At 65.8% G+C, this 54,991-nt stretch carries 55 protein-coding genes (1 of these 55 cut by a window edge); 32 read left to right on the top strand and 23 right to left on the bottom strand.

Going from position 1 to position 54,991, the window contains the following annotated elements; all coding sequences use genetic code 11:
- The 3 genes from cysC to ACLMAJ_RS12230 form a co-directional block, all read right to left on the bottom strand.
- Positions 1–1,580 carry the 5' portion of an adenylyl-sulfate kinase gene (gene cysC, locus ACLMAJ_RS12240; RefSeq protein WP_412013741.1) on the bottom strand. It extends 259 nt beyond the left edge of the window, so the window shows 1,580 of its 1,839 coding nt (coding positions 1–1,580); it begins with the start codon at positions 1,578–1,580; its stop codon lies beyond the left edge, outside the window.
- Entirely contained in the window at positions 1,580–2,494 is a 915-nt protein-coding gene (gene cysD, locus ACLMAJ_RS12235) for a sulfate adenylyltransferase subunit CysD (RefSeq protein ID WP_412014064.1), read from the bottom strand. The genes cysC and cysD overlap by 1 nt, the downstream gene beginning before the upstream one ends.
- A gap of 119 nt (positions 2,495–2,613) precedes the next feature.
- The gene (locus ACLMAJ_RS12230; RefSeq protein ID WP_412013740.1) at positions 2,614–3,501 is read right to left on the bottom strand and encodes a helix-turn-helix domain-containing protein; all 888 of its coding nucleotides are present in this window, start codon (positions 3,499–3,501) and stop codon (positions 2,614–2,616) included.
- Between the two features lie 125 nt (positions 3,502–3,626).
- Between ACLMAJ_RS12230 and ACLMAJ_RS12225 the strand changes: the two genes are divergently transcribed.
- From ACLMAJ_RS12225 to ACLMAJ_RS12215, 3 genes are read left to right on the top strand one after another with little or no spacing between them, the layout of a single operon-like run.
- Positions 3,627–4,790, top strand: coding sequence for a hypothetical protein (locus ACLMAJ_RS12225; protein ID WP_412013739.1), 1,164 nt, complete (start codon positions 3,627–3,629; stop codon positions 4,788–4,790).
- Complete coding sequence (locus ACLMAJ_RS12220; RefSeq protein WP_412013738.1) at positions 4,790–5,566, top strand: SDR family oxidoreductase; 777 nt, start codon at positions 4,790–4,792, stop codon at positions 5,564–5,566. Before ACLMAJ_RS12225 ends, ACLMAJ_RS12220 begins: the two co-directional genes overlap by 1 nt.
- A gap of 40 nt (positions 5,567–5,606) precedes the next feature.
- Entirely contained in the window at positions 5,607–6,770 is a 1,164-nt protein-coding gene (locus tag ACLMAJ_RS12215; RefSeq protein WP_412013736.1) for a sulfotransferase family protein, read from the top strand.
- Positions 6,771–6,856: 86 nt separating this feature from the next.
- On the opposite strand, the gene ACLMAJ_RS12210 is transcribed toward ACLMAJ_RS12215, so the two are convergent.
- Positions 6,857–7,531, bottom strand: coding sequence for a PaaI family thioesterase (locus ACLMAJ_RS12210; protein WP_412013735.1), 675 nt, complete (start codon positions 7,529–7,531; stop codon positions 6,857–6,859).
- Positions 7,532–7,757: 226 nt separating this feature from the next.
- Here ACLMAJ_RS12210 and ACLMAJ_RS12205 point away from each other — a divergent pair, with 226 nt between their 5' ends.
- A complete protein-coding gene (locus tag ACLMAJ_RS12205) occupies positions 7,758–8,408 on the top strand; it encodes an HAD family hydrolase (protein WP_412013734.1) in 651 nt (216 codons plus the stop codon).
- A gap of 36 nt (positions 8,409–8,444) precedes the next feature.
- Here ACLMAJ_RS12205 and ACLMAJ_RS12200 read toward each other — a convergent pair whose 3' ends face one another.
- Positions 8,445–9,038 carry a TetR family transcriptional regulator gene (locus ACLMAJ_RS12200; protein WP_412013733.1) on the bottom strand — a complete coding sequence of 198 codons (594 nt, stop codon included), beginning with the start codon at positions 9,036–9,038 and terminating at the stop codon, positions 8,445–8,447.
- Positions 9,039–9,059: 21 nt separating this feature from the next.
- On the opposite strand from ACLMAJ_RS12200, the gene ACLMAJ_RS12195 reads away from it, so the two are divergent.
- Entirely contained in the window at positions 9,060–9,428 is a 369-nt protein-coding gene (locus ACLMAJ_RS12195) for a hypothetical protein (RefSeq protein ID WP_412013732.1), read from the top strand.
- Positions 9,425–9,919, top strand: a complete 495-nt coding sequence (locus ACLMAJ_RS12190) for an SRPBCC family protein (RefSeq protein WP_412013731.1) — start codon at positions 9,425–9,427, stop codon at positions 9,917–9,919. Before ACLMAJ_RS12195 ends, ACLMAJ_RS12190 begins: the two co-directional genes overlap by 4 nt.
- A 117-nt stretch (positions 9,920–10,036) precedes the next feature.
- On the opposite strand, the gene ACLMAJ_RS12185 is transcribed toward ACLMAJ_RS12190, so the two are convergent.
- Complete coding sequence (locus tag ACLMAJ_RS12185; RefSeq protein ID WP_412013730.1) at positions 10,037–10,522, bottom strand: carboxymuconolactone decarboxylase family protein; 486 nt, start codon at positions 10,520–10,522, stop codon at positions 10,037–10,039.
- Positions 10,523–10,710: 188 nt separating this feature from the next.
- Here ACLMAJ_RS12185 and ACLMAJ_RS12180 point away from each other — a divergent pair, with 188 nt between their 5' ends.
- Positions 10,711–11,649, top strand: a complete 939-nt coding sequence (locus ACLMAJ_RS12180) for an RNA polymerase sigma-70 factor (RefSeq protein WP_412013729.1) — start codon at positions 10,711–10,713, stop codon at positions 11,647–11,649.
- Positions 11,650–11,700: 51 nt separating this feature from the next.
- On the opposite strand, the gene ACLMAJ_RS12175 is transcribed toward ACLMAJ_RS12180, so the two are convergent.
- The gene (locus ACLMAJ_RS12175; RefSeq protein ID WP_412013728.1) at positions 11,701–12,099 is read right to left on the bottom strand and encodes a VOC family protein; all 399 of its coding nucleotides are present in this window, start codon (positions 12,097–12,099) and stop codon (positions 11,701–11,703) included.
- Positions 12,100–12,205: 106 nt separating this feature from the next.
- Here ACLMAJ_RS12175 and ACLMAJ_RS12170 point away from each other — a divergent pair, with 106 nt between their 5' ends.
- The 3 genes from ACLMAJ_RS12170 (at position 12,206) to ACLMAJ_RS12160 (ending at position 15,467) form a co-directional block, all read left to right on the top strand.
- A complete protein-coding gene (locus ACLMAJ_RS12170) occupies positions 12,206–13,207 on the top strand; it encodes a helix-turn-helix transcriptional regulator (RefSeq protein WP_412013727.1) in 1,002 nt (333 codons plus the stop codon).
- 188 nt (positions 13,208–13,395) lie between these two features.
- Entirely contained in the window at positions 13,396–14,574 is a 1,179-nt protein-coding gene (locus tag ACLMAJ_RS12165) for an NAD(P)/FAD-dependent oxidoreductase (RefSeq protein ID WP_412013726.1), read from the top strand.
- Positions 14,571–15,467, top strand: coding sequence for an RNA polymerase sigma-70 factor (locus tag ACLMAJ_RS12160; protein ID WP_412013725.1), 897 nt, complete (start codon positions 14,571–14,573; stop codon positions 15,465–15,467). Before ACLMAJ_RS12165 ends, ACLMAJ_RS12160 begins: the two co-directional genes overlap by 4 nt.
- 195 nt (positions 15,468–15,662) lie before the next feature.
- Here the strand turns inward: ACLMAJ_RS12160 and ACLMAJ_RS12155 are convergent, their stop codons facing one another.
- Together ACLMAJ_RS12155 and ACLMAJ_RS12150 are read right to left on the bottom strand one after the other, a co-directional pair.
- Complete coding sequence (locus ACLMAJ_RS12155; RefSeq protein WP_412014063.1) at positions 15,663–16,808, bottom strand: RNA polymerase sigma factor; 1,146 nt, start codon at positions 16,806–16,808, stop codon at positions 15,663–15,665.
- A gap of 26 nt (positions 16,809–16,834) precedes the next feature.
- A complete protein-coding gene (locus ACLMAJ_RS12150) occupies positions 16,835–17,242 on the bottom strand; it encodes a YciI family protein (protein ID WP_412013723.1) in 408 nt (135 codons plus the stop codon).
- A gap of 272 nt (positions 17,243–17,514) precedes the next feature.
- On the opposite strand from ACLMAJ_RS12150, the gene ACLMAJ_RS12145 reads away from it, so the two are divergent.
- Positions 17,515–18,558, top strand: a complete 1,044-nt coding sequence (locus tag ACLMAJ_RS12145) for an LLM class flavin-dependent oxidoreductase (RefSeq protein ID WP_412013722.1) — start codon at positions 17,515–17,517, stop codon at positions 18,556–18,558.
- Positions 18,559–18,894: 336 nt separating this feature from the next.
- Here the strand turns inward: ACLMAJ_RS12145 and ACLMAJ_RS12140 are convergent, their stop codons facing one another.
- Complete coding sequence (locus ACLMAJ_RS12140; protein ID WP_412013721.1) at positions 18,895–19,959, bottom strand: lipocalin-like domain-containing protein; 1,065 nt, start codon at positions 19,957–19,959, stop codon at positions 18,895–18,897.
- A gap of 46 nt (positions 19,960–20,005) precedes the next feature.
- Positions 20,006–21,298, bottom strand: coding sequence for an oxygenase MpaB family protein (locus ACLMAJ_RS12135; protein ID WP_412013720.1), 1,293 nt, complete (start codon positions 21,296–21,298; stop codon positions 20,006–20,008).
- 234 nt (positions 21,299–21,532) lie between these two features.
- Between ACLMAJ_RS12135 and ACLMAJ_RS12130 the strand changes: the two genes are divergently transcribed.
- Positions 21,533–22,129 (top strand): TetR/AcrR family transcriptional regulator, encoded by a 597-nt coding sequence (locus tag ACLMAJ_RS12130; RefSeq protein WP_412013719.1) that lies wholly within the window; start codon positions 21,533–21,535, stop codon positions 22,127–22,129.
- A gap of 171 nt (positions 22,130–22,300) precedes the next feature.
- On the opposite strand, the gene ACLMAJ_RS12125 is transcribed toward ACLMAJ_RS12130, so the two are convergent.
- Positions 22,301–22,639 (bottom strand): metalloregulator ArsR/SmtB family transcription factor, encoded by a 339-nt coding sequence (locus ACLMAJ_RS12125; RefSeq protein ID WP_412014062.1) that lies wholly within the window; start codon positions 22,637–22,639, stop codon positions 22,301–22,303.
- A 137-nt stretch (positions 22,640–22,776) separates the two neighbouring features.
- On the opposite strand from ACLMAJ_RS12125, the gene arsM reads away from it, so the two are divergent.
- Positions 22,777–23,538: an arsenite methyltransferase gene (arsM, locus tag ACLMAJ_RS12120; RefSeq protein ID WP_412013718.1), complete on the top strand. Its 762-nt coding sequence runs from the start codon at positions 22,777–22,779 to the stop codon at positions 23,536–23,538.
- Between the two features lie 13 nt (positions 23,539–23,551).
- On the opposite strand, the gene ACLMAJ_RS12115 is transcribed toward arsM, so the two are convergent.
- From ACLMAJ_RS12115 to ACLMAJ_RS12095, 5 genes are all read right to left on the bottom strand, one after another.
- On the bottom strand, positions 23,552–24,289 hold the full coding sequence (locus ACLMAJ_RS12115; protein ID WP_412013717.1) for a MerR family transcriptional regulator: 738 nt from the start codon (positions 24,287–24,289) through the stop codon (positions 23,552–23,554).
- Positions 24,290–24,326: 37 nt separating this feature from the next.
- Positions 24,327–25,229: an alpha/beta fold hydrolase gene (locus ACLMAJ_RS12110; RefSeq protein ID WP_412013716.1), complete on the bottom strand. Its 903-nt coding sequence runs from the start codon at positions 25,227–25,229 to the stop codon at positions 24,327–24,329.
- Between the two features lie 187 nt (positions 25,230–25,416).
- Positions 25,417–26,085 carry a guanitoxin biosynthesis heme-dependent pre-guanitoxin N-hydroxylase GntA gene (gene gntA / locus ACLMAJ_RS12105; protein ID WP_412013715.1) on the bottom strand — a complete coding sequence of 223 codons (669 nt, stop codon included), beginning with the start codon at positions 26,083–26,085 and terminating at the stop codon, positions 25,417–25,419.
- 27 nt (positions 26,086–26,112) lie between these two features.
- Positions 26,113–26,523, bottom strand: coding sequence for a hypothetical protein (locus ACLMAJ_RS12100; protein WP_412013714.1), 411 nt, complete (start codon positions 26,521–26,523; stop codon positions 26,113–26,115).
- A gap of 172 nt (positions 26,524–26,695) precedes the next feature.
- A complete protein-coding gene (locus ACLMAJ_RS12095; protein ID WP_412013713.1) occupies positions 26,696–27,283 on the bottom strand; it encodes a TIGR03086 family metal-binding protein in 588 nt (195 codons plus the stop codon).
- A gap of 118 nt (positions 27,284–27,401) precedes the next feature.
- Here ACLMAJ_RS12095 and ACLMAJ_RS12090 point away from each other — a divergent pair, with 118 nt between their 5' ends.
- Together ACLMAJ_RS12090 and ACLMAJ_RS12085 are read left to right on the top strand one after the other, a co-directional pair.
- A complete protein-coding gene (locus ACLMAJ_RS12090; RefSeq protein ID WP_412013712.1) occupies positions 27,402–29,126 on the top strand; it encodes a thiamine pyrophosphate-dependent enzyme in 1,725 nt (574 codons plus the stop codon).
- 127 nt (positions 29,127–29,253) lie between these two features.
- On the top strand, positions 29,254–30,084 hold the full coding sequence (locus tag ACLMAJ_RS12085) for an RNA polymerase sigma factor SigF (protein ID WP_412013711.1): 831 nt from the start codon (positions 29,254–29,256) through the stop codon (positions 30,082–30,084).
- Positions 30,085–30,094: 10 nt separating this feature from the next.
- Here the strand turns inward: ACLMAJ_RS12085 and ACLMAJ_RS12080 are convergent, their stop codons facing one another.
- Positions 30,095–30,598, bottom strand: coding sequence for a flavin reductase family protein (locus tag ACLMAJ_RS12080; protein WP_412013710.1), 504 nt, complete (start codon positions 30,596–30,598; stop codon positions 30,095–30,097).
- 96 nt (positions 30,599–30,694) lie between these two features.
- Between ACLMAJ_RS12080 and ACLMAJ_RS12075 the strand changes: the two genes are divergently transcribed.
- From ACLMAJ_RS12075 to ACLMAJ_RS12065, 3 genes are read left to right on the top strand one after another with little or no spacing between them, the layout of a single operon-like run.
- Complete coding sequence (locus tag ACLMAJ_RS12075; protein ID WP_412013709.1) at positions 30,695–31,018, top strand: hypothetical protein; 324 nt, start codon at positions 30,695–30,697, stop codon at positions 31,016–31,018.
- Positions 31,000–31,752 (top strand): PIG-L deacetylase family protein, encoded by a 753-nt coding sequence (locus tag ACLMAJ_RS12070; RefSeq protein ID WP_412013708.1) that lies wholly within the window; start codon positions 31,000–31,002, stop codon positions 31,750–31,752. Before ACLMAJ_RS12075 ends, ACLMAJ_RS12070 begins: the two co-directional genes overlap by 19 nt.
- Positions 31,749–32,405, top strand: a complete 657-nt coding sequence (locus ACLMAJ_RS12065; protein ID WP_412013707.1) for a methyltransferase — start codon at positions 31,749–31,751, stop codon at positions 32,403–32,405. Before ACLMAJ_RS12070 ends, ACLMAJ_RS12065 begins: the two co-directional genes overlap by 4 nt.
- A gap of 59 nt (positions 32,406–32,464) precedes the next feature.
- Here ACLMAJ_RS12065 and ACLMAJ_RS12060 read toward each other — a convergent pair whose 3' ends face one another.
- The 3 genes from ACLMAJ_RS12060 to ACLMAJ_RS12050 all read right to left on the bottom strand — a co-directional run bounded on the left by ACLMAJ_RS12060 (position 32,465) and on the right by ACLMAJ_RS12050 (position 34,604).
- Entirely contained in the window at positions 32,465–32,737 is a 273-nt protein-coding gene (locus ACLMAJ_RS12060) for a GlsB/YeaQ/YmgE family stress response membrane protein (RefSeq protein ID WP_412013706.1), read from the bottom strand.
- A gap of 91 nt (positions 32,738–32,828) precedes the next feature.
- The gene (locus ACLMAJ_RS12055; protein ID WP_412013705.1) at positions 32,829–33,257 is read right to left on the bottom strand and encodes a CBS domain-containing protein; all 429 of its coding nucleotides are present in this window, start codon (positions 33,255–33,257) and stop codon (positions 32,829–32,831) included.
- 126 nt (positions 33,258–33,383) lie between these two features.
- The gene (locus ACLMAJ_RS12050) at positions 33,384–34,604 is read right to left on the bottom strand and encodes a PucR family transcriptional regulator (RefSeq protein WP_412013704.1); all 1,221 of its coding nucleotides are present in this window, start codon (positions 34,602–34,604) and stop codon (positions 33,384–33,386) included.
- Between the two features lie 468 nt (positions 34,605–35,072).
- Here ACLMAJ_RS12050 and ACLMAJ_RS12045 point away from each other — a divergent pair, with 468 nt between their 5' ends.
- The 12 genes from ACLMAJ_RS12045 (at position 35,073) to ACLMAJ_RS11990 (ending at position 45,950) form a co-directional block, all read left to right on the top strand.
- Positions 35,073–35,549 (top strand): HAD-IIIC family phosphatase, encoded by a 477-nt coding sequence (locus tag ACLMAJ_RS12045; RefSeq protein ID WP_412013703.1) that lies wholly within the window; start codon positions 35,073–35,075, stop codon positions 35,547–35,549.
- 134 nt (positions 35,550–35,683) lie between these two features.
- Positions 35,684–35,977, top strand: coding sequence for an ArsR/SmtB family transcription factor (locus ACLMAJ_RS12040; protein ID WP_412013702.1), 294 nt, complete (start codon positions 35,684–35,686; stop codon positions 35,975–35,977).
- An 18-nt stretch (positions 35,978–35,995) separates the two neighbouring features.
- Positions 35,996–37,006 carry an LLM class flavin-dependent oxidoreductase gene (locus ACLMAJ_RS12035; RefSeq protein WP_412013701.1) on the top strand — a complete coding sequence of 337 codons (1,011 nt, stop codon included), beginning with the start codon at positions 35,996–35,998 and terminating at the stop codon, positions 37,004–37,006.
- A gap of 150 nt (positions 37,007–37,156) precedes the next feature.
- The gene (locus ACLMAJ_RS12030; protein ID WP_412013700.1) at positions 37,157–37,822 is read left to right on the top strand and encodes a hypothetical protein; all 666 of its coding nucleotides are present in this window, start codon (positions 37,157–37,159) and stop codon (positions 37,820–37,822) included.
- A 176-nt stretch (positions 37,823–37,998) separates the two neighbouring features.
- A complete protein-coding gene (locus ACLMAJ_RS12025; protein WP_412013699.1) occupies positions 37,999–38,595 on the top strand; it encodes an HdeD family acid-resistance protein in 597 nt (198 codons plus the stop codon).
- A 38-nt stretch (positions 38,596–38,633) separates the two neighbouring features.
- On the top strand, positions 38,634–40,103 hold the full coding sequence (locus ACLMAJ_RS12020; protein ID WP_412013698.1) for a S8 family peptidase: 1,470 nt from the start codon (positions 38,634–38,636) through the stop codon (positions 40,101–40,103).
- Between the two features lie 191 nt (positions 40,104–40,294).
- The gene (locus tag ACLMAJ_RS12015; protein ID WP_412013697.1) at positions 40,295–41,050 is read left to right on the top strand and encodes a prolipoprotein diacylglyceryl transferase; all 756 of its coding nucleotides are present in this window, start codon (positions 40,295–40,297) and stop codon (positions 41,048–41,050) included.
- Positions 41,047–41,415, top strand: a complete 369-nt coding sequence (locus tag ACLMAJ_RS12010; RefSeq protein ID WP_412013696.1) for a hypothetical protein — start codon at positions 41,047–41,049, stop codon at positions 41,413–41,415. Before ACLMAJ_RS12015 ends, ACLMAJ_RS12010 begins: the two co-directional genes overlap by 4 nt.
- 5 nt (positions 41,416–41,420) lie before the next feature.
- Positions 41,421–42,971 (top strand): radical SAM protein, encoded by a 1,551-nt coding sequence (locus ACLMAJ_RS12005; RefSeq protein ID WP_412014061.1) that lies wholly within the window; start codon positions 41,421–41,423, stop codon positions 42,969–42,971.
- Positions 42,968–43,249 (top strand): hypothetical protein, encoded by a 282-nt coding sequence (locus tag ACLMAJ_RS12000; protein ID WP_412013695.1) that lies wholly within the window; start codon positions 42,968–42,970, stop codon positions 43,247–43,249. Before ACLMAJ_RS12005 ends, ACLMAJ_RS12000 begins: the two co-directional genes overlap by 4 nt.
- A 321-nt stretch (positions 43,250–43,570) precedes the next feature.
- Positions 43,571–45,013 (top strand): three-helix bundle dimerization domain-containing protein, encoded by a 1,443-nt coding sequence (locus tag ACLMAJ_RS11995; RefSeq protein ID WP_412013694.1) that lies wholly within the window; start codon positions 43,571–43,573, stop codon positions 45,011–45,013.
- 169 nt (positions 45,014–45,182) lie between these two features.
- Complete coding sequence (locus tag ACLMAJ_RS11990) at positions 45,183–45,950, top strand: hypothetical protein (protein WP_412013693.1); 768 nt, start codon at positions 45,183–45,185, stop codon at positions 45,948–45,950.
- An 80-nt stretch (positions 45,951–46,030) separates the two neighbouring features.
- Here ACLMAJ_RS11990 and ACLMAJ_RS11985 read toward each other — a convergent pair whose 3' ends face one another.
- Together ACLMAJ_RS11985 and ACLMAJ_RS11980 are read right to left on the bottom strand one after the other, a co-directional pair.
- Positions 46,031–46,453 carry an NUDIX domain-containing protein gene (locus ACLMAJ_RS11985; protein ID WP_412013692.1) on the bottom strand — a complete coding sequence of 141 codons (423 nt, stop codon included), beginning with the start codon at positions 46,451–46,453 and terminating at the stop codon, positions 46,031–46,033.
- Between the two features lie 66 nt (positions 46,454–46,519).
- Entirely contained in the window at positions 46,520–48,073 is a 1,554-nt protein-coding gene (locus tag ACLMAJ_RS11980) for an acyl-CoA carboxylase subunit beta (protein ID WP_412013691.1), read from the bottom strand.
- 831 nt (positions 48,074–48,904) lie between these two features.
- On the opposite strand from ACLMAJ_RS11980, the gene ACLMAJ_RS11975 reads away from it, so the two are divergent.
- Together ACLMAJ_RS11975 and ACLMAJ_RS11970 are read left to right on the top strand one after the other, a co-directional pair.
- Positions 48,905–49,153, top strand: a complete 249-nt coding sequence (locus tag ACLMAJ_RS11975) for a hypothetical protein (protein ID WP_412013690.1) — start codon at positions 48,905–48,907, stop codon at positions 49,151–49,153.
- Positions 49,154–49,205: 52 nt separating this feature from the next.
- Positions 49,206–54,991 (top strand): type I polyketide synthase (locus ACLMAJ_RS11970; protein WP_412013689.1); only part of this gene is annotated, 5,786 nt, incomplete at its 3' end.

Here is a 54,991-nt window from a genome sequence, read left to right as displayed (position 1 = left end):
CGGTCCGCTTGATAGGGGCTGATCAGGGAAACAACCGCTACCACACCGGCTTCGGCGAACAGGCGGGCGACTTCGCCGACGCGGCGGACGTTTTCGACGCGATCCGCTGCCGCGAAACCGAGGTCGGAGTTGAGACCGTGGCGCAAGTTGTCGCCGTCCAACAGGAAGGCGGGGCGGCCCGAAGCGACCAGGCGTCGTTCGAGTTCGACAGCGACAGTGGACTTTCCGGAGCCGGAAAGCCCGGTCAACCAGACCGTCATACCGCGAGTGGCGCGCTCGTCGCGACCGACGGCGGTGGAGTGCCACACCACGCGTGAGGACGGCAGGCTGGGACCGGTAATCATGCCCGCCGCGACGGTGTTGTTGGTGGTTTCGTCGACGAGGATGAAACTGCCGGTATTGCGGTTGCGGCGGTACGGATCGAACAGCAGCGGCTGCCTGGTGCGCAGCTGGATGCGGCCGATCTCGTTGATCGACAAGGACTCCGCCGTGTCGTCGCGGTGCAGCGTGTTCACATCGAGGCGATAGTCGAGGGTGTGGACCTCGGCGGTGACGGCCCGGGTGGTGTGCCTGATGGTGTAGGTGGCCCCCGGGGTCAGCTCGGACTCCTCGGTGAACCAGCACACCATGGCGTCGAGGTCTCGACCGACGTGCGGGCGGTTGGCCGGTCGGCAGATGAGATCGCCACGGGCAATGTCGATTTCATCGGTGAGCTGAATGGTCACCGCCTGCGGCGGGAATGCCTCGGCGACCGGGGTGCCGCCCGGTCCCCAAATTGCCGCGACGGTGCTGGTGAATCCTGAAGGCAGAACGGCCACCTCGTCACCGGGCTTGAAGACGCCGCCCGCCACGGTGCCCGCATAGCCGCGGAAATCCTCTGCGTGCCTGCGGGTTACGTATTGCACCGGGAAGCGCGCGTCGATGAGGTTGCGGTCGGAGGCTATGTGCACCTCCTCGAGGTGGTGCAGTAGGGGAGAGCCTTCGTACCACGGCATTCCGGTGCCGCGGTGCACGATATTGTCGCCGGTGAGCGCCGACATCGGAATGAAAGTGAGGTCGGCGACGTCGAGTTTGGTGGCGAATTGCGCGAATTCGTCACGGATCTCTTCGTAGCGTTCCTGCGACCAGTCGACCAGATCCATCTTGTTGACGCACAGCACCAGGTGTGGGATGCCGAGCAGGCTGGCGAGGAAAGCGTGCCGACGCGTCTGCTCGACGATGCCCTTGCGTGCATCCACCAGGATCAGCGCGAGATCCGCGGTCGAGGCGCCGGTGACCATATTGCGGGTGTACTGGATGTGGCCGGGTGTATCGGCGATGATGAATTTCCGCCGGGGCGTCGCGAAATACCGGTGCGCCACGTCGATGGTGATGCCCTGTTCGCGTTCGGCGCGCAGGCCGTCGGTGAGCAGCGCCAGATCAGGGTAGTCGTCGCCGCGCTCGCGGCTTGTGCGTTCCAGGGCGGCGAGTTGGTCGGTGAAGATCGTCTTGGAGTCGAAAAGCAGCCGCCCGATCAGGGTGGATTTGCCATCGTCGACGCTGCCCGCGGTGGCCAGGCGCAACAGTGTTGTTGTCGTCATCAGAAGTAACCTTCTTTTTTGCGGTCTTCCATGCCTGCCTCGGAAATGCGGTCGTCGGCGCGGGTCGCGCCGCGCTCGGTGACGCGGGTCGCGGCGACCTCGGCGACCACCTCGTCGGGAGTGCCCGCCGTGGATTCCACGCATCCGGTGCAGGTCGCGTCGCCGACCGTCCGGAATCGGACCATGGTGTCGACCGGCTGCTCGCCGTCGAGCAGTTGCAGGAAGCGGGTCTGCGCGAGCAGCATCCCATCACGCTGTACCACCGGACGCCGGTGCGCGTAGTACAGCGGCGGAAGTTCTATACCCTCGGCGGCGATGTAGTGCCAGATGTCGAGCTCGGTCCAGTTCGACAACGGGAACACTCGGATGTGTTCGCCGGGGCGGTGTCGCCCGTTGTAGAGGTTCCAGAGCTCGGGCCGCTGGTTGCGCGGATCCCACTGGCCGTATTCATCGCGGAAGCTGAACACGCGCTCTTTGGCGCGCGCCTTTTCCTCGTCCCGCCGCGCGCCGCCGAACACCGCGTCGAACCGGTGCTCCCGGATGGAACGCAGCAGCGTGCTGGTCTGTAGCCGGTTGCGGGACGCGCGCGGTCCGGTCTCCTCGACCGAGCGGCCGGCGTCGATATCGTCCTGTACGCGACCGACGACCAGCCGCAGGCCGAATTGGGCAACCGTGCGGTCCCGGAACTCGATTACTTCGTCGAAGTTGTGCCCGGTGTCGATGTGCATGACGGGGAACGGCAGCGGTGACGGCCAGAAGGCCTTCGCCGCGAGATGCAGCATCACCACCGAGTCCTTGCCGCCGGAGAACAACAGCACCGGGCGCTCGAATGTCGCTGCGACTTCACGAAATATGTGTGCCGACTCGGCCTCGAGCGCATCCAGATGCGGCAGCTCGTAGGCGTGCCTCCGCACTGGCTCCGGCCGTGCGCGGGTTTCGGACGGACTACGTCCGGCAGCACCTACTTCGGTGCTCGCCGTCGACTTTGCGTGCTGGCTCACGTCCCAAAACTAGAACACGTTTCGTTCTTTGGTCAATGGGGTGGCCGTGGTTTGCGCCCGCCGGAGGCGGCGGTCACCGCATCGGCGGCGGTCACCAGAGCGGCTCCGCGGCGAGTGATTTCGGCACCCGTGATGGCGGTGCCCACGTACATGGTGAGCACCATGTTCTGCCTGCCGTCGCCGCCGTAGGTCGGTGCGGCGAGCAGGCTTACGGGGTGTTCCTTGCGCGGCCGCAGATCAGTGCCGAGGTGTACTCGTTCGCCGAGGCTGGTCACCAGCTCGCCGACGAGCTCGCGCACCTCTTCGGGCAGGTCACGGGCGGCGACCCCGGCAAGCAGGGAGTACAAGCGGCGACCTGCGCCGGTCAGGCTCTCCACCAGGTACCCCCGCTGCCTGCACTCCGCGACGACCTGGCGCAACCGGGCCACGTCCTGTTGCAGGGGCACCGTCGACGGCTTGTTCAGCCAGGCGTCGAAGGCGGCGTCGGTGTCCCACAGCACGTACATCAGCCCGACCGGCGGCGCGAACAGATACGACGCGCCGACCTTGACCGTGCCGGGCCCGGTGCTCTCCAGCACGGTGATCTGCTCGCCTACCACCGCCGACGCGGTGCAGGTCGTGCGGTATTCCGCGGCGAGTTTCTCTAGCTCGACGCGTGCGATGGCGGAGATGGCGAAGCTGTCCTGCGCGACCCGGCCCGCGGCGATCAGTGCGGGTCCGAGGCCATAGGTGAGTGTGTGCACATCGCGTACCAGGTAGCCGCCCGCGCTCAGCTCGGTGAGAATGCCGAGGCAGGTGGGTTTGGCCAGGTCGAGTTCGCGGGCGAGCTCGGAAAGGCCGAAGCGTTTACCGCGTTGCTCGACGAAGAAGTCCAGCACTTGGACCACCCGTTGGGTGGGGGCGGATCTACGGGCAACCATTGACCACTCCTAGAACACGTTCTAATCTTTCTCATATCGAAATGTACCAGACCGGTACATATTTGGAACAGGGCCTCGGCGACCGCTCGCAGGCCGCTCGAACAACACGATCTCGGAGAAGCCTCTTGCTGACACAGCCGTTCGCGGACGCCATCGCCGCCGCCGAGCAGATCATCACCGGCGCACCACATATCCGGACCGAACAGGATCTCGTCGAGGGGTACGACTACCTCGCAGGCAGCATTCGCGCCGCCATCCAAATGGCGTGGGCCTATGAGCGTGACTTCCCGTTCTTCGTCCAATCCACCGGGCCGTACACGAAGATGGGCCTGGACAACCCGGACACCCTCTACTTCCACTCCTACCTTCGCCCCGACGCCGAATACCTGGTGACCGGCACGCGTGGCAGCACTCGCGACCTGAGCTTCCAGGTGCTCAACGGCGACTACTCCCCGGTGGACGTGCCCGACAGTCTCACCGCGTTCGACGACCGCTCGATCGATGTCGCCGCGGACGGCACCTACGAGCTCCGCTTCGGACCCGGCGAAGCGCGCCCCGGATATGTGCACCTCGCCGCGGACTCCGCAATGCTCGTCATTCGTGAGGTCTACAGCGACTGGGCGACCGAGAAGCCGGGCACTGTCCGCATCCAGCGGGTGGACCGCATCGGTGACGCGCCGCCGCCGCTGACCAAGGACCTGATGACCAAGCGCTTCGGTGTCGCGGGGAAGATGCTGCTTTCGCGGCTGAACACCTTCCTGGCCTTCCCGAAGTGGTTCTACCTCAACCTGCCCGTCAACACGATGACCGAGCCGAGGTCGACTCCCGGCGGACTCACGACGCAGTTTTCCTCGGCGGGCCACTACGAGTTGGACGACGATCAGGTCATGATCATCACGGTGCCGAAATCCGACGCGCCGTATCAAGGCTTCCAGCTCGGCAGCATGTGGTACCTGTCGCTGGACTACATCAACCACCAAACCAGCCTCACCGCCGACCAGGCACAGGTGGATCCCGACGGCATGATCCGGCTCGTGGTCAGCGAACAGGATCCCGGATTGGCCAACTGGATCGAGCGGACCGGGCACGAGCGTGGGTATCTACAGTTCCGCTGGCAGCGGTTGGCGCGGGAGATGAAGCCGGAAGACGGGCCGACGGTGGAGGTGGTGTCGCTGGCGGAACTGCCGCAGCGGCTGCCGTTCTACGAACAGGCGCGGGTAACTCCGCAACAGTGGCGGGCGCGAATCGCGGCGCGACAGGTCGCCGTGGCGGAAAGGAAGTTGGGCTGATGTTGTTGCAGGACAAGGTCGTTGTGGTCTCGGGTGTCGGACCCGGCCTTGGTAGATCGATCGCGATACAGAGTGCGCGCGCCGGTGCGGATGTCGTACTCGCCTCGCGCACCGAATCACGGCTGACCGAGGTGGCCAAGGAGATCACCGAGCTCGGCAGGCGGGCGGTGGTGGTGCCGACCGATATCAATGACGAAGCGGCCGTCGCTGATCTGGTCGAGACGGCGCACAGCGCGTTCGGCCGGGTGGACACCCTGGTGAACAATGCCTTCGCGATTCCGCCGATCACGGATCTGGCCACCGTCGACCTTGACGATGTGCGCGCCGGATTCGAGACGAATGTGCTTGCCGCACTACGGCTGACGCGGCTGTTCGTGCCCGCGCTAGCCGAATCGAAGGGCTCGGTGGTGATGATCAATTCGGCGGTGCTTCGGCATTCGCGGCGCACTTTCGGTCCCTACAAGATGGCCAAAGCGAGCCTGCTCGCGCTGGCACAGAGCCTGGCCACCGAACTCGGACCGCAGGGGATTCGGGTGAATTCCGTTGCACCCGGGTATATCTGGGCAGACAACCTGAAATGGTATTTCAACTACCTCGCCGAGCAGCGGGGGATCACCGCCGAAGAGGTCTACGCCGAGACGGCGAAGACCATCGATCTGCGCAAGCTGCCCGAACCCGATGAGATCGCCGATGCCGTGGTGTTCTTCGCCTCGCAGTTGGCGCGAGCGATCACCGGTGCCTGCCTGGACGTCAACGGCGGCGAGTACCACCACTGACCGGGTGCGGTTGTTCCGCATCCATTCTGAGGAGATGACAGTGATCGGCAGAGACGACGTCGGCACCATCGACGATCTGCATGCCTCGGCGACCAAGGTCGTCGGGCTGGAGGACTTCGGGGACGACAGCTACCGCGAAGGCCTGGGCGTGCTGCTCGAGTCCTACGCCAAGGACGCGGAGCTGACCCCCTTCGGCAACAAGGTGAACCGCGCGTTCCTGCGCGGCGCGCTGATCGCGCGACTGCTCAGCGAGTCCGCGTGGCAGCGATTTCCCGAGCACGCCGAGGTGGCCATCGAGCGGCCCGTCTTCGTGACCGGGCTGCCACGCTCCGGCACAACGGCGGTGCACCGGCTGCTCAACGCGGACCCGGCGCATCAGGGGCTGGAGATGTGGCTGACCGAGATGCCGCAGCCGCGGCCGCCGCGCGAGACGTGGGCGCAGAATCCGGTCTACCAGCGTATCGAGGCCGCGTTCGAGAAGCATCACGTGGAGCATCCGGAATTCATGGGTGTGCACCATATTTCCGCCGACCAGGTGGAGGAATGCTGGCAGCTGCTCCGGCAGTCGGCGATGTCGGTGTCCTACGAGTGCCTCGGGTATCTGCCCGGGTACTCCGAATGGCTGCGTCAGCAGGATTGGACCGACGCGTACCGCAGGCATCGGCGCAACCTGCAACTGATCGGCCTGCCCGATGCGGGCCGCAGGTGGGTGCTGAAGAATCCGAGTCATCTGTTCGCACTGGATGCGATCTTCGCGACGTACCCGGATGCGCTCGTCATCCAGATGCATCGGGATCCGCGGACCATCATCGGTTCGGTGTGCAGCCTCAATGAGCAGGCGTCGGCCGGGTGGTCGGAAAAGTTCCGCGGGCCGGTTGTCGGTGCGGCGCAGCTGGATCTGTGGGCCAGGGGAGCCGACCGGTTCCTCGCCGACCGCAAACACCACAATGCCGCGCAGTTCTGCGATGTCTATTACGACGATTTCGTCGCCGACCCGATCGGCACCGTCGGGTCGATCTATCAGCACTTCGATCTGACGCTGAGTACGGCGGCCGAATCGTCGATGGCGGCACTGCATTCGGAAAGTACCTCCGGGGCGGCACGTCCGGCACACCGCTACACGCTGGAGGATTTCGGACTGACCGCTGACCAGGTCGACGCTCGGTTCGCGGACTATCGCAGCGAGCATTTTCCCGGTAAGTGAGCGACTTGGTGGGTCGGGTGCTGTTGCGGCCCACCAAGTTTCCCGGCTCCTGGCTGCCGTCGTCGAGCCGGGCTCGAACTACCGCCTCACGCCTGCCCGGGTTTGAGCACGATGAAAAGGCCGTGCGCCTCGGCGCACAACCGCTCACCGTTGTGCAGGGTGGCGCGCACGAATACCTTGCGGCCCTCCTGCCGTTCGGCCCAGGCGCGGACCTTCAGCTCGGTGTTGAGCGGGGTGATGGACCGGTAGTCCACCGTGAGTGAGGCGGTTCTGGTCACCGCGCCGGCGTGCACCGCCGCGGCCATGCCGAGCAGGTCGTCGAAGCCGATGGCCACCTGCCCGCCGTGCGCGGCGTTATTGCCGCCCAGATGGTATGTGCGGAAGGTGATCCGGGCATCGACACCGTCGGTGTCGGCGTGGTCGATCGTGAAAGGCGGCAGCGTGATGTTTCCGCGGCCGGGCAGATCGAACCTGGTCCAAGTAGGGGTCGACCACTCGTCCACGGTCGCCGCGTCCAGCTTGTCGTTGAGCTGCTCGAGGACGCCGATGGTCTCCAGTGCCAGCTCATCGGAGGGACTGGCCAGCCGCACCCGGTCCATCAGGCCGCGCACTTGCTCGATGAATTCGCCGTAGTGCGGTCCGCCGCGGGTGATGTCGATATCGCGACCATCGTGTGCGTCGATCAGCTCCGACATCGGCCGGAACCCGCCCTCGTGGTGCTCTTGATCGGGTAGCGAGTCGCCGACCTGCAGTTCGTTCATGAGAACACGTTATCGGTTGCCGGCCGGATGCTCGCTCGGCGGGGTGCGTGGCCGCGGCAGTGGCCGACGTGAAGAAGTCGGGCCGATTCCGGGGCATGCAATCCGAGTTTTGCATCCTTCCGGTTACGATGGCTCCTCCATCAGGTCTTCCGAAGAACCCGAAAACCGTCGGTCGACGATCGATTGATCGGCAGGACCGGCGCGGCTGGCGAAAGGCTTTGTCCCGATGCGTATTACGGCAGTTGTCTTCGATATGGACGGCGTACTGATCGATTCCGAGCCGGTATGGGAGCAGGTGCGCCGCGAGTACGTCGCCGAGAAGGGCGGACGCTGGCTACCGGATACGCAGCAGCGGTTGATGGGCATGAGCACCGGCGAGTGGTCGGACTATCTGAGCGGCGAGCTCGGTGTCGGTGAATCACCGGACACGGTGGCCAATGAGGTGATCGAGCGAATGGCGGGCCACTACGACCGGAAGGTGCCCTTGTTACCGGGCGCTGTCTCCGCGGTGCAGCGGATGAGCGAGCGGTGGCCGCTGGGTGTGGCGAGCTCCTCGCCGCGCACACTGATCGACAAGGTGCTCGGTCGCACCGGATTGATCGAATTCTTCGACGTCACGTTCTCGACGGAGGAAGTGGATCGGGGCAAGCCCGCACCGGATGTGTATGTCGCCGTGGCGGGGTTCCTGCGTCAGAAGTCGACCGAGTGTGCCGCAGTGGAGGATTCGAGCAACGGCCTGCGCTCGGCACATGCCGCGGGCATGCGGGTGATCGCCGCTCCTCGGCCCGAGTATCCGCCCGCCGCCGACGCGCTCGCCTTGGCGGCGCACGTTATCGACGGGCTCGACCAGCTGACCTCCGATCTGATTTCCGGATAGCCACGGCCGCCGGTGGGCCGACTTCCCGAGGGCTCGTCAGCGCCGGTACGACGTCAACAATGTACGGGCGGCCTCGGCGAGGTCGGCGTCGAGCCACTCGGGTAGTTCACCAGCGTGGGCGTGGCGGCGCAGTGCCGCGTATGGGAGGTCGACGACGGCCCGGCTGACAGCGTCGATCTCGCGGGCGTCGTCGCGCCCGAAAAGATCGCGGGCCAGGCGGCGCAGGTGTTGGAACAGCGGCGCGTTCATGCCCTCGAGGCGGCCTCGGAACTCCGCGTCGGGGCCGCCGTCGAGCAGGTCGCTCGGGCGCAGGTTGAGTAGAAGCTTGGCGTCGTCTGGTAATTCGCGGCCGAACCGCACGGCCGCCACTGCCATCGCCACTCCGGCCTCGACCGGGTCCTGCTCGCCCGCGCCGGCCATGACGCGTTGCTGGAAGCGTGTGAGCGCGCGCAACCACGCCTCGGTGAGGACGCCGTTGCGGTTGCCGAAGCGGTGGTAGAGCGTGCCGACAGGCGCGCCGCTTGCGGCGGCGATCGCGGCCACGCTGGCCGCGCGGGGTCCGTCGGCGAGCACGAGGGTGCGTGCTGCGTCGAGGATCACATCGGTGTCGTGCTTGCGGGGTGGTGCCATGTACTAGTACGTTCCTTCTATATGGAGCGATTGTCCTACATTGACGAGCATGCCAGATCGATCGACGCGAATCGGGATCGGGCATGGAGAGCGCTGCTGAAAGTCGTCTGCAAGGACCCGTCCGACCCGGCCGGCGTGCCGAGGGGATTCGTGCTCGACGCCGCCGAGCCGCCCGCACGGCTGGCGCTCTCGGGCAGGCACTGGTTCGCGCGCTACGCGCTGATCTTCGAACTCGACGACGAGGGGCCGAGCCGGACTCGGGTGCGGGCGCGGTCGTGGGGCGAGTTCCCCGGCCTGCACGGCAAGATCTACCGGGCGTTGGTGATCGGCAGCGGTGGACACCAGGTGATCGTGCGCCGGATGCTGCGGCAGATCGAGGCGGCGGCATGATCCCCGGGCTGATCTGGGGAGCCACCGAGGCCGAGTGTGCGCAGCACATGCCGTGTGATGATCTGAACCACGGTGGGGTGCAAGCGGATCGGGCCATCAGCATCGACGCCTCGCCGCAGCTGGTCTACGCCTGGCTATGCCAGTTGCGGGTGGCGCCCTACAGCTACGATCTGCTCGACCGCCGGGGCCGCCGCAGCCCGCGCAATCGCGATTCGGAACTCACTGAACTCGAAGTGGGACAACGGTTCATGGGTCAATTCGACTTGGTGTCCTTCGTTCTCGGCAGGCACATCACGCTGGTCGCCGGAAAAATCTGCGTGACCTACGCGGTGCGGCCGGAGGGCGGCGGAACTCGTCTCTCGGTTCGAATGCGATGCGGCGTACCGCGGCTCGTCGGGCGGGTGCTGGCGATGGGTGATCTGCTCATGATGCGCAAGCAGTTGCTAACGTTGAAGGAGTTGGCCGAGGCGGAGGAGCGGGCGCTCGCTTGATGGGCGCTGCCGAGGTTCGGGCGAGCCGGTGCTGTTGTTGCACGGCGGCTCCATGGACTCGCCGCGGGCCCGGCCCGGATCGAATGATCCTGGGCCGGGCCGGGATTCGCCTGCCGTTCAGTTGGCCACGGCGTCGTACATGCCCGGCACGTAGGAGCCGCCTTGCTGGCGCACGATCACACCGAGCCGGTTGGCCGCGTTGATCTGGGCGACCAGGGCGACCAGCGCGGCGACCTGGTCGTCGTCGTAGTGCTTGCGCACCTGGGCCCAGGTCTCGTCGGACACGCCGTGGTTGGCGTCGGCGATACGGGTGCCCTCCTCACCGAGCGCGAGCGCGGCCCGCTCGGCGTCGGTGAACACGGAGGACTCGCGCCAGGTAGCGACCAGGTTGATGCGCACCGAGGATTCCCCGGCGTGCGCGAGGTCCTTGCTGTGCACGTCGGTGCACCAACCGCAGCCGTTGATCTGACTGACGCGCAGCATCACCAGGTCCTGGGTGACCTTGGGCAGATTCGACTGGATGATCACCATACTGGTGTTGCCGAACCGCTTGGCGAATTTGGCGCCGATTGCGTTGTCTACCAAGTTGAATCGGGGTTCCATGACTTCGTCCTCACTCGTGGTGTTGCGTGCTACTGCACTGAACGAACATGAGACGCTCACGACCCGTTCCTTGTGACAGCGCCGCGCATGTGGCGTGCGTCACGGTCGGGTGTCCGCCTCGGGTGTCACAAAACGGCGGTGCCCGGTGTCTGATGGGCGACACAGTCGAGAGTGAATAGGAGCCATTAATGGCAAGCACGCCGCAGACTACGCCCGAAGATCGCGGCGGGAGCATCAGCCGAGCCGACCGTCCGGACGCCGCCACCGAGGCGTTCGTCGCCCACCGCAACCTGCTGTTCACCGTCGCCTACGAGATGCTCGGCTCGGCCGCCGACGCTGAGGACGTCCTACAGGAGACCTGGCTGCGGTGGGCGGGCGTCGATCTCGATGCGGTGCAGAATCAGCGTGCCTATCTGGTCAGGATCACCACCCGTCAGGCGCTGAGCCGGCTGCGCACGCTCGGACGGCGCAAGGAATCCTATGTCGGGCCATGGCTACCCGAGCCGCTTTTGACCGCGCCCGATGTCGCCGAGGATGTCGAGTTGGCCGACAGCGTTTCGATGGCGATGTTGCTGGTGCTGGAGACGCTCGCGCCGACGGAGCGGGCGGTGTTCGTGTTGCGCGAGGTGTTCGATCTGGAGTACGACGAGATCGCCGAAGCCGTCGACAAGACCCCGGCCGCGGTTCGTCAGATCGCGCACCGCGCGCGGGCACACGTCGCCGCGCGCCGACCGCGCGGCGTTGTTTCCGCGGTCGAGTCCCGAGAGGCACTCGAGGCGTTTCAGCGGGCGGTCGAAACGGGTGATTTGCAGGGCTTGCTCGACATGCTCGCGCCGGATGTGGTCTTCCTGGGTGATGGTGGCGGCGTCGTGCAGGCCGTGCTGAGGCCTGTCGTCGGGGCCGAGCTGGTGGCTGGCGTGCTGGCCGCAGGGCTGGGCAAGATGTCTGCGGCGGCGCTGCGCCCGGCGCAGGTCAATGGCTATCCGGCGCTCATTCTGCGGCGGGACGGCGAGATCGACACCGTTGTGGCGGTGCGCATCGACGACGGCCTCATCACCGGGCTCTACGCCGTGCGCAATCCCGAGAAGCTCTCGCGTATGGAGCGAGAGACTGCTCTCGGCCGGTGAGTCATAGGCGGCGAGTGAACGTGAGCTTCCAGCGGACGCGGGATCGATCGGTCATCGAGTGAACTTGGCGATGGCCGACGCGGTGACGGGTGTGAAGAGGTTGATCAGGTTGCCGTCGGGATCACGGAACAGCAGGGACCGGTTTCCCCACGGCATCGTGGTCGGCTCGTTGACGAAATCGCCGACGGTGTCGCGGAGCCTTTGATGGTCGGCATCCACGTCGGCGACCATGAACTCGATGATCGCGGTGTGGTTGTCGGCCGGTCGCGCGCTGCCCTCCCCGAACAACGCCACCGTCCGGGTGCTGCCGATGGCCAGCGTGCCCTTCGGCGTGACGAGTTCGGCGAAGTCCGGCGTAGCCCAGGTCGCTTCGACTCCGGTCACCTGCTCGTAGAACCCGACCAGGCGCTGGATGTCATCGGTGATCAGACGAATCGACACGAGATTCACGGCATGCTCCCTTGGTGGAATGCGGCGGGCAGGCCCCACCGACGCCCGCAACGCTAGAACCGATACCGGACGAGAACCGCCCGGTATATGTGTGAGACTTTCAGTTGTGACGCGCCCCACCGCTCGCGTGCTCGCCCTGCTGGAAATACTGCAGACGGGGGGCACCCATACCGTCGGTGAACTGTCCCAGCGACTCGATGTCGACGAGCGCACCGTCCGCAGGTATGTCACCCACCTCACCGATCTGGACATCCCGGTCCGGTCGGTACGTGGTCGGTACGGCGGCTACCAGCTTGCCCCCGGATATCGGATGCCGCCGTTGATGCTGTCCGCCGAGGAAGCGCTGGCCGTGCTGCTCGGCCTCGTCACCGGACCGCACGCCGGATGGACGACCACTTCGGCCCACGCGGCCGACAGCGCCGCGGCCAAGCTCCGCCGAGTCCTGCCCAAGGCTCTGGCTGCCCGGTTGGAGACGCTGCTGCACACCGTCGAGTTCACCGCCGAGGCTCGTCCCGGGACAACACCGGAGACCGGTGTCTTGCTGCTGGTTGCCGAAGCCACCCGCGACCGTCGGCCGATCGAGATCGCCTATGTCGACAGGAACGGGCGGCGCAGCGACCGGACCTTGCACCCGTACGGGATCGTTGCCCACGCCGGCCGGTGGTATGTGACCGGCGCAGACTTGGCCAGCGGCGAAACACGTTCGTTTCGGCTGGACCGCATCACGACGGCAACGATGTCATCCGGGACGTTCGCACTACCGAGCGGATTCGAGCCGGCTGCCTACCTGATGTCGGCGCTGGCCCAGACGCCCTACCGGCACGAAGTCTCCATCCGCGTCCAAGGCACGGTCGCCGAGATCCGCCCGCTGCTGCCCGCGGCGATCTCGATCGTGGACGAAATCTCCACCGACACAGCGCAAGCCGACACAGATCCATGGGTCCGGGTGCGCATCCGGGCCGAACGACTCGACTGGATCCCCGCCGTCCTCGCCGGACTGGACCGCCGCTTCATCATCGAACACCCCCATGCGCTCAACCAATCCGTGCGAGCCCTCGCTCGACGGCTGCTCGCGGCCACCGGCGACCGACCCGAGCCCGGCGAGTAGAACGCAGACCGGCTCCGCGGCGACCCCTCGTCGGTGTCGACCATGGCATGGGCCCGATGCCAGGCGGTCGGGGGCCTTCGGTCGCACTTCCACCGGCCGTGCCGAAACAAGCTTCGGCTGACGGACCCGAGTGATGCACGTCACGCCGCGAGGTGTCACGTTTCGGCGCTCCGCGGTGTCTCGAGGGCATGCCTGGACAAGCCACTCCCCACAAGGTCATCGTCATCGGCGGCGGTTACGCCGGAACAGTCGCGGCCAACCATCTACGGATGCGCACCGATGTCGACATCGCGCTGGTCAATCCCCGCCCGAAGTTCGTCGATCGAATCCGGCTGCACCAGTTCGTGGCCGGCACGGGCGACGCGACAGTCGACTACGGCACACTGCTCGGCGAGGGCATCCAGCTCGTCGTCGATAGCGCCACGCGCATCGACACCGCCGCCCGGATCGTGCAACTCGCGTCGGGTCGCGCGCTGGACTACGACCACGTTATCTACGCGGTCGGCAGCACCGCGGCGACACCGTCTATTTCCGGCGCGGCCGAGTTCGCTTTCCCCATCGCTGAATTCGAATCCGCGCAGCGACTGCGCGCCAGGCTGGACGAGTTGCCTCTCGATGCGCCGGTCACCGTGGTCGGCGGCGGACCGACCGGCATCGAGACGGCCGCCGAACTGGTCGAACAAGGGCGCACGGTCACGCTGGTGTGTGGTGGCATCCTGATGCCGTCACTGAGTGCGCCGGGTCGTCGGTATGCCGCCAAGTGGCTGTCCCGGCACGGTGTCACCGTGCTCGAGGCCGACAAGGTAGCCGAGGTCCGGCCGGATGCGGTTGTCTTGGCCAGCGGCGCGGTGCGTCCGAGCGTCCTCACCATCTGGACGACCGGTTTCGGTGTGCCGGAGTTGGCGACCGAGAGCGGGATGCGGACCGACGCGCTCGGTCGGCTGCTCACCGACGAGACGCTGACCAGTATCGATGACGCCCGCATCGTGGCGACCGGCGACGCCGCCGCCCCCTCGGGCCAACCGCTGCGGATGAGCTGTCAAGGCGCAGGTGCCCTCGGCGCACAGGCCGCCGACACTGTGCTGAGCCACATCGCGGGCACCGAACCCGCGGTGATCGACCAGGCTCTGCTCGGGACCTGCGTCAGCCTCGGTCGCCGCGCCGGCATCCGCCAGCTCACCCGCAAAGACGATATCGCGGTGAACCTCTACATCGGCGGCCGCGCCGGCGCGAGGATCAAGGAGATGACCTGCAAGATCGGAATGGGGAAGATCCGCAGGGAGGCCCGCAAGCCGGGTTCTCTGGTCTGGCCGAAGGGCGGCCCGCGTCCCGAGCAGCCGACCTCCGTCGCGCCGGTGGTCCCGTGACGGCCGACGAGCATGCCGAGCGATTCACTGTGCTGCGGCCGCTGCTGTTCACGATCGTCTACGAAATCCTCGGCTCGGCAACCGAATCCGACGACGTGCTGCAGGACAGCTATCTGCGGTGGGCCGAGGTGGACCTGGCGACGGTGCGCGACACCAAGTCGTATCTGGCACGGTTGGTGACCCGTCAGGCGCTGAACGCCTTGCGGTCGTGCGCGCGTCGTCGTGAGGACTACATCGGCCCGTGGCTGCCCGAGCCGCTGCTGCTCGACGAGCACGACGCGTCGGCTGACGTGGTGCTCGCCGAGTCGGTGTCGATGGCGATGCTCGTGCTGCTCGAAACGCTCACTCCCGACGAGCGTGCGGTGTTCGTGTTGCGCGAGGTGTTCGGATTCGACTACGCCGATATCGCCGCCGCGGTGGGCAAACCCGTGATGACGGCGCGCCAGGTGGCGCACCGCGCCCGCGAGCACGTGCAGGCGCGCCGTAAACGCTTCGAGCCCGTCGACGCGGCGAAGATCGCGCAGATCACCGAGCAGTTCATGACAGCGGCGACCACCGGTGACACCGACGTGCTGCTCTCGCTACTCGCTCAGGACGCCACCTGGATTGCCGACAGCGGTGGCAAGGCGATTGCGTCACGCCGACCGGTGGTGGGCGCGGAGAAGGTGGCCGGGTTCCTCATGGACTTGTTCCACCGGGCGAGCAGGACACCGAATCTGCGGATCGCGATGGTCAACTGCAACAACGCGCCCGCGATGGTCGTCTACAGCGACGACCATCTGAAAGGCGTATTCCTGATCGAGATCAGCGACGGCAAGATCAGCACCCTCTACGCCATCCGCAACCCGGACAAACTCGCCGCGGTGACGGTTGCGCGTCAGATCAGCCGCTAGGCAGCCGACACTGTCGTTTGCGCACTTCAGGGCGCATGGGCGTCGCCCAGTGGGCCAATGCCCCTTGGAACATCGCCGCCGCGTTCTTCCGATCCAGCAAACGATCAGCGCGCTGGTCGAGGACTACCTGACGGCGCGTCCCGACATCGGAACCGGGCCGGTCGCGTCCAGATCGTCCGGACGGCCCGGACGGGCTCACTCACGCAGGGACTGACTGATCCGCGCTGCCTGCAGGGTGAGGTGGTGCCGTTCGGCGAGGTTGGGGGCGGCCTGGGCGGCGTCGGCATACAGTCGTGCCGCGGTCCGAAGGTCGCCCGCCTTCTCGTGCAGGTACGCCGAGGCGGCGGTGTGGCGAGGCAGGCCGGGGTCCACGGTTGCCAAGGCCGCGAGGCCGGCGGCAGGGCCATCGGCCTCGCCGACCGCGACGGCCCGGTTGAGCTGCACGACAGGGCTTTCGGTGAGCCGGACCAGCTCGTCGTACCAGCCGACGATCTGCACCCAGTCGGTCTCTTCGGCGCTCGGCGCGTCGGCATGCAGGGCGGCGATAGCGGCCTGGGCTTGGAACTCGCCGAGTCGGTCGCGACCGAGCGCTTTCTGCAAGACCGCGACGCCCTCGGCGATGAGCGAAGTGTTCCAGCGGGAGCGGTCCTGCTCGGCCAGTGGGACCAGGCTGCCGTCACGCAAGGTTCGCGCGGGTCGTCGAGCGTGGTGCAACAGCATCAACGCCAGCAGTCCCGCGGTCTCCTCGTTATCGGTCATCGAAGCCAACTGCCGGGTGAGCCGGATCGCCTCGGCGGCCAGGTCGATGTCGCCGGTGTAGCCCTCGTTGAAGACCAGGTAGAGCACCCGCAGCACGGTCGCCGGATCGCCGGTCTCCTCGAACCGGACGTCACGGACCGTGCGTTTGGCCCGGCTGATCCGCTGCGCCATCGTCGCCTCCGGCACCAGGTAGGCCTGGGCGATCTGCCGGGTGCTCAAGCCGCCCACGGCGCGCAGCGTGAGGGCCACCGCGGAGGCCGGGGTCAGCGACGGATGGGCGCACAGAAAGTAGAGCTGCAACGTGTCGTCTGCTGCCTCGGTCGGTCCGGGCGGCGGTTCGGCCTCGATCCGCTGCTCCCGATCGCGCCGCGCCGCCTCGGAGCGGTGGGCGTCGAGGAACTTACGCCAGGCAACCGTGATCAGCCAGCCCTTCGGGTCGGCGGGCCGCTGGTCCGGCCAGGTCAGCGCGGCCTGAATGAGTGCCTCCTGCACGGCGTCCTCGGCCGTCGCGAAGTCGACTCCGCGATGCACCAGGACGCCGATCACCGCGGGAGTCAGCTCCCGCAGTAGCAGTTCGTCCATCATCTGATCTGCCCCGGCCGATTCGGTCACTCGGTGACTGTCGGCGGCGTACCCAGGAACGGGCGCAGCTCGAGCCATTCGTGGATCGGCTTGCCGCCGGCGCCGGGGGCCGCCGACAATTCGCCGGCGAGCGCGAGCGCGCGCTCGTAGGTGTCGACATCGATGACCATCCAGCCGGCGATCAGGTCCTTGATCTCCGCGAAGGGCCCGTCGGTGACGGGCGGTAGCCCCTCCCCGGCGTACTGGACGAACGTGCCTCTCGGCGAGAGTTCCTGGCTGTCGACGTACTCGCCGGTGCTCTCGAGCCTGGCGGCGAAGTCGATCATGTACTGCACGTGGTCTTGGACCTCCTGCGCGGTCCATTGGTCCATCGGGATTGCGTTCGTGGCCTCGGGCGCGCCACGGTAGTGCTTGAGAAGCAGATATTTCGCCATGCTGGACTCCTTGGTGTCGTACGGCCGTGGTGGCCGCATTTGCCCCTGGAACGGAGCCGTCAGCCCGTTCTCGACATCCTCGCCACATCTTCTTCGAGAATCTTCTGACGCACGGTCCGAGTCACACATCGATCGGCTTGTGGGACTGTCGCGATCATAAACTCGAGAGACCCGATATCCGGGTGTCCTGGAAGGAAGCGCGCATCCGCCGCACCTGAGCCTCTGGTCAGCGTGCTGCGGAATCAGATGGCGGCGGTGGCGTTGAGGTTGGTATGACTTCGGCACTGCATTCGGTCCGGTTCTCGATCTTGGATCGTTCACGCGTTCGGCGCGGACAGTCCCACCCTGCGGCGCTGCGCGAAACCGTCGAGTTCGCGCGGCTGGCCGAGCAGTGGGGATATCACCGGTTCTGGGTGTCCGAGCATCACAGCGTGCCCGGCGTGGCGGGTTCGGCTCCGACGGTGCTGGCCGCGGCGGTCGCGGCGGCGACGTCGCGGATTCGGATCGGCACCGGCGGGGTGATGTTGCCCAACCATCAGCCGCTCGTGGTGGCCGAGCAGTTCGGGGTGCTGGAGTCGTTGTATCCGGGACGCATCGATATGGGCCTTGGCCGGTCGGTTGGGTTCACCGACGGTGTTCGGCAGGCGCTCGGGCGCGGAAAGAGCGACGCCGAGGATTTCGACGCGCAGCTCGGTGAGGTGCTCGAGTACTTCGGGCACGGTCGCCACGGCGTGCACGCTTGGCCCGCCGATGGCTTGCAGGTGCCCGCGTTCCTGCTGGCGACCGGATCGGGAGCGCAGCGGGCGGCGCGATTCGGGCTGCCATTGGTGATCGCCGCGGTGGCCGGGCAGGACCGGATGGTCGAAGCGATCGAGCAGTACCGCAATGAGTTTCGCGCGATGGCGTGGGGCGCGCAACCATATGTCGTGGTCTCGGGTGCGGTCGTCATCGCCGACACTACCGAGCAGGCGCACCGGCTGTTGCTGCCGGAGGCATGGTCCAATGTCTACTCGCGCACCCGCGGTGAGTTCCCCGTGCTCGTCCCGCCGGAGGAGATCGAGAGCATGGATATGACGGAGCGGGAACGTCGGATGTTCGACGAGGCGCTGCGCGATCACATCCACGGCACCGAAGACGAGGTCGCGGAGACGTTGGAGCGCTTGCTGACCCGTACCGGCGCCGATGAGATCCTGGTGCACACCAGCACGCACGATCGGGCGGCGCGAATGGAATCGCACCGTCGTCTCTCCCAGCTGGCCGGCTTGGCTACCGCCGCTCAATCACGTTCCGGGAACCGTACTTCCGCGGTGGCATAGCCGAACTGTGGAACGATTCGAAATAGATATCGCAAGTGATCAGCCATCCAGGTGCCGTCGACGGCGGGAAACGTGAATCAATGATTCGTCCGGCGATCCTGATGTCTCTGTAATTGATCGGTTATCTGGAGAATTCACCAACGGCGGATATCTATTTTGTGCGTTCGGCTGTAACACTGTCACGGACAATTCGCGCGGCAGCTTCAACCCGTGGGTGATCGGCGGAGGTGGATCGCTGAGCACCCACCTGATCGTGCACCCGCCGACAGGACGTCCAAGTCCTCTCGGCGGGTGCATTGGAACGAAAGAGCTGTGGAGGGTGCCGGGCGCCGCGGCTCAGGTGAGTGCGACCATTTCGTGCAAGGTCGAGCCGGTGCGCCGGACCGTGCCGAGCTCGGTGACGATGTCCAGTTCGAAGGTGGAGTCGAATCGGAAGTAGCCGGGGTGCCCGACCAGGCGATATACCAGAGGTTTGACGAATCTTGTTCGGGCGATGGGAATGTCGTCGATGAGGTCATGGGCGTGGATCACCTTGTCGACGGTGAGGTGCAGGTCGAGCTGATCGGGGACGTGCAGGTGTAGCCAGGTCGGGTAGTCACGGTTGGCGGCCGGATGGAATTCGCGCGGACCTTCGGTCAGCGTGACCTCGCCGGTGCTGAGAATGATCTCGTCGTGGTGAGCGAGCATCAACGGCCGGATCTCGTGCGCACCGTATTTTTGCTGGGTCAGCACGGTTGCGTAGAGCAGTGAGTAGTCCTCGACGTAGAGCCTGCCCCAATGCCAACGATCGATGATCTTCTTCATATCGCCGACGCCCCAATTGTGGTCGGCGTAGCCGCGCCCTGAGGCGGGCATCGTGGTGCCGTCGATGGTGATCGAGCCGCTGACCCGCGCCCGAGGGGCGCCGACGACCCACCCGAAGGAGTCCTTCCGGCCGAACCGCGTCTCGCCTTTGCCGGGCATCCAGCTCGGGATCTCATTGTCGAAACGCAGGTCGAACTCGATGCCGTCCTCGGCGAGACGGAGGTGCTGGACCGGCAATCCGTCGGCGGAATATTCGGCGCGGGCGTGATTCGCACCGATGCGGACCGCACAGTTTTCGGTCGAAAAAGACGCGGCGGCACGGGGATACCGTTTGGATACCTGTCGTCGAGTGCCGTCGGGGTAGTAGACGATCAGCTCTACCCACGGCCGTGCGGTCGGCAAATCCTCCGGCCTGCGTTTGATGAGGAATCCGATGACGACGTGGCCGGAGTCGAGGTGGGCGTCGAAGTACCAGTGCTCGAACGCGAGCTTGCTCGATGCGGGATGCAGGGCGTTGTGCCGGGGTTCGACCACGGTCAGCGCGTCGTCCCGGTGTCCGGGCCCGTTCCACGCTTCGACAATGCCGGGGTTGTTCATGGGTGCCGCGCTTTCCATGAGATCGTGTGGGTCGGGTACTGATCGGTCATCGGCGCAGGGCCCCGTTTGCATCGAAAGCCGCTTCACGGCCCCGCATTTGGGCGCGGTGCCAGTTCTCGCGGTGCAGGCACATCACCTTCTCGTGCAGCGGCGCGAATCCGGGCGCGAATCGGCGCGCGAGTTCCATAGCGGTGATCAGTGGAAAACGTAGGACCGGGATGAGTGCCCACGGGAACACCGGCGGCATGGAGTAGCGGCGGCGGGTGGATGGTGCCATATAGAGGGCGGCGTACACCGAGTTGATCCGGAAGTTGTAGGCGGCACGTAGCCGGGCGGCTCCGCGGTGCTCCGGTCTCGGAGCGAAGGCCGCCGGATACGATTCGATGAGTTCGGCACCGTGCGCGCCGGCGTCGTGGGAGCGCGACGCGATGGTCATGGCGAGCACACGCAGCGAGTCCGTCACCGTCTCGGGATACCAGCCGACCCGGACGCCGAGCAGATACCCCAGATATTTCTGAAAATGCAGCAGCGCACGGATTTCCGACGGTGTCGTCTGATATCCGAGCAGCCACAGACCGAGGCCCGGCGTGACGCTGCCCGCGAGCAGGGTCAGCATTTGGTAGGTCTGACTGATCGGCAGGCCCCACTTCTCGGTGTCCCACTCCGGATGGTTCGCGACGCGCGCGCGGACGAACACGTGCATCACCCGCACCTCGAGTGCGATGGCCCGGCCGCTCGATCCAGGCGTGAACAGGGCATCGGGCTGGGACACCTCGATCCAGAACCGGCACGTCTCCAGGAACCGACGCAATGCGCTGTCGCCCGCGTAGCCGCCGGCAAGCGACAGGGGTGTCGCTACCGCGGATTCGGTGTACATCTCGAGTGTCTCGGCACCCGCGAAGCTGAATAGCATTGTGCCCCAACGACGCCAGATCGCTGCGCCCTGCTCGACGAGCTCGGGCCGGACCCATTCCGGCACCGTCTCGTATTCCTCGAACAGCGCGCGCATGGAGGGTGGTGCGTCCGGTACCGAGTCGATGCCATTGGCGAGCGCGGCGTCGAGCATCGCGCGCCCGGCTTTCGCGGTGTCGCCGTGCAGGACCTCGGCGACATAGCGTTCCGCGACCGGGTCACCGGCGAACAAGTCGGCGGTCAGGGCCGTGGCCTGCGCGTCGGTGGGAAAGAGCTGACCTCCGGTGAGTGTCTCGACGATGCGCCGCAGCCGCAGGACCCGCGGTGTTCGAAGTGCCTCCCAGTAGCGGAACGCGGTGGGGCACTGCGGAGGTGGCGGTTGCGCGGTGCCCGCCGCGTGGTTCGCGGTGGTGTTGTTGCTCGACATGGGATTGTCTCCTGTGCGGGCGGTGGGTCCGCTCCGATCGACGGGCGTCGTGGCCGGGGTTTCGGCAGCAGTAGTGGACTGTACTGTTGAGTATGGAGTTACGGTACCGTGCAGTACGTTGCCTGGTTGCGGATTGATCAAGCCAGGCTCGCGGCAGGAGGCAATCGGATGACATCATGTCGAATTCGCTCACTATGATCGCGCCGTGACACTTCCGGACCCGGCGACGCCGAGATGACCGCGCAACCGTCGCGCAAGGCGATGTCGCAGCGCGCCAGCAGGGCCGGCGGCAATCGGCTGACTATCGACGACTGGATCGACGGCGGCCTCGACCTGCTCGCCAGCGAGGGTGTCATGGCGATCCGGATACCGCGGTTGTGCCAGGAGCTCGGTGTGACCAAAGGTAGCTTCTACTGGCACTTCGACGACATCGGGCAGCTGATGGAGGCGATGGCCGATCGTTGGAGCTCGGTGCAGGCGGAAGTCGTTCGCGCGGTGGGTGAAATCGACTCGTTGCCGATCGGTGACCGGCTCGAGCGGATGGCGATGCTGCTCATCGACGAGCAGCGGTTGGCCGTCGAGCTGACCGTCCGCGAATGGGCTCGCGACGACGAGCAGGTGGACGCCGCGATCCAGGCGCTCGACCGCCGGGTCTTCGAGGTGGTGTGTAATGCGCTGTCGGAGATCGGCTTCGACGAATCCGAGGCTCGGGTGCGGGCAGGCGCGCTCGTCTATGCGGGTATCGGCTTCATCCACGGTCGCCGCAGCCTGCCGACGCCGACAACCGCGGAACTGCGCGCCGTATTCGACGTGCTGACCCGGCGCACCTGACCGGGCTGTCCCCGACCCGCGTTCCGTCACCGCCTCATGCGGCCGATCCTCCTGCGCGCAATGTCGAGCGAATCCGCAACATGGCCACCCGCGACCCGGAAGGGCTTGCGGCACAATTGATCTCCGGCACCGCAGCGCTGATCGCGGCGAGTCGGCGCGGCGCGACGTTGGTCAGGCGAATGCTTCGGTAGTAATCAGCACACCGGAAAGCCGTTGCAGCGCTGCGGGAATCGCCCAGTAATAGACCCAGGTGCCGCGCCGCTGGCAGTCGATCAACCCGGCTTCGCGCAGCACTTTGAGGTGGTGGGAGACGGTCGGCTGGGATAGCTCGAACTGCGGGGTCAACTCGCAGACGCAGACCTCCGCGCCGGGGCGGGAGGCGATCAACGACAGCAGCCGCAGCCGCGCTGGATCGGCCAACGCCTTGAACGCGCCTGCCAACTCCGCGGCCACCTCGTGGCTCAGCGGGGAGGAGAGGTTGCTGTTGCAGCAGTCGGTGGAGGCGGTCACCGGCAGATCCTGTTTGGACACCTTTCTATATTGACAGATTTCGATGCAGTGGCGCAATCTGTATAGACATTCATCGATGCAACCAGGTCGGGCGCACACATTCGGCCTGGATACCGACCACTAAGGGATGTGGCGTCATGACAGACCATCAGACCGAACTCCGCGAAACTGTGCGAGCCCGTTACGCACAGGCGGTCAGAACCGTCACCGCGGGCGGGGTCGCCGAGGATTGTTGCGCGAGCGACCCCATCGCGGTCGACCAAACCTTCGGCGCGAGCCTGTACGGGGCCGCCGATCGCGACAAGCTCCCGGTCCAAGCCGTCGCCGCGTCATTGGGTTGCGGCAACCCGACCGCGGTCGCCGAACTCCGCGAAGGCGAGCGCGTCCTCGATCTCGGATCCGGCGGTGGAATCGACGTGCTGCTGTCCGCGCGTCGTGTCGGGCCGACCGGCAAGGCCTACGGCCTCGACATGACCGAGGAGATGCTCGCCTTGGCTGTGGCGAACGCCGACAAGGCGGCAGTTCGCAATGTCGAGTTCCTCGCGGGTCACATCGAGGCGATCCCGTTGCCCGCCGACACCATCGACGTCGTCATCTCCAACTGCGTGATCAACCTGTCGGTCGACAAGCCCGCGGTCTTCGCCGAAATGGCCCGAGTCCTGACCCCGGGCGGACGGATCGGCATCGCGGATGTCGTCGCAGGCGACGACTTGACCCCGACCCAGCGCGCCGAGCGAGGCTCCTACGCCGGCTGTATCGCCGGCGCGCTGTCGTTCACCGAATACCGAAACCATCTCACCGCGGCCGGTTTCACCGACATCGAGATCATCTCGACCCACGAGGTCGCCGACGGTATGCACTCCGCGATCATCAAGGCCGTCCACCGCGGCCACGGGTGACACGATGCCGGCTTCAGGTGCGGTGCCCGGCGGTTCGTCGCTGCTCGGCGCGGTGGGCGAGTGCGTCGAGGATGCGTTGCCATGCGGGTGATGCCTCGGAGATCCGGGAAATGACCAGCTTCCGGCTCGCTGGCTGGTCGCGGTCTCGTTCGTATTCGATCTCCCATGCGTCCAAGTCGTCGATGAGCCGGTCCAGGCGTGGATCGTTCGGATTCCAGTCGACAGATTGATCACAGGCGAGATACAGGCGCGTCGTCTCGGGATCGTCGAAGTCGGCGTTCTTTTCCCGTATCCGCTGCGGCATGGCGCGTGCGTCCAATGCCTGCATCAGGATCCATGAGTCGCGCTCGAGCCGTACCCTCAGGTCGCTGACCCCGAGACCGCGCATCCGGTCCAGGATGGCGACTACATCCGGGGGCAGGACAAGCCTTTCGCCGCTGTCCAGTTCGGCGATCCGGCCGCGGTATTCGGTGAGCTGGTCGATCTTGCGCTGCAATTCGGCGTCGATTTCGGTGATGGCCGAGGCGAATTCGGTCGGCTGTGCGTGCAGCAGCGCGTCGATGCGGGCCAGCGGAACACCGGCATCGGCGAGGGTCCTGATCCGGATGAGATCTACCGCCGCTTGCGCGCTGTAGCGGCGGTAGCCGGAGGCGTCGCGCTCGGGCTCGGGCAACAGGCCGACGTGGTGGTAGTGGCGAACGGTGCGCACGGTCACGCCGGCGGTCGCCGCCAGTTGGCTGATCGTGAGCACCGTCCTCCTCGGGTCTTGGTGAACCGTGATCGTGAGTCTAGGGGTGAGCCGCCCGGCCGATGACGTCACGGATCGCCTGGACCACGGCATCGGGGCGGTCGAAGCAGAGCCGGTGGTGGAAGGTGTCGGAGAGGATGCGTTGCTCCCCACGCGAGACCGCGCTCACCAGGGCCGCGTCCATTCTCGTCCGGCCGTCATGCAGCTCTCGCAATGCCCGCTGCTGCTGAGCGGGATCGGTGCCCAACACGCTGAGAGCGACCACTGGGACGTCAGGAATGTCGGGCCCGGCCCGCAGTTCGGCGGCGAGTTCGACCAACGTGCGGCGCTCGGCGATGCCGGCGTGCATCCATTCGTCACTCACACGGGCATCGATCAGCGGTTGCCGTACGTGCTCCGGGTAGTCCGCGTACAACTCGGCGTGCATCTCGCGCAGGGCCTGGCGCATCTGTCCGAGCTGCTCCAGATCAGGTCCCATCTGCTCGGCCGTGGCCAGACTCGCCGCCGCAGGCATGAAGTCGTCCCAGTCGCGGTGGAGGCCGTCCAGCCAGACCAGCCCCGCCACGTCCTGCGGGTACAACTGCGCGAACCGATGTGCGTAGAAGCCGCCGAGGGAGTGGGGCACGAGAACGTATGGGGCGGGGACGTTCTGGGCGCGCAGCAGCTGGTGCAGTTCCGTGGCGACCGCCGCGGCGGTCCGCGGCAGCGCGATGCGATCGCTGTAGCCCGTGCCGCCGCGGTCGTACACCACAGCGGTGGTGAATTGCGAAACTTCGTGCTGGACACCCAAATAGTCCAGGCCGACCGCGGTGGCGCCCGGCAGGAACACGACGGGCGGTCCGCCGCTACCCGACCGATGCACGAAAATGCGGCGGTCGTCGATCTCTTGGAACCCTCCGATCGGCGGCGCGGGCCGCGCGGGGGAAGTGCTGTTGTTCGTCATGCGATAAGGCTCCAACCCTGACGCAGGGTCAGGGTCAACCCTTCGGTCGCAGTACCCGAAGCATGCGCGGTTGTTCGAGCGCGGCCTATTCGGCCATTCGTCATATTGCCGCTCAGAGTTGTCAGGGCGGTGACCCGCGGTGCCGACGCGGTCGGTCACCTTCGATGTACCAACGAGGCTCGAGTAGTTACCCGCCTTTCGGGCGAAATGGGCAGCGCCAGTCCGGTTCCACCGCGCGACCGGAATATTGGCGGGCCTGTGATCCGGAGGCGGCATTGATCAGCATCGGATTCACCGAGCCTTGCAGGGTGATGTCACGGGCCCGGATCAGGCGTTTGAACGAATCGAGCATGCCTTGTTCGCGCAGCCGAGCGAACTGCGTGTGCGGATTGAACACCACAGTGGGCCAGGGGAATTGACGGGCTGTGCGGGAGGCCAGCGGATGCATGCCGACCACATAGTAGGCACGAGCGCCGATGCTGAAGGAGAACCACGGGTCCTCCGGATCCGGACTGACCTCGCGATCCCAAGGGAATGACCGGGTGTCGATCTCGTGCATGTGCTGTAAGTGCAGCCAGAGCAGCCGTTCGAACTGTGCCTCGGAGGTGATGGACGGGTCGGTGAAGACCGCGACGAAAGAGGCGAAGTCGGACCCCGGGTGCAGTAGGTCATGAGCGAAGTCGGACAGATCGCGGCAACCCGCGTGGGCGCTGTCCACGGCGCCCAGCTCGGCGTAGACCCGGATCCGGCAGAGCTCACGGCGGACCGACGACCTGGCACCGAGACACGGAAAACCCTTGTGCAGCACAGTCTCCCGGAACAGTGCGGGTATCGTCGGTCCTCGATCCGCCGTCATGACGAACCCCTGGCGTTCGGATGGGGGTCAGAATCGTCCGGCGGGTGCCGCGGCGGAAACAACCAAATTTCCGGTCAGTGCCACGGCCTGATACTGCGGTGTCGCATCGGAGCGCGCCTCGGGGTCAGCGAGCACGAACGCGCCGGTCGCGGCCAAGTCCGCTGCCTCCGGACCGGGTTCGGGTGCGTCCGGCAGGAAGACGGTGACCTGTGCGGTGCGCACGATCGGTCCGCCGCGCCCGACGCTGTGATGCTCGACGGTGGCGGAGAGTACGGCGCCCGCGCCGGGTTCGTGGTCGGCAGGGGTGCTCCGCAGCTGATGGCTGCCGTCGAACGGGGAGAATGTCTGGCCGAGACCGAGTTCCAGGTCACCGGATTCGGCCGCGTAGACGAGTTTGATCTCGGCCCCGGCCATTGTGTAGGTCGCATTGATGGTCATGGCGATTCCTCGGTTGAACGAAGGGACGTTGTCCGACCGATGCTAGGGATGGATCGCGGCCCGAACACGCGTAGTCAGCTACTCGTTCGCGACGTCGCTGTACTCGATCAATGATTCATCCGATGAAACGAGCAAACGCACCGTCAATCGACGGCGAGAATTCGCCCGGGTGCTATTTCCGGGCACTGTGCGGGTCCTGTCGGTTGCGCCGACCGAGATAAGCCAAGACCCGGGTCTGCTGATCCGCGTCCTCGGCAACGGGGATTTGTGGTCCACACACTCCGGCCATCCGGATGGAGTCGCCGAGGGATTCGGCAACGCCACCGACCCATTCGAGGTCGGCTTCGGAAATAGTGGTGTCGGTACCGGTCGCTTCGGCGACGTCCCAGCCGTGGACCACCAGGTCGAGACATATGAAGCGGCCGACGGTGGCGGCAAGGTCGGTGCGGCCGAAGTGACCGTCGTATTCGAGAGTGGCTTGCGCCGGGTCGTCGAGCACGCGCTGCATGGAGTCGCGCAGTGCTGCCCACGCCGCGGCCGGGTCGTCGTCGACGGATGGTCCGGCGTCGAACTCCAGTCCGACGACCTTCACCATGTCGCGCTGGCTGTCGATCACATGGCGGATGACGTCACGGGCGGTCCATCCGTCGCACGATGATTTCGAATCCCAGCGGTCCTCGGGTACCACGTCGACGCGGCGGGTAAAGGTGGCGGCCAGCTCGCGGTAGCGGTCGGCGGGGGACATGTCGGTGGAGGTCATGTGGCTCACTCTGTGGGATCACGGCTGCTCTGTATTGTATTTTTCCGACACCTCGCGCTCGTGTCTTTCGATGAAGCCTGGATTCCTTCCGTGTGTGAACCCGTCAGAGGAGCCGAGCATGACCACGATTGCGGAAATGATTGTCACGGCGTTGGCCGATGAGGGCGTCACGCACGTCTGGGGAGTCGTCGGCGACGCACTCAACCCGATCACCGACGCTATTCGCAGGGAGGATCGGATCGAATGGATCGGCGTGCGGCATGAAGAGGTTGCCGCCTATGCCGCGGGCGCCCAGGCACAGCTCACCGGGACCATCGGGGTGTGCATGGGGACAGTCGGCCCCGGTTCGATCCACCTGCTCGGCGGCCTCTATGACGCGAAGAAGTCGCATGCGCCGGTACTGGCGATCTGCGGTCAAGTGCCGACCTGCGAGATCGGCAGCGAATACTTCCAAGAAGTCGGCAACGACGCGGTGTTCGGCGATGTCGCGGAGTTCACCGCGACCGTTACCAGCGCCGCTCAGCTGCCGCGAATGCTCGAGCAGGCCGTGAATGCGGCGGTATCGCGTCCGGGAGTCTCTGTGCTGACGATCCCCGGTGATGTCGCGGGCATGAAGCTCGACGATTCGTCGCCGGCCCCGCGGTTTGTCGCGCGCGACCGCACTACCGTTCCCGGTTCGGCGGAGGTGACCGACGCCGCCGAGGCGCTGAACCGGGCGGAGAAGGTGACGATGCTTGTTGGCGCCGGTGCGCGGGAAGCCCGGGAGGAGGCGTTGCAGATCGCCGAAAAGCTCTCGGCGCCAATGGTCCTCACCATCAAAGCCAAGGAAGGCCTGGAGCGCGACAATCCATACGCTGTCGGCCAGACCGGGCTGATCGGCAACCCCGCGGCCAATGCCGCCCTCGAGGGTTGCGATGTCCTGTTCATGGTCGGCACCGATTTTCCCTACCGTGACTGGTATCCCAGCGGTAAAACCGTTATCCAACTCGATTCTCGACTGGAGCACATCGGCCGCCGCACACCGGTCGATATCGCGCTGGTCGGGCATTGCCGCCCCGCGCTCGGCGAATTGCTGCCGAAGCTGATCAGCAAGCCGTCGGACAAGCATTTGAAAAGGGCACAGGAGCAATACCAGCTCTGGTGTGCGGGTCAGCAGCGGCTGGCCGATCCGGGTCACGATCGAAAGTTCCTCGGCCGCATCCGCCGTCACCTGGACAACCCGCAGGAGTTGATTCGCCCGGAAGCCCTTGCCGCCGCGGTGAATACGCACGCCGCCGACGACGCGATCTTCACATCCGACACCGGGATGTCCACCGTATGGCTGTCGCGATTCCTGCACCTGCGTGGTACGCGCAGGCTGCTCGGCTCCTACAACCTCGGATCCATGGCCAACGCCATGCCGCAAGCCCTCGGCGCCCAGATCCTCGACCGCGATCGCCAGGTCGTGGCCTTCTGCGGTGACGGAGGTCTGATGATGCTGCTCGGCGATCTGCGCACCGCGGTCACCTACGAACTGCCGGTAACCCTGGTGGTGTTCAACAATGGCCGCCTGGGCATGGTCAAACTCGAACAAGAGCAAGGTGGTCTACCCGAGTTCGGCACCGTGCTGGACAACCCCGACCTCGCCGCGGTCGCCGAGGCCCTCGGGCTCCAGTCCCGGCGAGTGACCGATCCCCGCGAGCTGGACGCCGCCGTGGCCGAGGCCCTTGCGCAACGTCGACCGGTACTGCTCGATGTCGTGACCAACCCCGATGAGATTGCCGTTCCGCCGAATCCGACGCTCGACCAAGCCTGGGGTTTCGCGATCGCCAAGGTCAAGGAGACGCTGAACAGTCGGGAGTGAGGGCACGGGTTCGAAACCGTTATCGTGTCGTGTCCTGGGTGGGCGGGCGGTGCGAAACGGTCTCGGTGCGATAACGCGAATGGTGGGTATGCGGTTAGGACCGGGGTCCGTTGAGAGCGAGGATTTGATGGATGCATCAAACGTTCGAACCGCGAGACCACATAGCCTCCGCTGCGCTGGCGACAGCTACGACAACATCGAACCGTGGTTCGAGAAGCTCGCGGGTCTCGTCATCGACGACGCCCCCCGCCGAGAAATGCGGGCGACCATCATCGAGTTGTGTCTGCCGCTCGCCGAGCACATCGCGCGCCGTTTCGCAGGCCGCGGCGAGGAGTTCGACGACCTGCACCAAATAGCCCGCTTGGGATTGGTGCAAGCCGTCGACCGCTACGACGTCACCCGAGGCAGCTCGTTCCTCGCCTTCGCGGTGCCGACCATCATGGGTGAGACTCGCAGACACTTCCGTGACCACACCTGGGCGCTGCGGGTGCCGCGGCGTGCCAAAGAGATCCGGCAGCTGCTCGGCCCGGCCACCGAGGCGCTCTCGCATCGGCTGGGGCGGGCGCCGACCGCACACGAAATCGCGGCCGAACTCGACATCGATCTCGTCGAGGTCACCCGGGCGCTGATCGCCTGCAACGCCTACAAGACCGACGCCTTGGATGGCGCCCGCGACAACGACGACAAACGCGGATCCCCCGTCGTGAACCGTCTCGGAGCCGAGGAGCCGTGCTACCGATTGATGGAGGACGCGATGGCGGTGCGGCCGTTGCTCGCAGCGCTGCCCGAACGTGACCGCCGCGTCTTGATCTGGCGGTTCTTCGAAAACCGGACCCAGTCCGAGATCGGTGAACGCCTCGGTATCTCCCAGATGCAGGTCTCACGGATCCTGTCGAGGATATTGACGGGTCTGCGTGAGGATGCGCTCGCCGAAACTCCGCGAAAGCGAACAGCCTGAGCAGGCCGGGCTACGCCCGGTGTCCCGGTCGTAGTTCGGAGACAGCGGTGTAGTGCAGCGCGTCGCTGGACGGTTGTGGCGCGGACCCGGCTTCGGGGGCGAGGAGTAATCCGACATGATCCCCGAAGTCGTGGCGTTCGAGGATCGGTCCACAGAACCAGCCTGCGACGGCATCCAGGATAGGCAGGCTTGCCGGGCCCGGATGCCAGTCGCAGTGCGCGAACTTGTCGATATCGTCGCCGGTCTCGGAGCCGAACAGTGTTGCCAGTGAGAGCTGTTCGCGATCGAGCAGGTGCACGGCGAGATGGTGTGCATGCATCGCGATCTCGAAGGTGTGGTTCTTTTTCGAGATTCCCACCAGGAAACGAAGCGGGTCGATGCTCACCTGAGTGGTGAAGCCGACCAGACATCCTGCGCGCTGCGCACCCTTACGCGTCGTCACTACGAAGATGGGATAGTCCGCGGTCGCGACCACCGCTTCGAAAGGCGAGTCTCCCTGTGTGGCTTCGGGCATGGTGTGCTCCTCCTTCGCTGTTCTCGGTAGGAGATTACGGCGGATATCGCATGATGCTGACTGTTTGCTCGGCAGGTCGCGGGGTAGCCGGGAACCATGGACAATTCGGAAGGCCGCGACGGTTCCCGCTTGCCGCGCGCCGACCGGCACGAGGACGGATGCGCAATCGCACGGGTTCTGGTCGTCGTTCCGGTTCGGGATGAAGAGCGGCTGCTGCCCGCTTGCCTGACCGTGTTGGCACGTGCCGCGGCGCGGGTGGATGTTCCGGTTCGCGTCCAGCTGGTCTTGGACGCGTGCACCGATGCCCAACGCGTCGCCGACCTCACCGTTGACCTCTGTCAGAGCCATGCGGAGCGAGACCTGGCCGATCTGGGCCGTGACTACGCGGAGAAGGAGTTCTCATGGTTGCCGAGCCGATGATCGATCTCGCTGTCCGTGGCACCCCCGAGGACGTTTGGTCGCCGTGGCGCCATCGTCGACCCGAACTGTCCCTCGCGGGATGGCGGCATCTGATCGTCGTCGCACCGCATTCCGACGACGAGGTGCTCGGGGCGGGCGGGCTGATCGCCTTGGTGCGGGCCCGCGGGCTGTCGGTCACCCTCGTCACGGTGACCGACGGAGAGGCCTCCCATCCGGGCTCGCCCACCTGTTCGTCGCCCGACCTCGGCGGCCTCCGTGTCGAGGAATCTCATCGCGCGGCAGCGGAACTGGGCACCGAGCCACCCATTCGGCTGCGGATCCGTGACGGCAAAGTAGCCGAGGACGAGGCCGCGGTGACCGACGCGCTCGGTGACATTCTCGCCGAACGCGGTCACACCGGCGCGTGGTGCGCGACGACCTGGCGGCGTGACGGTCACCCCGACCACGAGGCCGTCGGCAGGGCGGCCGCCGCGGCATGCGCGGGCACCGCGACCCGGCTGCTCGAATTTCCGGTGTGCATGTGGCACTGGGCTACTCCCGTGCATCCGGTGGTCCCAGCGTCCCGCGCGCGGGCGGTGACGCTGCCGAGGTCCGCGATCGAGGCGAAGTCGCGTGCCATCGCCCATTTCCGTAGCCAGACCAGCGCCCTGTCGGAAGATCCCGCTGATCAACCGATCCTCCCGCAATACGTGCTCGACCGATTCACCGGCGGCACAGAAACGTTCTTCGTATGAACGCGGCCAGCCTCGCGGCAGGCTATTTCGACGACATGTACGCCCGCGATCCCGATCCGTGGGGGTTCACCACACGCTGGTACGAGCTGCGCAAGCGGGCACTGACCATGGGGGCACTGCCGAGACGCCGCTATCACAACGCATTCGAGCCGGGCTGTTCGATCGGCATCCTCTCCGTCGAACTCGCCGACCGCTGCGATCGACTCGTGTGCACCGACATCGCGTCGCAGGCTCTCGATGCGGCCAGAGCTCGGATCGGTCGGTTGCCTGTCTCCGCCCGTGGCACAGTCGAATTCCGTCGCTGGGCTCTTGGCGACGAATGGGCCGACGAGCAATTCGATCTGATCGTTTTCAGCGAGGTCTGTTATTACCTCGACCCCGCGAGCGTTCGTACGACTTTCGACCGCGCTGTCGAACACCTCGAACCCGGCGGCACCGTACTGTGCGTGCACTGGCGCCGAAAAGTGCCCGAGTACCCGATGTCCGGTGACCAGGTCCACGCGATCGCTTGTACTACCAAAGGCTTGTCGACGCTGGCGCACTACCGGGACGAGGACATGTCGATCGACGTCTTCACCGCGCTCGATCGCGATCCGGCATCGGTCGCGGAGATCGAGGGGATCGCGTCGCGAATGCACGCCTCTTCTGGATAGACGGCGGTGGCCTGCCGAGCGAATCTGCTCGACAGGCCACCGGGCCGCGTCGCGGTCGATCAGTGCGAAACTCGCCGTCCGGTGACCAGACCCACCAGGAACAACAGAATCGTCGCGCCGGCGAGGCAGGTGAAGAAGCTGAACCACAGCCCGCCACCCTCGACGTCGACACCCAGCAGCTTCAGCAGGAATCCGCCGAGTAGACCGCCGACAACTCCGACCACGATGTTGAGGAGAATGCCCTGCTGGGCATCTGTTTTCATGAACTTGCTTGCGATCCATCCCGCAAGGCCGCCGATGATGATCCATCCGATGATCCCGAGACCGAGCATGGGGGTTCTCCTGTCGCTCTATTGTGGACGCGCGCCGAATTCTCGGGCACGTTGAGGTGGCCATACCCCGCTTTCGGCAAGGCAATCGGGCTCAGATGCTGTCGAAATCGGTGGAGATCGCCTCGACCGTGCTACCAACCGCGTCGTTGCCCAGCGCGATGGCCACATCGGCTTGGGCGATGATGCCGACCAACCGTCCACCGTCCAATACCGGTACGCGGCGCACCTGATGCTGCGACATGATCGACATGACCTTGCGGACGTCGTCGATGGCATCGACGGTCACAAGGGTTCCGGTGCGGATTTCACCCGCCTTGACCGCCTGCGGATCTTTACTTTCCGCGATGACCTCGACCACGATGTCGCGATCGGTGAGCATTCCCCTCAACTGGTTGTCCTCGCCGCATATCGGCAGCGCGCCGACGTTCAGCGTGGCCATCCGCTGTGCCGCCTCCACCACCGAATCACTGGATCGCACACACTGCACGCCTGCGGTCATGATTTCTGCTGCGGTTGTCATCAGAGGCCTCCTCGGTCACGGATTCGACGATGCCGACCACGGTCCGGCCGGCTCGCTGTCGAGGTACCCCGCTCTGGCGGCTGTACGCGCCGCGACGCTCATCAACGCGTGTCCGGGCCGGTGTAGTCAGGTGGTTCGGTAGCTGCGGGCGACCAGTGCCGAGCGCAGGTACCACAGGCCCGACGGCTGTGCGGGGTCGAAGCCGGTGAGTTGGCCGATGCGCTTGAGTCGGTAATCCACGGTGTTGGTGTGTATGTGCAGGACTCGGGCGGTGCGCTGCCGGTTGAGGTTGTTGCCGATATGGCGTTGCAGGGTTTCCAGCAGCTCGGGATGCTCGTCGAGCGGATCGAGCAGTGAGCCGAGGTACTCGCGGCCGGGGCCGGGCCGCGTCAGTTGGTATTCGAGGGCCAGCTCGTCGAATCGGTACATGCCGGGGACCGCCTGGAGGCGCTGCACCATGTCCAGCAGTTCATGGGCCTGGTCGGCGGCATCGGGGATCTGTTCGGGCGTGGCCTGGACCAGCGTCGCGGTGACGCCGACCTGCGCGGCGTGCGAGAGCTTGTCGACCAGGGTATCGAGACCCTCGTTGTCGAAGGTCGTCGACGGTATGAGAATGGTGCCGCCGTCGACGCTGAGCAGCGACAGCGCGCTGTTGCCGCAGCGCGTCGCCAGCTCGGCCTGGACCCTGCGGAGTTTGCGCCGTGCGACGACCTGTTTGTCGAGCGCCGGGTTGCCTTCGTCACGATGCGCCGGAATCGCCACCGCGACAACGGCATACGACTCGGCGACGGCGATTCCGCATTCGCGGGCCATGGTCGAGGTGCTGTGCCCGCCGAGCAGCGCGGAGGTGAGTGTGTGGACCGCGGTGTGGTGCTCACTGACCACCGCGCGCAGTTCTCTGACGTAGGCGACCGAAATCGCGGAGGTGATCATGTCCAGCATCTGCACGACCATGTGCGCGCCGTCGACCAGACTGTCGTAGTCCTTGATCGACGCGCTGGACACCACCAGGTTCAGGCCCATCTGGAAGCCCTCGTGGACGGAGTGGTGGATCGTATCGATCGGTACGCCTTCACGCGCCCACCCGGCCGCCGCATCCTGGAGCCGTTGCACCTTCTCCGGGATGCCCTGTCCGTCGAGCATGCTGACCGCGAGCTCGAGGCAGGTCCTGGTGATGGTGGTGACGTCGCCGGAGATGGCATCCACCGGCAGTGTGCCGCAGGGGATGACGTTCTCCACGAAGTGACCGACCATCTGACGCGATAGTGCCCGGACATCCTTCAGCGGGGAAGACATCGGCTGACCGGCCACGGTCAGACTCGGCCAGGTCGAACTGTCGACGGACATTGGCGACTCCTTTGCCCCGGATGTAGCTGTGCAGGGCATTCACAGTAACTGTCCTGAGCGGGGTGTGGTCCGATTCGCGATCTTCTGTGACGGCGGGGAGGCCGGTCGGTGTCCCCTTGTGAAGCGCCACAGCTGCCCACTGCCCGCTCTCGATGTTGTCGGCGCGGCTCTCCGCGCGGCTGGCCCGCCGAAATACCGAAGCGGTCTGTGCGGCAGCGACGTTCGGCTGACGTGCTGGATCCGCCGACTCGTCCCCGCCAGAATTTATGAACGTTTAGTTCACCGCTACTGCGGCTTTTGGCCGGAGCAATCGGCGGCGGTGCCGGTAGTATCACCCCCCGCCCGAACGGCTCCCAGGAAAACGGCGGCTTGCCTGGTACGTGCAGTGCCCTGGATGGTGTGCAGTACCCATCTGCTGTGCCCGGCACGGCGGGAAGGCAGCGATGACCGAGCGATAGGGGCAGGCCGATGAGACCGGCTCTGAGATGTCTTGTCTGGGAACTGGACAACACCCTGTGGGACGGCGTCGTGTGCGACGCGACGAGCACCGTACCTCGCCCAGAAGCCGTCCGCGCCCTCCAGTTACTGAGCGACCGCGGCATCTGGCACGCGGTAGCCAGTCGAAGCGATCGCGAACTGACCCTCGACAAGCTCTACCGCCACGGCCTCTACGAAATGTTCTCCGCCATCGAAATAGGCTGGGGCCGTAAATCATCCTCCCTGGTCCGGATAGCAACCACCCTCGGCCTCACCCTCGAAACCATCGGCTTCCTCGACGCCGAACCCATCGAACGTGCCGAAGTGCAACGCGCTCTACCTCGAGTCCGCTGCTACGCCGCCCGCAACATAGCCGCCCTCCCCGCCCTTCCTGACTTCGGCCCGGTCCTGCGCACCGGCCCCAACCCAACGCCCCCTTTGGGTTTTGCGCGGGTACCCGCGCTGTAGGCGCGCGGTGCTCGCCGACGAGCCGCGTCAGGTCGTCACGACGCGCGCCCGTCGCGAGTGATCAGCGTCATGGTGCCCGCCTGTTGTATGCGGCGTAAATTCGTTAATTAGCGAAATGGCGAAGGGTTGTGAGGGTGCTCGACGAGTGCAAGGCGTTGGCGAACGAGACGCGGCTGCGCATCTTGGAGTGGCTCAAGGATCCGGATGCGAGCTTTCCGGAGCGGGTGGGGGAGGCGGGCGAACACGGTGTGTGTGTCGGTCTGATCCAGCAGAAGGCGGGAACTTCGGCGTCGACCATGTCGGCGCACTTGGCGATCTTGCAGCGTGTCGGATTCCTGCGCGCCACCAGGCAGGGGCAGTGGACGTACTACCGGCGCGACGACGCCCGCATTCGCGCCTTCACCGAACAACTTCACCGCGTTCTCTGAATTATGAAAGGCAGCCGTATGTCCACCGCACTGTCCATTCTCGACCTCGCGTCGATCGCGCCCGGCCAGACCGCACGCGACAGCTTCGACAACAGCGTCGTGCTGGCCCGAGCCGCCGAGCGTAGTGGCTACCGGCGCGTCTGGTATGCCGAGCACCACAACATGCCCTCCATCGCCTCGAGTGCGACGAGTGTCCTCATCGGCCATGTCGCGGCCAATACCGACACCATTCGGCTCGGCGCGGGCGGCATCATGCTGCCCAATCATTCGCCGCTGGTGATCGCGGAGCAGTTCGGCACCTTGGAGACACTGTTTCCCGGACGCATCGACCTCGGACTCGGTCGGGCGCCGGGCAGTGACCAGAAGACCTTCCTCGCAATGCGCCGCAACCCGAGCTCGGCGGACTCCTTTCCGCAGGATGTGCTGGAACTACAGGGGTACCTGGCGGGGCGGTCACGGATACCGGGTGTGCAAGCGGTTCCGCGAGCGGAAGGCGTTGTGCCGCTCTATATTCTGGGCTCGTCGCTGTTCGGCGCTCAGCTCGCCGCTCAGCTCGGCCTCCCGTACGCCTTCGCGTCCCACTTCGCACCGGACGCCTTGCATCAGGCGGTCGCGGTCTACCACGACACTTTCAAGCCGTCGGAGCAGCTGGCCGAGCCATACATCATGGCCGGGGTCAATGTGTTCGCCGCCGAGGACCACGACGAGGCGGTGGCGCAGAAGACGATCGCCTACCGGGCCCGGGCCCGGGCGATGGTCTCGCGCGGTGCCGCGGGTGGCACTTTCAGTGACGAGGAGATCGACGCGTTCCTCGCCTCACCGAACGGTCGCCAACTCGCTTCGATGACCCAGTACACCGCCATCGGCACACCCGCTGAAGTCCGTGCCTACCTGGACGACTTCGCCGCGACCATCCATGCCGACGAGCTCATCCTCGCCCACCACGCGACGCACATCGACGATCGAGTGCGATCGGTCGAGCTCACCGGCGACGCCATGGCAGCGGCTGCTTCGGCACTCGCCGACTAGTCAGCCGGGGCAACGTCCTCGATGTCGGTGTAGTCGGCAGGAACTGAGGAACAGAGAGCGCCGCTCTTGTTTTTCTGGGTGATGTGTGGAACTGTCTATCTCGATCAAGAGCAGTGCTCTCTGTTCTGGTTCGGATCGTCAGGAGCTTCAATGAACGGCTATCAATCACGCACTCGTTTCGGCGCTGCGGGCCTCGCGCTCGCCGGAGTTCTCTTCCTCGTCTACGAGACCGCCGCCCCGCGCAAAGATCAGGACACCCTCGAGGGGGCCGCCTCGTGGGCGTCGACCGGGTGGGCGGTGGGACATGTCGCCGCCATCTTCGGGCTGATTCTGATTCCGCTCGCCTGGGGTGCGCTGCAAAACAATCTGCAAGACAACAGGAGTGAGAAGCTCGCCTACCTGGCCGCCACTCTCGGCTACATCGGCTCGGCGCTGTCGATCTCCTATTACGGCGCGGAGGTGTACGGGCTGCGGGCAATCGGCGACCGCGCGGTTGCCGACAGCAACGCCTCATTGACCAAGGTGGGCTATGACTTTCGGACGGACGCGATCGCGGTCACCGTCTTCGCCATCGGTCTCGCGCTTATCGCGGCGGCAGCGATTGTCGCGGCTGTCGCCATTTGGCGGTCGGGCAGCCTCGCGCGCTGGAGCGGCATCCCGATGGCGGTCGCGATGGTGACGTATCTGCCGCACTTCGCGCTGCCGCATGGCGCGCGGATTGGTTGGGGCGCACTGGTAACCGTTGGTGCCTGGTGGATTGCCGTCGAACTCTGGCGTAGCGCGACAGTGCGCGACGCCGAACTCGTTGCCGCCTGACCAGGTATCGACCCCATTTGACGTTGTCCAAGGAGATGCTCGTGATCACCGCGGACAAATGATCGGTACGCACCCGGGCGGCTTCGGGGCGGTTCCGACACGCGCGGGTTGTCGTCCTCGCGCGAGTCTGGCCGCAAACAATCGGCTACGTGCGGCTCAGGTCATATCATGTAGCTATGCCCGAAAACGAGAGTGCGGGGCTTGGGGGTGTGCTGTTTCACGGCGCACGGCAGGTGGTGCTCGTCGCCGGTGCCTGCTCAGTAATACTCGGTGTGGTCATCGCGGTGTGGCCCCACAAATCGGTGCCGATCGCGGAGCTGCTGTTCGGGCTGTATCTGGTGCTCAGCGGCGCACTACAGATGACCATCGCGGTGGGTTCGCGGATCGCGGTGCCGCTGCGTGTACTGGTATTCGTCAGCGGTGTCATGTCGGTGTGCCTGGCGATGTTGTGCTTGCGCAGCGGGAATTCGGTGCTGCTGCTTGCCTTGTGGGTCGGCATCGGCTGGGCGATCCGCGGTATCACCCAGGCCACAGTCGCCGTGTGGCACAACGGCCTACCCGATGGCGGCAAGCTGGAGCTTTTCGGCTTGTTCACCATGGCGATCGGGATTGTAGTGATCGTGGTGCCCTTCGATTCTCTGGAACCGCTGGCGCTGGTGGCGGGCGGTTTCCTGGTGGTGCTCGGCGCGTTGGAGATCCTTACCGTTGTGCGCGGTCGCGGCGAGGTGGTGCGCCTGCCCGAGGCGGCTCGGATTCCGCTGGCGCCCAACTGAGCTGGCGAGCGGGCCCCGCAACGGGTTGACTGTTCGCTATGGCATCCACACACCGGCGGCACAGTTCGGATGGGTTGGCGCAGACCGGGGTGACCCGCTCGGCCGCGGAGCTGATCGTCGTCACCGAGCGCACCGAATCGACTATCGATGAGATCGCGCTGGATACCAGCCGGTTCGCCCAATCGCGTGTGGCAGACCTGCTGCCCGAAGGTGCCGCGATCGTCCGAATCTTCGGGCCTGCCAACCGGCTCTACGAACGGTTGACGGGTACGGCGGGGGAGCAGGATGGCGCGGACTATCTGAATTACTTCTCGGTGCACGGCGTCGCCGACCTGGAGGCCGTTGCCGCGCGACTGCGTGCGGACGACTCGGTGGCCGCCGCCTACATCAAGCCGCCCGCCGAACCGCCCATCGCCCCGCCCGTCGATGTGAGTGTCCATGCCGCGCCGTCGCTGGCCGACGCCCCTCCGGTGACGCCGAATTTCGAAGTGCGCCAAGGCTATCTGGATGCCGCACCGCAAGGCGTCGACGCGCGCTGGGCTTGGACGCGGCCGGGCGGACGCGGCACCGGGATTCGTATCGTGGACGTCGAGGGCGCCTGGCGGTTCACCCACGAGGATCTACTCGACAACCAGGGCGGCGTGATCGGCGGCACCCCATCCACCGACATCGGATGGCGTGACCACGGCACCGCGGTGGCCGGCGAGATCAGCGGCGACATGAATGCCTTCGGTATCACCGGCATCGCACCCGAGGCAAGCATCAGGGCGGTGTCGATCTTCGGTGGCGCGGGCTCCGCGTCCGCGATCCGCACGGCAGCGGACGCGCTCAGCGCGGGCGACATCATCCTGCTCGAGCTGCACCGTCCCGGACCCCGGTTCGACTACGCGGGCAGGCCCGACCAGCGTGGTTACGTCGCGATCGAATGGTGGCCGGACGACAATGCCGCGATCCGCTACGCCATCGGCCGCGGAGTCATCGTGGTGGAGGCAGGCGGAAACGGCGGCGAGAACCTGGATGACGCGCTGTATGACATACGCCCCGCCGACTTCCCCGTCTCGTGGCGCAACCCGTTCCGCGGCGCGGCCGCCGATTCCGGCGCGATCGTCGTCGGTGCGGGTGCCCCGCCGCCAGGTCTGCACGGCCGCGACCACGGACCGGCGCGGTCGCGACTCGCCTTCTCCAACTACGGCTCCCGCATCGACGTGCAGGGCTGGGGCCGTGAGGTAACGACCACCGGGTACGGCGACCTCCAGGGCGGCGCGGACGAGGACCTCTGGTACACAGACGTTTTCAGCGGCACATCGAGCGCATCACCGATCATCGTCGGCACCGTCGCCTCCTACCAGGGCATGTCCGCCGCGGGCACGGGCCGTAAGACACCCGCACAGGTTCGGGCGCGTCTACGCGAAACCGGGTCGCCGCAGACCGACGCGCCGCTGCGACCCGCGACCCAGCGCATCGGCGCCCTGCCCGACCTGCGCGCACTGAGTGATGCACCGGATTGAACGACGACCGGGAGCCCATCGTGGTCGGCGGCGGCACGGTCAGTGCCCGACCGCGACGCCGGTCATTCGGCCGATGAGGCTGCGCCGCAACGCGTCGGCACCCGGCCGGACCCGGGGCAACTCAGCGAAGTGACACCCGACGCGTAGTTCCACTCATCTCACGGCCGTGTCCGGGCGGTTAGTCTCAGCCCATGGTGCCGAACCTGATCTTCGGGATTCCGACGCACGGGTTCTTCGTTGCTCTGGGTGTGGCCGTTGCGACGGTGGTATTCGTGCTGGAATGTCGGCGCCGCGGCGCGTTGGGCGAACAATCGCTTGTCGCGGTCACAGGGGCACTGGTGGGCGGGGCGGTCGGGATGCGGCTATCGAGCATCGCCGAAACACTCGACCCATATGAGAGCTGGATGTTCGGGGCGCGCAGCGTGCTCGGCGGGCTGCTCGGCGCGTATGTGGGTGTGCTGATCGCGAAACGGATCATCGGGTATCGCGAACGTACCGGTGATCTGTTCGCGCCTGCCGTGGCGTTGGGGATGGCGGTGGGCCGCATCGGTTGCCATCTCACCGAGGCGCCTGGACGGCCTACCGGCCTGCCGTGGGGTGTGCACGCGCCCGCGACAGTGCCGTCTTGCCCGGGATGCGTGATCGATGCGGCCATGCATCCGAGTTTTCTCTACGAGATCGCTTTCCAGCTCGCTGTGTTCGGTGCGCTGTGGTGGTTGCGGACCAGGATCAGTGCACCCGGGGAGCTGTTCACTCTCTACGTCAGTGTCTATGCGGTGTTCCGATTCCTGGTCGAGTTCACGCGCGCGAACGAGACGGTGTTGCTGGATCTCACTCGGCCGCAATGGTTTCTGCTGCCCGGATTGGTGCTGGTCGTGATCCGGCTTCGCATCGGATACCGCCGCGGGCATTACGACGTTGTCCTACGACGAAAGGTCGCGGCATGACCATGCCCCCACCGCCGCCCGGCTGGCAACCCGGTCCGCCACCGCGTCCCAGCGGCGACGGCGCGCTGCTCGCCGGTATGGCCGCGACCGGTGCGGCCCTGTTCATCGCCGTGAATGCGGTCGTCGGTTTCTTCGTCCTGCTCGGTGCCGTCGACAGCAGTACGGACAACACCGTTGTGGCCATCGCGGCCGTTGGCAGCGCACTGGTGGCGTTCGGCGGTGGCACCCTGCTGATCCTGACCAAGAACACGATCGCCAAAGGCATGGGTATGGGACTGATGATCGGCTGGGCGCTGGTTACCGTGTGCACGGTCGGGTTCTGCACCGGCGTCAACCCCAGCCTCTACGGATCGGCCGCGCTATGACCGGTATGCCGCTGCGCGGCGATCGAATCCTTCGCTACGTCAACGCTTTCTGCCCGCGCTGCCACGACGAGACACCGGATGCGCCGCTCTCGGAGATTCCGCGGCTGTCGGGCTGGCTGGCCGATCGCGGCGGACGGGTCTACCTGGAACGGGGCTGCCACCGGCACGGCATGGTGCGCACCCTGTACGACGAGGACCCGGAAATCCTGGCCTACCTCGAACAGTGGACCGCACCAACCAAAGCGCACCTTCCCGATGCCGCGGGCAATTTCGATCCGGTGCCCTCGGCCTACCTGCGCGGCCTGCCCGAGATGCAGACCCAGCACACCTGCATCCTGCTCGAGGACATCACCGAAAGCTGTAATCTGCGCTGCCCAACCTGTTTCGCCGATTCATCGCCGGAGCTGCGCGGCGTTGTCGCGGTCGCCGATGTGCTCGCCAATGTGGATCAGCGGCTGGCGCGCGAGAACGGCAAGCTCGATGTGCTGATGCTCAGCGGTGGCGAACCGACGCTGCATCCGGCGCTCGCGCAGCTGCTTGCGGAACTGACGGCGCGCCCTATTACCCGAATCCTGATCAACACCAACGGGATCCGGATTGCCAGCGATGATGGACTGCTAGCGCTACTCACCGAGCATCGGGAGCGAGTCGAGGTCTATCTACAGTTCGACGGCGTCAGCGCGTCCGCATCGCGGCACCATCGCGGCGGCGATCTGCGGCGGCGCAAAGACGAAGCACTGCAACGGTTGTCGGCGAACGGGATTTTCACAACCTTGGTGATGACCACCGCCCTCGGCGTCAACGACGATGAGATCGGCGACGTGGTGCGCGTCGCTCTCGACACCCCGTTCGTTGGTGGCGTCTCGATTCAACCCCAATTCGGTTCGGGCCGTTCGAATGCCATCGACCCGATGAACCGGCTCACCCACACCGGGGTGCTGCGCCGCCTCGGGCCGCAAACCGACGGTCTCGTCACCTGGCGGGACCTGACGGCACTGCCGTGCTCGCATCCACACTGCTGCTCGGTCGGGTACCTGTTGCGCGACGACGCAGGGCAGTGGCGTTCGCTGGTGTCGCTGATCGGTCACGAGCGGTTGAAAGATCAGTTGGGGCTGGTGTCGAATCGGATCGCGGATTCCGCGCTGCCCGCCGAATTGCGGCTGGCGGTCAAGGAATCGCTGATGGGTTTGTTGTCGGAGCAGTCGTCGCTGTCGCATCCCGAGATCGGGCGGGTGTGGCAGAACATCTGCGAGAACTGTGATCTCGGCATGTCGACGCTGCTGACGCTCGCCTCGTCGGCGCTGCCCGGTCGCCGCAAGCGGTTGCGAACGTTACTGGGGGAGCGCGTTGTACGGATCACCGTCAAACCGTTCATGGATATGTCGACGATGATCGAGGAACGCCTCACCCAATGTTGCGTGCATGTGGGGACGCGATCCGATGTCGATCAGTGCGCCCCGTTCTGTGCCGTGCAGGCTTGGCCCGCGTTGGCCGGGCAGCGACTGTCGGCGGCCGCACCGGTCGATCGGGCACTGCTGCCGGTGACGGTGCGATGACCGCCGACGAGAACCGCGGCGTGTACTACGAGGAAGCCGCCCGGCAGCCACCGCACGATCCCTTGAACCTCTGCATTTTCGCCACCGTCGCGGTGCTGACCTGGCTGATCGGACCGTGGGCCGTCGCTGGGTTCGCCGTCCTCGGTTTCGTCGGGTACTGGCGGGCCTGGCGAAAAGGGTTGCGGCGGAGCAATTGCTGGCTGCGTGACACTCGGTTGGTGCTGCTGTACCTGGCGGCGCTCGGCGCGGTGGGCATCTTCGCGGCAGTGCGAACATAAGGGCAACGTGGGGTGGCGAGTATCCGTTGCGACGTTGAATTCTGCGTGCCCCGGGTGGGCGCGCGGGCTGTTATCGCGCGATACGCGCGCTTGCCGACCGAATCGTGTCAGACGTGCCGCGATGGCCCTGACCTGGGGTGAATCCGCTCCGTTCGGTTGATCGGGAGTGTATGCGTGGATGGAAATTCGGGTCCGCTGCCACCACATGTGGTGAATGGCGTGGTGTCGACGCCCCGGCAATCCCGGTAGCGTTCCCCCGGCGCGAGCAGGTCAGGTGACTTTCTCGCGGCTCCAGACCGATACGAGGCCGAGGAGATTGTGGTGGGTGTCGTGACTGCTCGCGAGGAGAAGGCGATCCGCCGGGTGACCGATCATCTGATCGAAACCTTCACCGACACTTACGCTGTCGAGCGCGTAGAGGCCGCGGTGGTGGATGCGCGCAGCCGCTTCGATGGACGCCCCGTTCGAGAGTTCGTTCCGATTCTGATCGAGCGTGTTGCCCGGCGCGAGCTGGAGACGGCTATTTCGGCAGCGGTCGGCTCGGATGTTCATGCTGCTGAATTCGCTTCTTCGACAGCGCAATCGAGTGCTCGACCAGTGAATGTGAGCCTGCGACGATCCATCGGCTCGGTCTTCACGAATAACGCGTACCTCCGCATAAGCTCCGGCTGTGCGGGGCGTCTTGTGCCGTTGGCTGTCGCGGCCGTCGTTGTGGTCGTCGCGATCGTGGTGGCCGTCGCTGTGCGCCGGCCTGATTCACCCGCCGGCACAGTCCCGGTCGCGCAGGCGACGACCACGCTGCACGGTGTGGTCGGGTCGGAGAAGGTCGCGTTCTTCTCCGACCCCAAGGTTATCGATGCGCTGGCTCGCAATGGTGTGAAGATCGAGGTCGATCCCGCGGGCTCGCGGCAGATCGCGACCTCTATCGACCTGAACAAATACGATTTCGCGTTCCCGTCGAGCGGGCCCGCCGCCGAACGAATCCAGCGCGCCCGCAACATCAACGCGAAGTACACGCCGTTCTCCTCACCCATGGCGGTCGCGACCTTCCAGCCGATCGCGGACCTGCTGACCGCTGCCGGCGTGATACACCCCGGCCCGGTCGCCACCTTCGACATGGCCCGCTATCTCGAGCTTGCCCGCACCGATACCCAGTGGGACTTCCTGCCGGGCAACACCACCTATCCGGTGCGCAAGAACATCGTGGTGTCCACCACCGACCCGCGCAGCTCGAACTCCGCCGCGATGTACCTCGCCATTGCCAGCTACGTCGCCAACGACAACACCGTCGTGCAGGGCCCCGCCGCCGAACAGTCCGTGCTGCCCGCGGTGTCGAAGCTGTTCGTCCGCCAGGGTTACACCGAGAACTCCAGCGAAGGCCCGTTCAGGGACTACCTCTCTGCGGGCATGGGCCCGACACCGCTGGTGCTGATCTACGAGGCCCAATTCGTCGAGGCCGCCGCGCAGGGACAGGTCAAGCCGGGAATGGTGCTGACCTACCCATCACCGACGGTGCTGTCCAAGCACACGCTGGTGCCCCTCGACGCCGAAGGCGACCGGATCGGGCGCCTGCTGTCCACCGACCCGCAGCTGCAACGCCTCGCCGCCGAGCACGGCTTCCGCACTGGCGACAACGCACCGTTCGCCAAGGTCACCGCCGATAACCACGTCCCGGTGCCCGCCGACCTGATCGACGTGATCGACACTCCCACCTATGACACCCTCGAACACTTGCTAGACGGGGTCACGCACTTGTACAACTGAGCGCCGATCACCGCATCCAGTGCCGCTATCGACGCCTTTGGCGGCCCGCTCCACCCCATCCTGACCGGTGAGTAGCCGGATCGCCCCGATTCGAGTAGCCAGACACTCGTTGCAGTGCGGTCGGTGCGCGGCATGCTGGACCTAGGACCGGAGGGAAGGGAGCCTCCTCATGAACGGGATTCACACCCGTACGCCGAGGTTTATAGACGCAGGCGTCGCCTCGTCAGCGGTGGGCACGAATGGCATGGTGGTGTTCGGCACCGGGACCGATTGCTATTTGTCGCATCGTCCGATGTTCGTGTCGCCGCATAATGTTCAGGTACTGCTCGATGTCGAACTGGATGAGCGCGGCTGTCGAGCGCTCGGCGCGGACCGGCGCAGAGGATTCGGCGGCATCCACTGCTTCGATCCGGAGGAACTCGCTGTCGCTGAGCTGGACCCGCACCGGAAGCGACCACGAAAGGCGTTCTGCGGCACTTTGATTCGCGGCCACCGCGAGCGTGGTGGGGTGCCGATCGCCAAGAACGTGCTCGCGACGGTGCGGACGGTTGTTGCCTTCGCCCGACTGGATCCACACCTCCATCGCGGCGGCGAGCTGTTCACTCACCTGTGTTTCGGGCGGGCAGGGCGGATGTATCTGGCGCACCGTATCGGACGGCGGCCCAGTTTCGATCAAATCGTGGTGGTGCGGCTGATCCCTGGCACGGTCACCGACCTGCTCGGTGCGCCCGTGCCGGTCGACGTGCGGGACTTGGAATTCGAGAGCGCGCAGCCGGTCATCCTTGTGCAGCGGGAGTTCGCCGGGCCGCGGCTACGGACCGGGGAGATCGCGGTGGCGGCGTTCCATGCGACCGCCGCTGTCGGAGGCGCGGACGGGTTCCTCGCCGAGATCGCGATCGAGCGGCAGATCTACCTGGAGGTCGCCGACTTGGCCTGATGGGCGGGGCCCAACAGGTCCGCCGGATCATATCCGCAACTAACGAGCCGGTGCTGCCCGTCGGACGTGGGTTCGTGAAGTCATCCGCTCCATCCGTGCCAAACCGGGCCCTCGATGCCGACGATCGACCCAATCATCGCACTGGGGCGCAGATCAGCCGTGGCGATCTGATCCATTGGTAGCCAGTCGAATTCGAGATGTTCCTCCTGGCTGACCGGTATGTCGTCGAGCTCGGCACCGAAGATCAGATTCACCTCGTGCCGGGCGTTCCCGTCGTCATCGACGTAGCCATGCTCGACGACGCCGATGAAGCGAACGATCCTGCTCGTCGTCCCCAGCTCTTCGGCCAACTCGCGCACGAGGGCGGCCTCGACCGGCTCGCCGGGGTCGACGTGACCGCCGGGCAGGAAAGCCCACCGCTTGCCACGCTTGCGGGCTACGAGTACGCGGTTGTCGTCACGGATGAGTGCCCGTGCAATGATTTCGGTTGTCGCGGCGCGCATCTGAGAATTATCAGCGCCCGGCCCGCACTCCTCGCAACAGGCCCACCACTGATCCGCTCGGGAAGATCACATCGGGTACACCGCGTGTTTGCGCGGGTTGAACTCCGGCTTGACCTGCGGCTTGTCGCGCAACAGGTGTAGCGCGCGCCGGATCTCCAGACGGGTGTGCGCCGGTTCGATGACCGCGTCGATGTAGCCGCGTTCGGCGGCGATCCACGGCGTGGCGATCGTCTCGTTGTAGTGGTTGATCATGAACTCGCGTGCCGCTGCCCGCTGCTCTTCCGGCACCGCCGCCAATTGCCGTTTGCCGATGAGGTCGACCGCACTGTCGGCGCCGATCACCGCGATCCGGGCCGTCGGCCACGCGAAACTGATATCGGCCCCGACCTGCCGGGCCGCCATCATGCCGTAGGCGCCGCCGTAGGACTTGCGCACGACCAGGTTGATGATCGGGACCGTCGCTTCGATGATCGCGCGCGGGACCCGGCCGCCACGGATGATCACACCATTGGCTTCCTGCTCGAGGCCTGGCAGCACGCCCGGGGTGTCGGCGACGAACACCAGCGGGATATTGAAGGCGTCGCAGAGCCGGATGAAGTAGGTCGACTTGTCCGAACAGGCGGCGTCGATGGATCCACCGAGCACCAGTGGCTGGTTGGCGATCACACCGACCGGATATCCGTCGACTCGGGCAAACCCGGTGATCAGATTCGGTGCGAACGCGGCGCGGATCTCGTGAAATTCACCGTCGTCGAAGATCCGCAGCAGTATCTCGTGCATGTCATAACCGGCGCGATCGGAATCCGGGATGATCGTATCGAGTTCCCGATCCGCCGCAGTGATCTCCGGCTCCAGACCGGGGTTCACGATCGGCGGCCTCTCGAGACAGCTCGTCGGCATGTAGCTCAGATAGTTGCGGGCCCAGTCGTAGGCTTGCTGCTCGGTGTCGGCCACGTGATGCAGGGTGCCGCGTTCGGCCTGTACCCGAGCGCCACCGAGCTCCTCGGCGGTGACGTCCTCACCGTTGACGGCTTTGATCACCTCCGGCCCGGTGACGAACATGTAGGAATCCTTGGTGCCGATGAGCACGTCGGTGTTGATCGGCCCGTATACCGAACCCGCGGCGCACTTGCCGAGAATGATCGACACCTGCGGCACATACCCGGACAGTTTCTCCAACACCCTGGAGATATCACCGAACGAAGCGATCGAACCCACCGCGTCCTGGATGCGCGCACCGCCGGAATCATTGATTGTCACCACCGGGCACGCGTTGTCGAACGCGAATTGCAACGCCCGCATGAACTTACGCGCGGAGGTGATGCCGACCGACCCGCCGTACACGGTCTGATCATGCGCGACCACCACCACCGGACGCCCCCCGATCAGTCCGCGGCCGGTGACCAGCCCGTCACCGTAGAGAGCGTCCGGTTGGCCGGGCTGCCGAGCCAACGCACCGGTCTCGAAGAATGTCCCACGGTCGAGCAGCATGTCCATTCGCTGGCGAACGCTCGGAATGCCCTTCTTCTCTCGCTTGGCGACACCGGCCTCTCCCGCCGGTTCCTCAGCGATCGTCAGGATCTTGACCAGTTCGTCGATCTTCGCCTGAGTACCTGCCACGCTCGCCGCCACCTTCCAAACCCAACTTTTGTGCCGACGCGACGTTAAGCGGTATCGGACACGGAACGTGTCATTGAACCGGATATACCGGATAAATCACAGCCGGGGCAGGACGTACATCAGGGTTCCCGACTATCACTCGACAGGTTGAAGGTCGGCACTCGTCATGCTGGACCTCTTACCCTCCCGTCAGGCCGACCCCGAGCGAGCGCTTGGCGTTGGTCCTGCATGACATGGTCACCGCCTCGATCGAGCCCGCGGCTCGAATTCAGCTGTGGGGATAGCGGGTCGGTTGACAAGGTCGAGACCGCCAAAATACTGTCCAGTAACATGACTGCTGTACTGCCGTACAAAAACCTGAGAGGGATCTTGTGTCAATCCGCATCGCCGTAGCTTAGGTGTTATGTGCGCACTTCACGGCGTGTATTTCGGGCACTACCCTCTTGCGCGCGCCTCAGTTCGCCGACATGCCCACGTAGTGCTTCAGTCTTCGGTGTCGCTCGCTGATCATTTGCTCTACTCGGCCCAGCGCGCAGTAGGGTCCAGTCCCGGAGTGGCCCACACCATCTCCGCGCGCCCTAGGCCGCCCGCGGAAGAGGTTCCGCATCCGTTGGGGGCTCTTCGCCGAGCCTCGGCAGCGTCGAAATCCGTCATGCCGAAGCAGTAATCGCGAATTCGGCCTACTCGATAATTTCTTAGTTAACCTAAGAATTGATGGTGAAATGACCTGCTCCGCGACCCGGTTGGATGTCGCGAGCGGCGGTGGTCGACAACAAACACGCTAGTCAGACGCTTACGTGGGGCCGCAGCCGCGAGGAAGGATGTTCAGAGGTGATCGGCGCAGCTCCCCCCGGACGAGGGAACATCACCGCGCGGGCCGGATTCGTCGACACCGCAGGGCAGCTCGACGCGGACTTCTTCGGGGTCTCGCCCGATGCGGCACGGACAAGCTGTGACGCGCTCGAGGACTTGGATCTATCGGCGTTCGTGCTGGACTGCGCGATCGTGTGGCGGTCCGGATCGACCAGATCGCGCTCGGCGAGGTTGGAATATCCCATCCCGGAGATGCAGGCCAGTTGAAGCGAATTCAACGACCACCTCAGCTGAGCACACACGATCTGGAGTTCCACCGATGGCCGACAACGACGAGCTACGCCGCTACCTGAAGAAGACGGCGAAGGAGCTCTACGAGACCAAGCAACAACTGCGCGCGCTCACCGACCGGTCGCGGGAACCGATCGCGATCGTCGGTATGGCTTGCCGGTATCCCGGTGGTGTGTGCTCGCCCGAGGATCTGTGGCGCATGACGGCGGACGGTGTGGATGGCATCGGGGACTACCCGACCGATCGAGAGTGGGACCTGGAACGGCTGTTCAACCCGGACCCGGATGTGCCGGGCAGCATTTATACCCGTGACGGTGGGTTCCTCGACTCCGTCGGCGAGTTCGACGCGGGCTTTTTCGGGATCGGTCCGCGTGAGGCCGCGGCGATGGATCCGCAGCAGCGCCTGATGTTGGAGGCGTCCTGGGAAGCGTTGGAGGACGCGGGTATCGACCCGGTGTCGTTGCGCGGCAGCGACACCGGCGTCTTCGCCGGGGTCATCCATCAGAACTACGGTCCTCGCATCGGCTCACCGAACCTCACCGCCGAGACCGAAGGCCATGCCTACCTGGGTGTTTCGAACGCCGTGCTGTCCGGTCGGATCGCGTACACCTTTGGTCTCAAAGGCCCGGCCATGTCGGTCGATACCGCCTGTTCGTCCTCGCTGGTGGCGTTGCATCTGGCGTGCCAGGCACTGCGGCAGGGGGATACGTCGCTCGCGTTGGCGGGTGGGGTGACCGTGATGTCGGATCCGTCTTTGCTGATCGCGTTCGCGCGTCAGCGTGCGTTGTCGCCTGATGCGCGCTGTAAGGCTTTCGCGGCGGCTGCCGACGGGACCGGTTTCTCCGAGGGTCTCGGAGTGCTGGTGTTGGAACGGTTGTCGGACGCACAGCGGCTCGGTCACACCGTGCTGGCGGTAGTGCGTGGCAGTGCTGTCAACCAGGATGGTGCGAGCAATGGCTTGACCGCGCCGAACGGTCCGTCGCAGGAACGTGTCATCGAGCATGCGCTGGCGAATGCCGGTCTGGAGCCGTGGGATGTCGATGCGGTGGAGGCGCACGGGACCGGCACGATGCTGGGCGATCCGATCGAGGCGTCCGCGTTGATCAGCGTCTATGGAAAACGGCGCGTCGCAGGGCCGTTGCGATTGGGTTCGCTGAAGTCGAATATCGGTCACACCTCGGCCGCGGCGGGCGTGGGTGGGGTGATCAAGATGGTGCAGGCGTTGCGGCACGAAACCCTGCCCACGACACTGCATGTGGATGAGCCGACGCCGCATGTGGATTGGTCGGCGGGCACGGTGCGGTTATTGACCGAGGCGCAGCCGTGGCCGGCGGGGGAGCGGGTGCGGCGGGCGGGTGTCTCCTCGTTCGGGGCCAGCGGCACCAACGCCCATCTCATTCTTGAGGAAGCGCCCGCCGAACCGGTCGCCGCCGGAGCGGAAGGCGATGCCGAGCAGGTCACGATTGCGCCCATCGAGTCGGATCTTGTTCCGCTGGTGCTGTCGGCCAAGTCCGGCGAAGCCCTCCGCGCCCAGGCGGATCGACTGCGACAGTGGTTGATCGAAAATCCCGGCGTAGACGTATGGGATGCGGCGCACTCCTTGGCGACATCGCGGGCACAGTTGGACCGGCGCGGTGCGGTCGTGGGGCGTGACCGGGACGAACTGCTGGCCGGTCTGGCTGAGGTAGCCGCGGGTTCGAACGGCACGATCGAGGGCAAAGCCGGTTCCGGTAGGACAGCGTTCCTGTTCACGGGCCAGGGTGCGCAGCGGGTTGGCATGGGTGCGGACCTGTACCGGGTGTTCCCGGTGTTCGCGGCCGCGTTGGACGAGGTATGTGCGCAGTTCGACCCATTGCTCGGCCGGACGCTGAAAGACCTGATGTTCGTCGACGCCGATGGCGTGCTGGATCGGACCGAATTCACCCAACCGGCATTGTTCGCGTTCGAGGTGGCGTTGTTCCGGTTGATCGAATCATTCGGCGTCACACCGGATCTGCTGATCGGGCATTCGATCGGCGAGCTGGCGGCGGCGTATGTGGCGGGGCTGTGGTCGCTCGCGGATGCGTGTGCGCTGGTTGTGGCGCGGGGTCGGTTGATGGGTGCATTGCCGGTGGGCGGCGCGATGGTCGCGGTGGCGATCAGTGCAGGACGAGCTGTCGATTTCGGCGACCGTGTATCGATCGCGGCGGTGAACGGTCCGTCGTCGACGGTGTTGTCGGGGGACGTCGATGTGATCGATGAGATCGAGCGGGTGTTGTCCGCCGAGGGTGTGAAGACGAATCGGTTGCGGGTCAGTCATGCGTTCCATTCGGCTCGGATGGATCCGATGTTGGCCGAGTTTCGTTCTGTCGCTGAAGGATTGACCTATCGGCAGCCGTCGTTGCCGATCGTGTCGAACGTTTCGGCGGTCGTGGTCACTGCCGAGCTGACCGATCCCGAGTACTGGGTCGAGCAGGTACGGGGCTGCGTTCGGTTCGCACCGGGGATCGACACCCTGGTCGAGGCCGGGGTCCGGCAGTTCGTGGAGGTGGGCCCCGATGCGGTGTTGGCGGCGATGACGCGTGGCGTTCTGGCCGAGAACCCGGAGGTCGAGTCGGTGTCGTCGGTGGCGGCAGCTGCTCGGCGATCGGCCGATGAGGTAGAGCAGTTCGTTACGTCCTTGGCCCAGGTGCATGTCGCGGGTGCACGGGTGGACTGGCGTTCGTGGTTCGCGGGTCGTGGGACACGCCGGGTTCCGTTGCCTACCTATGCCTTCCAACATCGCCGCTTCTGGTTGTCGGGTGCTCTCGACGTGTCGCCCGCGTCGGCGGATCATCCGATCCTGACGGGTGTGGTCGGGTTGGCGGGTAGCGACGAATGGTTGTTCACCGGCCGGTTCTCGTTGCGCACTCATCCGTGGATCGCCGACCACATGACCTATGGCGTGGTGGTGGTGCCGAGCGCGACGTTTATCGAGTTTCTCCTCGCCGCGGGCCGTCGGATCGGTTGTGGGGTGGTGGAGGAGCTCACCTTGCAGGCGCCGATTCTGCCGACCGGGGACGACGAGGTCGAGTTGCAGGTGCTGGTGCAGGCGGCGGACGAGTCCGGTCGGCGTCCGTTCGAGTTCTATTTCCGCAAGTCCACCGATGCCGAATGGATCCATAACGCCACCGGTGCGCTCGGGGCCGAGTGGGGTGGCGATTCGGCGTTGATGTCGCGGCTGCGGGAGGAGCAGTGGCCGCCGCTCGAAACCGAGATCGTGGACAGTGCTGGGCTTCCGGAGCGGATCGCGAAGCTCGCCGGGCTCGAGTACGGTCCGGCGTTCGTCGGCGTGCGTGCCGCGTGGCAACGCGATGACACCGTTTTCTCCGAGATCATGCTGGACACCGAGGCGGCGCCGGAGCCGCGACGGCACGACCTGCACCCCGCCCTGCTGGATATGGTCATGCACGCGGGGTTCGCCGGATTGCTGTGGCGCGATGGAGATTCAGATCCTGATACCGGCCGGTTGTTGTTCCGGTGGGGTGGTGCACGTTTCCACAGGTCGGCGAACGATGGCGGGCAATGGCCCGCCGAGGTGACCTCGCTTCGGGTCATCGCGATCGCGACCGGAGCCGAGACCGTATCGGTCGCGGCCGTCGATCCTGACGGCAATCCGATCGTGTCCGTCGACGCGGTGGTGATGCGTCCGTATGACGTGAAGGAATTTCGGAGCAGCCTCGTCGGTGACGCAGCGGGCCTGTATCAGGTGCGCTGGGAACCCACCACCGAGTCGGGTGCGGGAGACGCACCGTCGCTGGCGGTACTCGGGGACAAGCCCGTGGCGGGGATAGACATCGAATATGCGTCGGTCGCCGATGTCGTTGCGGCCGAAGGTATTCCGGGTGTGGCGGTGTGGCGGGCGACCGAGCCTGTCGTGGCAGGTTCGGCTGTAGGTGGTCCGGAATCGGTGCGTGCACGAGTGCACGGCGCGTTGGCGACCGTGCAGTCCGTGCTCGCCGAGGAACGCCTGTCCGATGTGCGGCTGGTCGTCGTAACGACAGGCGCCGTGGGTTTGCTTGATGAGGCCCCGGATCCGGCCGCCGCGGCGGTGTGGGGATTGGTGCGCAGTGCGCAGTCGGAGCATCCGGAACGGTTCGTCCTCGTTGACGAGGATCCGGCCGAGCCGCTCGCCGCGGACCGGATCGCGGCGGTAGTGCGGTCGCGCGAACCGCAGGCCGCGGTCCGCGGTGCGGAGATTCTGGTTCCCCGGCTGGTACGCGCGTCCACATCAGAGGAACCGGGGGCGCGGTCGTCGTTCGGTGCTGGGACGGTGTTGATCACGGGCGGTACGGGTGGACTGGGTGCGTTGTTCGCTCATCATCTCGTCGTCGAGCACGGTGTGCGCAGTCTCGTATTGACGTCGCGCCGGGGGCCCGAAGCACCCGGTGCCGCCGAGCTGGTTGCCGAATTGGCGCGGGCAGGCGCCGAGGTCCGGGTCGTTGCGTGCGATGTCGCCGACCGCGACCAGGTGCGGACTCTGCTGGCGACGATCGATCCCGGACTGACCGCTGTCGTGCACACCGCGGGAATTCTCGACGACGGCACCGTCGAGTCGCTGACCGCAGACCAAGTGGATCGGGTCCTCGCGCCGAAGGTCGACGGGGCTTGGCATCTGGATGAGCTGACTCGTGACCTGAATCTGGTTGCGTTCGTGGTGTTCTCGTCGATCGCGACGGTGCTCGGGTCGCCCGGGCAGGGCAACTACGCCGCGGCGAACGGTTTCCTGGATGCGTTGGCGCAGCGGCGCCGGGCCGCAGGATCGGCTGCCACATCGCTGGCGTGGGGACCATGGAACCAGCGCAGTGGCATGACCGGCGGCTCGAGCCGCGCCGCCCTCGCGCGGTGGGATCGCTTGGGTCTTGGCCAGATCGAAAGTGCCGAGGGGACAAGGCTTTTCGATGATGCGCTCACTCACTCGCAGGTCCGGCTGGCTCCGATCCGGTTCGACGTGAGTGTCTTGCGTCGCGAATCCGATGTCGACGCGGTTCCGGCGGTACTGCGTGGATTCGCGCGCCGTTCGACGCGCCCGTCGCAACAGGCGGCCGTCACCGCAGCTGCGGGCTCGCTGGCCGCCCGGCTATCGGATACGCCGCAAGCGCGGCGTGGCGAGGCGGTGCTGGAGGTCGTGCTCGCGCAGGCGGCGGCGGTGTTGGGGCATGATTCGGCCGCTGATATTCGGCCTGATCAGCGTTTCGATGAGATCGGTTTCGATTCGCTCGGTGGTGTGGAGTTCCGTAACCGCCTTGCCAAGGTCACCGGTGTGCAGTTGTCTTCGACGTTGGTGTTCGATCATCCGACTCCGGCGGCGGTGGCGAAGCTGGTGTTGTCGCGGGTGGAGCCGAAGGCGGTAGGTGAACCCGTCAAGAAGGCGGTGCGGCGGGTTCGGGTGGATGAGCCGATCGCGATTGTCGGTATGGCTTGCCGGTTCCCTGGTGGTGCTGATTCCCCGGACGCGTTGTGGGATCTTGTTGCTTCCGGTATCGACGCGACCGGTGATTTCCCGTCCGATCGTGGTTGGGATCTGGAGCGGTTGTTCGATGCGGATCCGGACAAGCCCGGCACTGTGTATACCCGCCGTGGTGGGTTCCTTTATCACGCGGGAGATTTCGACGCGGGCTTTTTCGGTATCAGCCCGCGTGAGGCGTCGGCGATGGATCCGCAGCAGCGTTTGTTGCTCGAGGTGTCGTGGGAGGCGTTGGAAGACGCGGGGATTGATCCGAAGTCGTTGCGGGGCAGTGATACCGGGGTGTTCGCGGGGGCGGGTTACTCGGGTTATGTCGAGCGGGTGGTCGG

This window comes from Nocardia arseniciresistens (assembly GCF_046764875.1).
GTDB lineage: Bacteria > Actinomycetota > Actinomycetes > Mycobacteriales > Mycobacteriaceae > Nocardia > Nocardia arseniciresistens.
The sequence above is the reverse complement of the archived record's forward strand: the minus strand, read 5'-3'. Positions and strand labels throughout refer to the sequence as shown.

Excerpts from the sequence above, each read along its gene's own strand:
- ACLMAJ_RS12230 (WP_412013740.1), bottom strand. The coding sequence starts at position 3,501 with ATGGTTGCCCGTAGATCCGCCCCCACCCAACGGGTGGTCCAAGTGCTG.
- ACLMAJ_RS12220 (WP_412013738.1), top strand. The coding sequence starts at position 4,790 with ATGTTGTTGCAGGACAAGGTCGTTGTGGTCTCGGGTGTCGGACCCGGC.
- ACLMAJ_RS12210 (WP_412013735.1), bottom strand. The coding sequence starts at position 7,531 with ATGAACGAACTGCAGGTCGGCGACTCGCTACCCGATCAAGAGCACCAC.
- ACLMAJ_RS12205 (WP_412013734.1), top strand. The coding sequence starts at position 7,758 with ATGCGTATTACGGCAGTTGTCTTCGATATGGACGGCGTACTGATCGAT.
- ACLMAJ_RS12200 (WP_412013733.1), bottom strand. The coding sequence starts at position 9,038 with ATGGCACCACCCCGCAAGCACGACACCGATGTGATCCTCGACGCAGCA.
- ACLMAJ_RS12195 (WP_412013732.1), top strand. The coding sequence starts at position 9,060 with ATGGAGCGATTGTCCTACATTGACGAGCATGCCAGATCGATCGACGCG.
- ACLMAJ_RS12190 (WP_412013731.1), top strand. The coding sequence starts at position 9,425 with ATGATCCCCGGGCTGATCTGGGGAGCCACCGAGGCCGAGTGTGCGCAG.
- ACLMAJ_RS12185 (WP_412013730.1), bottom strand. The coding sequence starts at position 10,522 with ATGGAACCCCGATTCAACTTGGTAGACAACGCAATCGGCGCCAAATTC.
- ACLMAJ_RS12180 (WP_412013729.1), top strand. The coding sequence starts at position 10,711 with ATGGCAAGCACGCCGCAGACTACGCCCGAAGATCGCGGCGGGAGCATC.
- ACLMAJ_RS12165 (WP_412013726.1), top strand. The coding sequence starts at position 13,396 with ATGCCTGGACAAGCCACTCCCCACAAGGTCATCGTCATCGGCGGCGGT.
- ACLMAJ_RS12155 (WP_412014063.1), bottom strand. The coding sequence starts at position 16,808 with ATGGACGAACTGCTACTGCGGGAGCTGACTCCCGCGGTGATCGGCGTC.
- ACLMAJ_RS12150 (WP_412013723.1), bottom strand. The coding sequence starts at position 17,242 with ATGGCGAAATATCTGCTTCTCAAGCACTACCGTGGCGCGCCCGAGGCC.
- ACLMAJ_RS12145 (WP_412013722.1), top strand. The coding sequence starts at position 17,515 with ATGACTTCGGCACTGCATTCGGTCCGGTTCTCGATCTTGGATCGTTCA.
- ACLMAJ_RS12140 (WP_412013721.1), bottom strand. The coding sequence starts at position 19,959 with ATGAACAACCCCGGCATTGTCGAAGCGTGGAACGGGCCCGGACACCGG.
- ACLMAJ_RS12135 (WP_412013720.1), bottom strand. The coding sequence starts at position 21,298 with ATGTCGAGCAACAACACCACCGCGAACCACGCGGCGGGCACCGCGCAA.
- ACLMAJ_RS12130 (WP_412013719.1), top strand. The coding sequence starts at position 21,533 with ATGACCGCGCAACCGTCGCGCAAGGCGATGTCGCAGCGCGCCAGCAGG.
- arsM (WP_412013718.1), top strand. The coding sequence starts at position 22,777 with ATGACAGACCATCAGACCGAACTCCGCGAAACTGTGCGAGCCCGTTAC.
- ACLMAJ_RS12110 (WP_412013716.1), bottom strand. The coding sequence starts at position 25,229 with ATGACGAACAACAGCACTTCCCCCGCGCGGCCCGCGCCGCCGATCGGA.
- gntA (WP_412013715.1), bottom strand. The coding sequence starts at position 26,085 with ATGACGGCGGATCGAGGACCGACGATACCCGCACTGTTCCGGGAGACT.
- ACLMAJ_RS12100 (WP_412013714.1), bottom strand. The coding sequence starts at position 26,523 with ATGACCATCAATGCGACCTACACAATGGCCGGGGCCGAGATCAAACTC.
- ACLMAJ_RS12095 (WP_412013713.1), bottom strand. The coding sequence starts at position 27,283 with ATGACCTCCACCGACATGTCCCCCGCCGACCGCTACCGCGAGCTGGCC.
- ACLMAJ_RS12090 (WP_412013712.1), top strand. The coding sequence starts at position 27,402 with ATGACCACGATTGCGGAAATGATTGTCACGGCGTTGGCCGATGAGGGC.
- ACLMAJ_RS12085 (WP_412013711.1), top strand. The coding sequence starts at position 29,254 with ATGGATGCATCAAACGTTCGAACCGCGAGACCACATAGCCTCCGCTGC.
- ACLMAJ_RS12080 (WP_412013710.1), bottom strand. The coding sequence starts at position 30,598 with ATGCCCGAAGCCACACAGGGAGACTCGCCTTTCGAAGCGGTGGTCGCG.
- ACLMAJ_RS12075 (WP_412013709.1), top strand. The coding sequence starts at position 30,695 with ATGGACAATTCGGAAGGCCGCGACGGTTCCCGCTTGCCGCGCGCCGAC.
- ACLMAJ_RS12070 (WP_412013708.1), top strand. The coding sequence starts at position 31,000 with ATGGTTGCCGAGCCGATGATCGATCTCGCTGTCCGTGGCACCCCCGAG.
- ACLMAJ_RS12065 (WP_412013707.1), top strand. The coding sequence starts at position 31,749 with ATGAACGCGGCCAGCCTCGCGGCAGGCTATTTCGACGACATGTACGCC.
- ACLMAJ_RS12060 (WP_412013706.1), bottom strand. The coding sequence starts at position 32,737 with ATGCTCGGTCTCGGGATCATCGGATGGATCATCATCGGCGGCCTTGCG.
- ACLMAJ_RS12055 (WP_412013705.1), bottom strand. The coding sequence starts at position 33,257 with ATGACAACCGCAGCAGAAATCATGACCGCAGGCGTGCAGTGTGTGCGA.
- ACLMAJ_RS12050 (WP_412013704.1), bottom strand. The coding sequence starts at position 34,604 with ATGTCCGTCGACAGTTCGACCTGGCCGAGTCTGACCGTGGCCGGTCAG.
- ACLMAJ_RS12045 (WP_412013703.1), top strand. The coding sequence starts at position 35,073 with ATGAGACCGGCTCTGAGATGTCTTGTCTGGGAACTGGACAACACCCTG.
- ACLMAJ_RS12035 (WP_412013701.1), top strand. The coding sequence starts at position 35,996 with ATGTCCACCGCACTGTCCATTCTCGACCTCGCGTCGATCGCGCCCGGC.
- ACLMAJ_RS12030 (WP_412013700.1), top strand. The coding sequence starts at position 37,157 with ATGAACGGCTATCAATCACGCACTCGTTTCGGCGCTGCGGGCCTCGCG.
- ACLMAJ_RS12025 (WP_412013699.1), top strand. The coding sequence starts at position 37,999 with ATGCCCGAAAACGAGAGTGCGGGGCTTGGGGGTGTGCTGTTTCACGGC.
- ACLMAJ_RS12020 (WP_412013698.1), top strand. The coding sequence starts at position 38,634 with ATGGCATCCACACACCGGCGGCACAGTTCGGATGGGTTGGCGCAGACC.
- ACLMAJ_RS12015 (WP_412013697.1), top strand. The coding sequence starts at position 40,295 with ATGGTGCCGAACCTGATCTTCGGGATTCCGACGCACGGGTTCTTCGTT.
- ACLMAJ_RS12010 (WP_412013696.1), top strand. The coding sequence starts at position 41,047 with ATGACCATGCCCCCACCGCCGCCCGGCTGGCAACCCGGTCCGCCACCG.
- ACLMAJ_RS12005 (WP_412014061.1), top strand. The coding sequence starts at position 41,421 with ATGCCGCTGCGCGGCGATCGAATCCTTCGCTACGTCAACGCTTTCTGC.
- ACLMAJ_RS12000 (WP_412013695.1), top strand. The coding sequence starts at position 42,968 with ATGACCGCCGACGAGAACCGCGGCGTGTACTACGAGGAAGCCGCCCGG.
- ACLMAJ_RS11990 (WP_412013693.1), top strand. The coding sequence starts at position 45,183 with ATGAACGGGATTCACACCCGTACGCCGAGGTTTATAGACGCAGGCGTC.
- ACLMAJ_RS11985 (WP_412013692.1), bottom strand. The coding sequence starts at position 46,453 with ATGCGCGCCGCGACAACCGAAATCATTGCACGGGCACTCATCCGTGAC.